At 62.5% G+C, this 45,511-nt stretch carries 57 protein-coding genes (1 of these 57 cut by a window edge); 26 read left to right on the top strand and 31 right to left on the bottom strand.

Features of this window, described 5'->3' with window-relative positions; genetic code table 11:
* Positions 1-54: 54 nt before the first annotated feature.
* The 4 genes from CH305_RS05095 to CH305_RS05080 form a co-directional block, all read right to left on the bottom strand.
* Positions 55-1,038, bottom strand: coding sequence for an ornithine cyclodeaminase family protein (locus CH305_RS05095; RefSeq protein WP_094702978.1), 984 nt, complete (start codon positions 1,036-1,038; stop codon positions 55-57).
* Between the two features lie 2 nt (positions 1,039-1,040).
* Positions 1,041-1,961 (bottom strand): ABC transporter substrate-binding protein, encoded by a 921-nt coding sequence (locus CH305_RS05090; protein ID WP_094702977.1) that lies wholly within the window; start codon positions 1,959-1,961, stop codon positions 1,041-1,043.
* 36 nt (positions 1,962-1,997) lie between these two features.
* A complete protein-coding gene (locus tag CH305_RS05085; RefSeq protein WP_218828570.1) occupies positions 1,998-3,455 on the bottom strand; it encodes an MFS transporter in 1,458 nt (485 codons plus the stop codon).
* Between the two features lie 177 nt (positions 3,456-3,632).
* On the bottom strand, positions 3,633-4,238 hold the full coding sequence (locus CH305_RS05080; RefSeq protein WP_179278187.1) for a GntR family transcriptional regulator: 606 nt from the start codon (positions 4,236-4,238) through the stop codon (positions 3,633-3,635).
* Positions 4,239-4,359: 121 nt separating this feature from the next.
* On the opposite strand from CH305_RS05080, the gene CH305_RS05075 reads away from it, so the two are divergent.
* Positions 4,360-4,761 carry a hypothetical protein gene (locus tag CH305_RS05075; RefSeq protein WP_179278186.1) on the top strand — a complete coding sequence of 134 codons (402 nt, stop codon included), beginning with the start codon at positions 4,360-4,362 and terminating at the stop codon, positions 4,759-4,761.
* Here CH305_RS05075 and CH305_RS05070 read toward each other — a convergent pair.
* The 4 genes from CH305_RS05070 to CH305_RS05050 all read right to left on the bottom strand — a co-directional run bounded on the left by CH305_RS05070 (position 4,758) and on the right by CH305_RS05050 (position 7,267).
* On the bottom strand, positions 4,758-5,009 hold the full coding sequence (locus CH305_RS05070) for a hypothetical protein (RefSeq protein WP_037147046.1): 252 nt from the start codon (positions 5,007-5,009) through the stop codon (positions 4,758-4,760). The two genes, CH305_RS05075 and CH305_RS05070, sit on opposite strands and share 4 nt — an antisense overlap.
* 496 nt (positions 5,010-5,505) lie before the next feature.
* Positions 5,506-5,991 (bottom strand): hypothetical protein, encoded by a 486-nt coding sequence (locus CH305_RS05060; protein WP_094702973.1) that lies wholly within the window; start codon positions 5,989-5,991, stop codon positions 5,506-5,508.
* A gap of 36 nt (positions 5,992-6,027) precedes the next feature.
* Positions 6,028-6,891: a hypothetical protein gene (locus CH305_RS05055; RefSeq protein WP_094702972.1), complete on the bottom strand. Its 864-nt coding sequence runs from the start codon at positions 6,889-6,891 to the stop codon at positions 6,028-6,030.
* Positions 6,892-6,925: 34 nt separating this feature from the next.
* Positions 6,926-7,267, bottom strand: a complete 342-nt coding sequence (locus CH305_RS05050) for a hypothetical protein (protein WP_094702971.1) — start codon at positions 7,265-7,267, stop codon at positions 6,926-6,928.
* 40 nt (positions 7,268-7,307) lie between these two features.
* Between CH305_RS05050 and lepB the strand changes: the two genes are divergently transcribed.
* On the top strand, positions 7,308-8,045 hold the full coding sequence (gene lepB, locus CH305_RS05045) for a signal peptidase I (protein ID WP_094702970.1): 738 nt from the start codon (positions 7,308-7,310) through the stop codon (positions 8,043-8,045).
* Here the strand turns inward: lepB and CH305_RS05040 are convergent, their stop codons facing one another.
* Positions 8,046-8,423 carry a PLDc N-terminal domain-containing protein gene (locus CH305_RS05040; protein WP_094611005.1) on the bottom strand — a complete coding sequence of 126 codons (378 nt, stop codon included), beginning with the start codon at positions 8,421-8,423 and terminating at the stop codon, positions 8,046-8,048.
* A gap of 271 nt (positions 8,424-8,694) precedes the next feature.
* Between CH305_RS05040 and CH305_RS05035 the strand changes: the two genes are divergently transcribed.
* Positions 8,695-9,426 carry an alpha/beta hydrolase gene (locus CH305_RS05035; RefSeq protein ID WP_094702969.1) on the top strand — a complete coding sequence of 244 codons (732 nt, stop codon included), beginning with the start codon at positions 8,695-8,697 and terminating at the stop codon, positions 9,424-9,426.
* Between the two features lie 19 nt (positions 9,427-9,445).
* On the opposite strand, the gene CH305_RS05030 is transcribed toward CH305_RS05035, so the two are convergent.
* The 4 genes from CH305_RS05030 to CH305_RS05010 form a co-directional block, all read right to left on the bottom strand.
* Positions 9,446-9,817 (bottom strand): hypothetical protein, encoded by a 372-nt coding sequence (locus tag CH305_RS05030; RefSeq protein WP_094702968.1) that lies wholly within the window; start codon positions 9,815-9,817, stop codon positions 9,446-9,448.
* Positions 9,818-9,902: 85 nt separating this feature from the next.
* Positions 9,903-10,640, bottom strand: a complete 738-nt coding sequence (locus CH305_RS05025) for a hypothetical protein (RefSeq protein ID WP_094702967.1) — start codon at positions 10,638-10,640, stop codon at positions 9,903-9,905.
* 296 nt (positions 10,641-10,936) lie between these two features.
* On the bottom strand, positions 10,937-12,283 hold the full coding sequence (locus CH305_RS05015) for a glycosyltransferase 87 family protein (RefSeq protein ID WP_256983543.1): 1,347 nt from the start codon (positions 12,281-12,283) through the stop codon (positions 10,937-10,939).
* A gap of 125 nt (positions 12,284-12,408) precedes the next feature.
* Positions 12,409-13,413 carry an EamA family transporter gene (locus CH305_RS05010; RefSeq protein ID WP_094702965.1) on the bottom strand — a complete coding sequence of 335 codons (1,005 nt, stop codon included), beginning with the start codon at positions 13,411-13,413 and terminating at the stop codon, positions 12,409-12,411.
* Between the two features lie 93 nt (positions 13,414-13,506).
* On the opposite strand from CH305_RS05010, the gene CH305_RS05005 reads away from it, so the two are divergent.
* The 4 genes from CH305_RS05005 to CH305_RS04990 all read left to right on the top strand — a co-directional run bounded on the left by CH305_RS05005 (position 13,507) and on the right by CH305_RS04990 (position 15,956).
* The gene (locus CH305_RS05005) at positions 13,507-14,037 is read left to right on the top strand and encodes a MarR family winged helix-turn-helix transcriptional regulator (protein WP_230592692.1); all 531 of its coding nucleotides are present in this window, start codon (positions 13,507-13,509) and stop codon (positions 14,035-14,037) included.
* A 149-nt stretch (positions 14,038-14,186) separates the two neighbouring features.
* Positions 14,187-14,660 carry a DIP1984 family protein gene (locus CH305_RS05000; protein ID WP_094702993.1) on the top strand — a complete coding sequence of 158 codons (474 nt, stop codon included), beginning with the start codon at positions 14,187-14,189 and terminating at the stop codon, positions 14,658-14,660.
* 256 nt (positions 14,661-14,916) lie between these two features.
* Positions 14,917-15,480: a cysteine hydrolase family protein gene (locus CH305_RS04995; RefSeq protein ID WP_094702964.1), complete on the top strand. Its 564-nt coding sequence runs from the start codon at positions 14,917-14,919 to the stop codon at positions 15,478-15,480.
* Positions 15,481-15,491: 11 nt separating this feature from the next.
* Positions 15,492-15,956 carry a hypothetical protein gene (locus CH305_RS04990; RefSeq protein WP_143545241.1) on the top strand — a complete coding sequence of 155 codons (465 nt, stop codon included), beginning with the start codon at positions 15,492-15,494 and terminating at the stop codon, positions 15,954-15,956.
* 339 nt (positions 15,957-16,295) lie between these two features.
* Here the strand turns inward: CH305_RS04990 and CH305_RS04980 are convergent, their stop codons facing one another.
* From CH305_RS04980 to CH305_RS04960, 5 genes are all read right to left on the bottom strand, one after another.
* Complete coding sequence (locus CH305_RS04980) at positions 16,296-16,763, bottom strand: hypothetical protein (protein WP_094702961.1); 468 nt, start codon at positions 16,761-16,763, stop codon at positions 16,296-16,298.
* Positions 16,756-17,250, bottom strand: a complete 495-nt coding sequence (locus tag CH305_RS04975) for a DUF5956 family protein (protein WP_094702960.1) — start codon at positions 17,248-17,250, stop codon at positions 16,756-16,758. Before CH305_RS04975 ends, CH305_RS04980 begins: the two co-directional genes overlap by 8 nt.
* 54 nt (positions 17,251-17,304) lie before the next feature.
* Positions 17,305-17,673: a fluoride efflux transporter CrcB gene (crcB, locus tag CH305_RS04970; protein ID WP_094702959.1), complete on the bottom strand. Its 369-nt coding sequence runs from the start codon at positions 17,671-17,673 to the stop codon at positions 17,305-17,307.
* Positions 17,670-18,173: a fluoride efflux transporter CrcB gene (crcB, locus tag CH305_RS04965; RefSeq protein WP_052077942.1), complete on the bottom strand. Its 504-nt coding sequence runs from the start codon at positions 18,171-18,173 to the stop codon at positions 17,670-17,672. Before crcB (CH305_RS04965) ends, crcB (CH305_RS04970) begins: the two co-directional genes overlap by 4 nt.
* Before the next feature lie 158 nt (positions 18,174-18,331).
* Positions 18,332-19,477: a citrate/2-methylcitrate synthase gene (locus tag CH305_RS04960; RefSeq protein WP_094702958.1), complete on the bottom strand. Its 1,146-nt coding sequence runs from the start codon at positions 19,475-19,477 to the stop codon at positions 18,332-18,334.
* Positions 19,478-19,566: 89 nt separating this feature from the next.
* Here CH305_RS04960 and CH305_RS04955 point away from each other — a divergent pair, with 89 nt between their 5' ends.
* Entirely contained in the window at positions 19,567-20,775 is a 1,209-nt protein-coding gene (locus CH305_RS04955) for a citrate/2-methylcitrate synthase (RefSeq protein WP_256983542.1), read from the top strand.
* On the opposite strand, the gene CH305_RS04950 is transcribed toward CH305_RS04955, so the two are convergent.
* Complete coding sequence (locus tag CH305_RS04950; RefSeq protein ID WP_094702992.1) at positions 20,769-21,407, bottom strand: TetR/AcrR family transcriptional regulator; 639 nt, start codon at positions 21,405-21,407, stop codon at positions 20,769-20,771. The genes CH305_RS04955 and CH305_RS04950 overlap by 7 nt on opposite strands.
* Positions 21,408-21,649: 242 nt before the next feature.
* On the opposite strand from CH305_RS04950, the gene CH305_RS04945 reads away from it, so the two are divergent.
* The 3 genes from CH305_RS04945 to CH305_RS04935 are packed head-to-tail and all read left to right on the top strand — an operon-like array spanning position 21,650 to position 25,094.
* Entirely contained in the window at positions 21,650-22,774 is a 1,125-nt protein-coding gene (locus CH305_RS04945; protein ID WP_037147013.1) for a DUF5938 domain-containing protein, read from the top strand.
* Positions 22,775-22,785: 11 nt separating this feature from the next.
* The gene (locus CH305_RS04940; RefSeq protein ID WP_094702956.1) at positions 22,786-24,342 is read left to right on the top strand and encodes a long-chain fatty acid--CoA ligase; all 1,557 of its coding nucleotides are present in this window, start codon (positions 22,786-22,788) and stop codon (positions 24,340-24,342) included.
* Positions 24,339-25,094 carry an SDR family NAD(P)-dependent oxidoreductase gene (locus CH305_RS04935; RefSeq protein ID WP_032405470.1) on the top strand — a complete coding sequence of 252 codons (756 nt, stop codon included), beginning with the start codon at positions 24,339-24,341 and terminating at the stop codon, positions 25,092-25,094. Before CH305_RS04940 ends, CH305_RS04935 begins: the two co-directional genes overlap by 4 nt.
* 18 nt (positions 25,095-25,112) lie before the next feature.
* Here CH305_RS04935 and CH305_RS04930 read toward each other — a convergent pair whose 3' ends face one another.
* Positions 25,113-26,045, bottom strand: a complete 933-nt coding sequence (locus CH305_RS04930; protein WP_094702955.1) for a TIGR01777 family oxidoreductase — start codon at positions 26,043-26,045, stop codon at positions 25,113-25,115.
* Positions 26,042-26,713 (bottom strand): TetR/AcrR family transcriptional regulator, encoded by a 672-nt coding sequence (locus CH305_RS04925; protein ID WP_094702954.1) that lies wholly within the window; start codon positions 26,711-26,713, stop codon positions 26,042-26,044. Before CH305_RS04925 ends, CH305_RS04930 begins: the two co-directional genes overlap by 4 nt.
* A 158-nt stretch (positions 26,714-26,871) precedes the next feature.
* Here CH305_RS04925 and CH305_RS04920 point away from each other — a divergent pair, with 158 nt between their 5' ends.
* The gene (locus tag CH305_RS04920; RefSeq protein WP_032405472.1) at positions 26,872-27,288 is read left to right on the top strand and encodes a polyketide cyclase; all 417 of its coding nucleotides are present in this window, start codon (positions 26,872-26,874) and stop codon (positions 27,286-27,288) included.
* Positions 27,289-27,298: 10 nt separating this feature from the next.
* Here the strand turns inward: CH305_RS04920 and CH305_RS04915 are convergent, their stop codons facing one another.
* Entirely contained in the window at positions 27,299-27,679 is a 381-nt protein-coding gene (locus CH305_RS04915) for a MerR family transcriptional regulator (protein ID WP_037147000.1), read from the bottom strand.
* Positions 27,680-27,736: 57 nt separating this feature from the next.
* Here CH305_RS04915 and CH305_RS04910 point away from each other — a divergent pair, with 57 nt between their 5' ends.
* Both CH305_RS04910 and CH305_RS04905 read left to right on the top strand, forming a co-directional pair.
* The gene (locus CH305_RS04910) at positions 27,737-28,297 is read left to right on the top strand and encodes an alpha/beta fold hydrolase (protein ID WP_256983541.1); all 561 of its coding nucleotides are present in this window, start codon (positions 27,737-27,739) and stop codon (positions 28,295-28,297) included.
* 458 nt (positions 28,298-28,755) lie between these two features.
* A complete protein-coding gene (locus tag CH305_RS04905) occupies positions 28,756-29,313 on the top strand; it encodes a class I SAM-dependent methyltransferase (RefSeq protein WP_256983540.1) in 558 nt (185 codons plus the stop codon).
* On the opposite strand, the gene CH305_RS04900 is transcribed toward CH305_RS04905, so the two are convergent.
* Together CH305_RS04900 and CH305_RS04895 are read right to left on the bottom strand one after the other, a co-directional pair.
* Positions 29,314-29,673, bottom strand: a complete 360-nt coding sequence (locus CH305_RS04900; RefSeq protein WP_143545240.1) for a hypothetical protein — start codon at positions 29,671-29,673, stop codon at positions 29,314-29,316.
* Between the two features lie 262 nt (positions 29,674-29,935).
* On the bottom strand, positions 29,936-30,409 hold the full coding sequence (locus CH305_RS04895) for a hypothetical protein (protein ID WP_094702951.1): 474 nt from the start codon (positions 30,407-30,409) through the stop codon (positions 29,936-29,938).
* A gap of 115 nt (positions 30,410-30,524) precedes the next feature.
* Here CH305_RS04895 and CH305_RS04890 point away from each other — a divergent pair, with 115 nt between their 5' ends.
* Complete coding sequence (locus tag CH305_RS04890) at positions 30,525-30,938, top strand: protein-tyrosine phosphatase family protein (RefSeq protein ID WP_256983539.1); 414 nt, start codon at positions 30,525-30,527, stop codon at positions 30,936-30,938.
* 45 nt (positions 30,939-30,983) lie between these two features.
* The gene (locus CH305_RS04885; protein ID WP_032376144.1) at positions 30,984-31,286 is read left to right on the top strand and encodes a helix-turn-helix transcriptional regulator; all 303 of its coding nucleotides are present in this window, start codon (positions 30,984-30,986) and stop codon (positions 31,284-31,286) included.
* Here CH305_RS04885 and CH305_RS04880 read toward each other — a convergent pair.
* On the bottom strand, positions 31,244-31,870 hold the full coding sequence (locus CH305_RS04880) for a ClpP family protease (protein ID WP_032405477.1): 627 nt from the start codon (positions 31,868-31,870) through the stop codon (positions 31,244-31,246). The genes CH305_RS04885 and CH305_RS04880 overlap by 43 nt on opposite strands.
* The gene (locus tag CH305_RS04875; protein WP_094702949.1) at positions 31,867-32,475 is read right to left on the bottom strand and encodes a ClpP family protease; all 609 of its coding nucleotides are present in this window, start codon (positions 32,473-32,475) and stop codon (positions 31,867-31,869) included. The genes CH305_RS04880 and CH305_RS04875 overlap by 4 nt, the downstream gene beginning before the upstream one ends.
* A gap of 99 nt (positions 32,476-32,574) precedes the next feature.
* Here CH305_RS04875 and CH305_RS04870 point away from each other — a divergent pair, with 99 nt between their 5' ends.
* The 6 genes from CH305_RS04870 to CH305_RS04845 all read left to right on the top strand — a co-directional run bounded on the left by CH305_RS04870 (position 32,575) and on the right by CH305_RS04845 (position 36,880).
* A complete protein-coding gene (locus tag CH305_RS04870; protein ID WP_032405479.1) occupies positions 32,575-33,042 on the top strand; it encodes an SRPBCC family protein in 468 nt (155 codons plus the stop codon).
* Between the two features lie 112 nt (positions 33,043-33,154).
* A complete protein-coding gene (locus CH305_RS04865) occupies positions 33,155-33,604 on the top strand; it encodes a YdeI/OmpD-associated family protein (RefSeq protein ID WP_032405480.1) in 450 nt (149 codons plus the stop codon).
* Positions 33,605-33,707: 103 nt separating this feature from the next.
* Entirely contained in the window at positions 33,708-34,196 is a 489-nt protein-coding gene (locus CH305_RS04860; RefSeq protein ID WP_032376149.1) for a hypothetical protein, read from the top strand.
* A gap of 77 nt (positions 34,197-34,273) precedes the next feature.
* Positions 34,274-35,125 (top strand): DUF4097 family beta strand repeat-containing protein, encoded by an 852-nt coding sequence (locus tag CH305_RS04855; protein ID WP_094702991.1) that lies wholly within the window; start codon positions 34,274-34,276, stop codon positions 35,123-35,125.
* Positions 35,126-35,141: 16 nt separating this feature from the next.
* Entirely contained in the window at positions 35,142-36,083 is a 942-nt protein-coding gene (locus CH305_RS04850; protein WP_094702948.1) for an ATP-binding cassette domain-containing protein, read from the top strand.
* Positions 36,080-36,880, top strand: coding sequence for an ABC transporter permease (locus tag CH305_RS04845; protein ID WP_094702947.1), 801 nt, complete (start codon positions 36,080-36,082; stop codon positions 36,878-36,880). Before CH305_RS04850 ends, CH305_RS04845 begins: the two co-directional genes overlap by 4 nt.
* A 38-nt stretch (positions 36,881-36,918) precedes the next feature.
* Here CH305_RS04845 and CH305_RS29280 read toward each other — a convergent pair whose 3' ends face one another.
* The 3 genes from CH305_RS29280 to CH305_RS28940 all read right to left on the bottom strand — a co-directional run bounded on the left by CH305_RS29280 (position 36,919) and on the right by CH305_RS28940 (position 39,262).
* Positions 36,919-37,554 carry an N-acetyltransferase gene (locus CH305_RS29280; protein ID WP_218828569.1) on the bottom strand — a complete coding sequence of 212 codons (636 nt, stop codon included), beginning with the start codon at positions 37,552-37,554 and terminating at the stop codon, positions 36,919-36,921.
* Positions 37,554-39,017: a PLP-dependent aminotransferase family protein gene (locus CH305_RS04835; RefSeq protein ID WP_094702946.1), complete on the bottom strand. Its 1,464-nt coding sequence runs from the start codon at positions 39,015-39,017 to the stop codon at positions 37,554-37,556. Before CH305_RS04835 ends, CH305_RS29280 begins: the two co-directional genes overlap by 1 nt.
* 95 nt (positions 39,018-39,112) lie before the next feature.
* Positions 39,113-39,262, bottom strand: coding sequence for a hypothetical protein (locus tag CH305_RS28940; protein WP_179278185.1), 150 nt, complete (start codon positions 39,260-39,262; stop codon positions 39,113-39,115).
* On the opposite strand from CH305_RS28940, the gene CH305_RS04830 reads away from it, so the two are divergent.
* The 4 genes from CH305_RS04830 (at position 39,261) to CH305_RS04815 (ending at position 44,106) form a co-directional block, all read left to right on the top strand.
* The gene (locus tag CH305_RS04830; protein ID WP_094702945.1) at positions 39,261-40,205 is read left to right on the top strand and encodes a helix-turn-helix domain-containing protein; all 945 of its coding nucleotides are present in this window, start codon (positions 39,261-39,263) and stop codon (positions 40,203-40,205) included. The two genes, CH305_RS28940 and CH305_RS04830, sit on opposite strands and share 2 nt — an antisense overlap.
* A 132-nt stretch (positions 40,206-40,337) precedes the next feature.
* Entirely contained in the window at positions 40,338-42,125 is a 1,788-nt protein-coding gene (locus tag CH305_RS04825; protein ID WP_094702944.1) for an FAD-dependent monooxygenase, read from the top strand.
* Positions 42,122-43,198 carry a maleylacetate reductase gene (locus CH305_RS04820; RefSeq protein ID WP_094702943.1) on the top strand — a complete coding sequence of 359 codons (1,077 nt, stop codon included), beginning with the start codon at positions 42,122-42,124 and terminating at the stop codon, positions 43,196-43,198. Before CH305_RS04825 ends, CH305_RS04820 begins: the two co-directional genes overlap by 4 nt.
* An 8-nt stretch (positions 43,199-43,206) precedes the next feature.
* Positions 43,207-44,106: a dioxygenase gene (locus CH305_RS04815; protein ID WP_094702942.1), complete on the top strand. Its 900-nt coding sequence runs from the start codon at positions 43,207-43,209 to the stop codon at positions 44,104-44,106.
* 4 nt (positions 44,107-44,110) lie between these two features.
* Here CH305_RS04815 and CH305_RS04810 read toward each other — a convergent pair whose 3' ends face one another.
* On the bottom strand, positions 44,111-44,743 hold the full coding sequence (locus CH305_RS04810; RefSeq protein ID WP_094702989.1) for a TetR/AcrR family transcriptional regulator: 633 nt from the start codon (positions 44,741-44,743) through the stop codon (positions 44,111-44,113).
* Positions 44,744-44,753: 10 nt separating this feature from the next.
* A protein-coding gene (locus tag CH305_RS04805; protein ID WP_094702941.1) for an NAD(P)/FAD-dependent oxidoreductase crosses the window boundary here: on the bottom strand, positions 44,754-45,511 show its 3' portion. It continues 457 nt past the right edge of the window; only the last 758 of its 1,215 coding nucleotides appear in the window; its start codon lies off the right edge, out of view; it ends in the stop codon at positions 44,754-44,756.

The following is a 45,511-nucleotide window of genomic DNA, read 5'->3' as shown; positions in this document are numbered from 1 at the left end:
GTGCGGGGTGGTGGGTGGGTTCTTTCGCAAATGCGCGCGCGTTTGCGGAGGCGATCACGACGTCAGATCGATCTCGGTCCCCACTCCGTCGGCACGGGCGCGTCCGATCACCAATTCTGCGACCGCAAGATCCTCGAGTCCGATCCCGGTGGAGTCGAAGAGCGTGATCTCCGCGTCGGTCGATCGTCCGGTCTTCCGGCCGGTGATGACGTCGCCGAGTTCGGTATCGAAGTGGCTCTCGTCGACGGCCCCCTCGGCGATCGCCAGCAGCGCGTCGCCGGACTTCGTCAGGGCTGTGGCGGTGCTGTCCACCACCACCCTCGACCGCGCCATGGCGTCGCCGTCGACCTCGCGTTCGTTCGGACGCGGCGCGGCTCCAACGACGTTGAGGTGAGTGCCGGCATTCAACCAAGCGCCGAGCAGGATCGGAGTGATCGATGGGGTGAGCGTGCAGACGATATGGGATCGCCGCACAACATCTTCGACCGACACGGCATGTTCGATCTTCAGATCCAGGCCCGCAATGCTGTCACGAAACCGTTCCACGGTATCCGCGGATCGAGACCAGACGACGACGCTCTCGAGCTCGCGTACGCCGTGTAGCGCACGTACGTGTTCGACGGCCAAGTTACCGGCGCCGACGACGCCCACGACGGAGCTGTCGGCACGTGCGAGGTGCGCGGTGGCCACGGCACTGGCGGCAGCCGTACGAATCGCCGTGATCGCCCGGCCGTCGAGTACCGCGACGCACTCGCCGGTGCGAGTCGAGGTCACCAACATGGTCGAGCGCTGCCGGGGAAGGCCGCGTGCGCGGTTCCCCGGCAGGTCCGACAACACCTTCACCACTGCGAGCTCAGCGGTGCCTGACTGCGCCACCATAGGGATGATCCGACCGTCATCGGTGCCGTTCATCGACGGCGGGGCCGGATTCTGAGCGCTACCCGCGGACAGGTCGGTCAAGGCGCGCTCGACCGCGGTGAACACCTCACTGCGGTCGAGGAGCGCCGATATCTCCGAATGGCGCAGTACCAGTGTCATGGTCAGCCGACAGACGTGAGCTCGGCTGCGTCGACGACGCGAGAAGTGACCAGGTCTGCGAACGCCGGTGCCGAGCGAACCATGCCTTCTTCCTGCAGTATTCGCATCCAGCGGTCACTGGCATCGCCTTCGATACGGACGGTGTCCCAGGTTTGCGACTGCTGAATTCTGGTGCATGCCGCAGAGAGCGTCGGCATTGCGATGTTCGGCCAGTGCTCGGCCAGCAGCGGTTCCAGCTCAGTCACCGGGGTGGCCTTGACTGTCGCCATAGCGGCGTCGAGACCCGTCGCAAACTTCACCAGACGCTCTTCGAGTTCTTCGAAACGGTCTGTGCGGCAGTAGTACACGCTGTTCGGTCCGAGTCCGCCGACCTCAGCGTATTCGACGACGATGTGCCCGGTGCCGCGATCGGACATGATCTGGGCGGTCGTGATGTCGAGAATGATCGCATCGCCCAGGCCGTCCTCGAACAGTTCGACGAACATCGGCGTCGACAAATCTCGCAAGAAGGTGGTGCGAGACGAGTCGACTCCACTCTCGCGCATCATGCCTGCGGTGATCGCGTACGGTGCACTTCCGCCGATTCCCGGAGCCAGCACGGTCTTTCCGGTCAGCATCGACCAGTCGAATCCATCCGGTGTCGGTTCCCGCATGACGAGGGCTTTGGGGAACTGGTGATTGAGCTGCGCAAAGACGGTGAGCTGTCGTGAAGTGCCCCAGTACATTCCGGGGACCCACAGACCGCCGAGAGCGATGTCGGCTTCGCCGCTGGCGAGGTCGTCGAGCACGCCGGTCCACGGATCGCAGGCCTTCGCGTGGACGGACAGACCGTTGTCTGCGAAAAGTCCTGCGTGATCGGCGTAGTACTCGGGAAGGTAGTTCAGTCCGTGCGCGGTAGCGGAGATGGACAGGAAGTCGGTCATGGTGTTCTCTTCTTTCTTTCGTGATAGGGCTCTGAGTTACGCTGCTACGAGTTCCTTTTCGTTCACCGCCTCCAGCGACCGGCCGAAGGTCTCCGGGCCGAACTTCGCGGCGACGACGAGGAGGACGTACATGCCGGCGATCATCATGAATACCCCAGCAACACCGGCGATATCGAAGAAGAACAGTGCGGCGAACGGCATGACGGCTCCGGCGACATTGCCGATTCCGTTGACCACCGAGGTGCCCATGCCGCGGATGGACGTGGGGAACAGTTCGGGTGTCCATACCGAGAGCATCGTGTTGAGCATCATCGTGAAGAACTGGAAGATTGCGCCGAGGATCAAGATGGTGGCGACGCTGTTCGCCAGGGTTGCGAAGGCGATGGCGGAGATGCAACCGAGAGCCGCAGCGGTCATGACGGTGGGGCGTCGACGGACGCGTCCGGCCAAATAGCATGCTGCGCAGGCACCGAACAGGCTGCCGATATTCATGATCATCGTGAACAACAGTGAGTCGGTGAGGGAATAACCGCGGGAGACCAACAGGATGGGCATCAGGAACAGCAGCGTGACCTGAGCCCCGAAGGACATCCACGACGCGGCTCCGACGGCGGCAGTGCGGCGCAAGTTCTGTCCCTTGAAGACCTCGGCGTACGAGGTCTTCTCGGTGCTGGGGAGAATGTCCTCGGCGGTGACGAATTGCTTTGTCGGTCCGGGGTTTCGGAGACCGGAGATGGAGCCGCTGGCCAGCCGGGTCAGGCTGCGGTTGGCCTCGTCGACCTTGCCCTTGGACATCAGGAACCGAGGAGACTCGGGCAGATAGCGACGGAAGAAGACCACCAATACGGCCGGCAACGCGAGGATGACGTAGGTCCAGCGCCACGAGGTGTCGTCGCCGCCGAGCACTCCACCGAGCGGGCCGAGTACCAGCATGAAGAAGCCGAACGAGGCGATATTGCCGATGCCGCCGGACGAGATGTTGAGCGTCGCCAGCAATGAGCCGCGGTGTCGGGTTGCAACGAGTTCGGCGAGAATGGCCAAGCCGACAGTGAATTCACCGCCGAGGCCTATGCCGACGATGAAGCGGCTGGCGAGCAACATCTCGTAGCTCACGGCCGCCGCGCTGATCAGGCCACCGAGCGTGTAGACGAGAAGGTTGAGGCTCAACGCAGTTCGGCGACCCCAGCGGTCTGCGATGTATCCGCCGACGAGGCGTCCCACGAGACCGCCGATCACGGTGGCTGTGTTGATGAGTGTCAATTGGGCGTTACCGATTCCGAGAGATTCCTTGATGAGCGGTCCCATCGCGCCGGTCGAGTTCTGCTCCAGGCTGTCGAAGAACAGACCGGCCATCAGCAGCAGGATCACTGCGCCTTGCACTCGGGTGAAGCCGATGCGATCGAGCGCATTGGTCAGTCCTGATGCGGGTGGCGGTGTGGGTTCGTTCGGGGAGATGGGGGTAGGTGGGACGGATTCCGAGGTAGAGGCAGACATGGTGTGCTCCAGCGGGCTGGCAGGCACCGGCAACGGATGTTTCCGGTGAGTCGCCTCTCGTAACTCTCCGAAACGACTGCCTAATTTGTATACAAAATGTGTGTCATTTCAGTTATCTCCCGCTACGAACATGTTAAGGACTGGATATATCCATTGAATCGTATACGACTTTGGGGTTCAAGCCTCGCCTGGGGCGTCGGTTTCGTCGCGTCGGAGATGTTCGTCCATCAGGAAACCGGCCTGTACGGGCGAACCGTTGAGGATTGCCGCGGCCAGGGCCGCGTGATCGTGGACGGACGCGCCCGGATCGTGGCCGAGACCCCAGGCCACCCGGCGATTGACCCCGGCCAGCATCTCGCGCAGTTGATCGTTGCCTGCCGCGATCGCGACCAGGTCGTGAAACGGTCGGGCCGTCTCCGCGGTGGGGGACTGTGCCCGGGCCTGCTCGACTACTGCCGTGAGTTCGTCCGCCACCGAGCCGCCCCTGTTCTTGGCGGCGAGCTGAGCGGCCAACACCTCCAGCCCGTGCCGAACTTCGAGGAGTTCCTTGTTCTCCTTGTGCAGCGTTGTCGAGACCGTCGCACCTCGATAGCGAACGATGGTGACGAAACCTTCGGCCTGGAGCTGAGCGAGCGCTTCTCGCACCGGTACCCGAGAGACGCCGAAAGCCTTGGCAATCGACTCCTCGACCAACCGCTCGCCGCCGACGCGACGACCGGACAGAATCTCCTCACGCAACGTCTGAGCAATGATGCCGCCTGGAGATTCACCATCTGGATACACGAGGTGGAGTCTAGATCGGTCGATGGCTATGGCGCTTCGGCCACCTGGGACGAACGAGCAGCCAGACCGTGCGGCATAAGTTTGAGTTACTCGTGTGGGATGGATCGCGAAGGAGCTGTGTGTGGCCGCGGTAAGCGGCGCGTGTACAGCCGCAGTGATGATGCTGCCGGTCGTCGTCGACGGCCGTTGGTGGAATCTGACATCTTTCGTCATCATCGGCGGGCTCTGCGGGGTGCTGGTCGGACTCGTCGCGGTTGCCGGCGGGCGCTACGCGATGCGGACCGCGGTGTTCTGGCCACCTCGTACTCGCAACCGATGGCGTCATCGATTCGGTTTGTGCTCTGCGGCTTCGGTGGTGTTGCTGGTCGGCACCCTCTTCGCCTGGGGAGTAGCCGCATCGGCCGGGGACTCGGGCTTCCCGGAGTCGTTGATCGCGCTGGCAGTTTTGGGGGCCGTCAGCTACTTGTTCGCTTACCTACTCGCGCCGGTTGACTACGCCAATGCAGACGTCGAGTCGACCTAGGTCCGCCGGCAGTCGACCCGATATGCGAGATAGAGGTACAGAACTCCGGTGATCGCGCCGCCAAGGCATCCGACCGCGATGTCGAGGGGAATCGATCCGAAACTCGCTACCAGTCGAGCCAGGAGAAATCCGACCGCCACCGCGGGAACCAATGCGAGAGCGTTGATGTAGTCGCTGCGAGTAGCCCCGCCCTTCTTGCTCATCGGGCCGGTCATCACATACTCGCGAAACGTTCGCTGGTTCGACACGTCGATCCTTCTGTGGTGCAGTCGGTACCGTAACAATATACCGAGCGGTCGACTTTGTCCGATTCGAGCGAGAGACGGGGACGCTATGCGCGCGGTGATCTTCCTGTTGGTACTGGGTGTTGTGTACACGTGGCCGCTGTTCGGAGACAGTCCTGGTGAATGGTCGGCGCTGTCGCAAGGCACCGCCTTCGGAGCGATCGTGAGTACGATCGCAACACCCGCGGGCTGGAGGGCCATCCGCCGCATCAGAAGTCGACTCGATGGGTCGTACAGATCGGAAGTATGACGGTTCCGATCCGGGTTCCGGTTGCGGGTCGGGTCGTTCGCAAACGCGCGCGCACTTGTCATCCGCGTTCGGAATAGTGATCGGATTCAGGGGATTTCACGCGAATGCGCTCGCGTTTGCGGGGTGGGTACGCGGCCGCATCGCCCAATTCGAGGTGCATGCCCCAAAAAGAGGTGGTGATGCGAGGAAACGAGGCTGGATGCTGTCAGCTCACGCGCACGCATCGGGCCCGTCGAAAGCGTCCACGAATCCGCAAGCGAAGGTGCGGGAGACCTTCCATTCGTCTTCCCAACGGACGAAGGGAATCGGACCGACCGGATAGGGCTCGATATTTCCCAGATGCCCTTGCCCATTCGCTTGGACCGCGTCCGGTCCGACAGGCTCGACCGTCGTGAATTCGATGTGTTGTGGATCGGGTTGGGCACCCCACGCGCGTGCGAGTGACACGTTGCGTTCGACGGGTCCGTCGAACAGACGAGCCCGATCGTCCTCCCGCATACCGTAATTCAGGCTTGCAGCGAGGAGCTCGGTGAGTTGCTCTGCGGTGGGAACGGTGTCGGTGACCGGCGGAGGGGGAGGGGAGAACTGAGTCGAACGAACCGAAGCGGTGGGAATTCGAGGTTCATCGACTTCGGCAGGCGTGCAGGCGCAGACAAGCATCACGAGAGCGATGACGGCCATTCCAGCACTTCTCATCGGCTCAGCATGTACCGGTTGTCGAGCCACCACTGCCTACTCCCAACGCAATTGGCCGTCGACAACGGAGTGAGTATGTCCATCGAAGACTGTGCCGTTCTCGAGGCTATCGGCCAAGTCCGTCAACATCGCGCTCAACGATGGCCACTTGGGGCCTGCACTGTCGGCGTCGACCTTCTGGAACTCTGTGACGCAACCATGGAGAGGGCCCCACCGAGCGTCGACGAACAGCAGGTAGCCGTCTGCTCCCGCGAACGGAATGAATTCAGGCAAGTAGGTTCCGACGTACTCTCCAGCTGCCGTTCCGACCTGAGGTTCGGCACCCATCTCGGCGTCGATCTCACCCCAGATGTCGAGCTCGAGCTGACGTTCGCTGACGGTGCGGTCGACATCGAACAGCTCGTGCATTGGAAAGATCGAAACCCAGCTTTCGCGGGGGAAGCCATTGACCAGACGGAAGAACGACGTCAATTCCTCGGGCCACAGGCCGCCGGTTGAGCGCATTGCGTCCTGAATCTGTTCGTCTGTGGCACCGGCGATCGAGACGGACGAGATGTTGTCCGCGAGCCACTGTGCAATTCGGTCCCATTGTTCGGCAACCGATTTCGGTGGAGTCGGAGCTGCGTTGGCGACTCCGGCGTCGTACTCAGTCTGCTGCTGTATGCGTCGACGTAGATCATCGTCGCTCGCGGTACGGCTGCCGTCGGCGGTCGATACCACCTCACCGTCGCCGATTCGATAGTTCCGCGCGGGGCCGAGCTGAGTGCCGTCGTCCGCGTGCGTCAATTCGCGACCGGTCTGTATCGCCTGGGTGGCAGCAGTGTCCCAATCTACTGATTCGCCAGTACGAATAGTGCTGCTGATGGTCTCGGCACTCCGGGCCGACACGAACCACTTCATCGAGGTTGTTCTCCTTTCGGTGCGACCGAGGTGCTCACGAGGTGGGGCGACGCGAATCCGGTAGACGACTGTTGTGTCCGGAGGTGATGACGATGACTGGAACTGCCACTGGAGCAACAAGAGCGATCAATCCGACTACCACCGCAGGCGTGGCGTTTGTGACGTCCCAGAGCGCCGTCGCAACGGTCCACGCACCGATCACGGAGACGGCCTGGGCCGCAACCCGCAGCGCTGTGACCTTCAAAGGGGAAGCGACTGCGAATTTTCCGATGATCACCGGCAAATAGTGGCCTTCGTTCACGTGCGCCAGTTGCCTGGTCGCGATCGTCATCATCGCCGCACCGAGCGCAGCGACCAGAAGACCGACAAACAGCATGCTCGGTACGATACGCGACGGAGGGCTTTAGACTTCCAGGATGACGAAAGCGCTCGACAGTCAGCGACGTAAAGCCCCGTCCTGGTTGCGTGAGACAGCAGTCCTCGTTGTCGTCGCGCTGGTGCTGAGTGTTCTGCTTCAGACGTTCGTCGGTCGGGTGTACTTGATCCCGTCCCAGTCCATGGAGCCCACGCTTCATGGGTGTCCGGGGTGTACAGGTGATCGAATCGTGGTGGACAAGATCGCTTTTCGCTTTGGTGATCCGCAGCCCGGTGATGTGGTGGTGTTCAAGGCACCGACCTCGTCGTGGAACGTCGGCTACACCTCGACGCGATCGACCAACCCGATCGCCAAGGCACTGCAAGACGTGGGTTCGTGGGCCGGACTGGTCGCGCCCGACGAGAACGATCTGGTGAAACGAGTCATCGCAACCGGCGGGCAAACCGTCCAGTGTTGCGACTCCCAGGGTCGCGTCGAAGTAGACGGGAAGCCACTCGACGAGCCGTACGTCGTCATGGATTTCCCGTTCGTCTCGAACACGCTCACGTGCGAGACCACGCCGCAATCCGGTCGCTGCTTCGGCCCGGTGACCGTACCGTCTGGCAATCTCTGGATGATGGGCGACAATCGAAGCGGCTCAGCAGATTCCAGATCTCATGCCAGGGATGAATTGGGTGGCACCGTTCCGGTCGACGATGTCATCGGAAAGGCGCGTCTGATCGTGTTGCCACCCTCGCGCTGGGGAACCATCGATTCGCCGTCGATGCAGCAACGCTGATCAGAACCCGAGATCGCGGTTGCGACGCTCACGCTCGATGCGACGCTGTTCTTCGGCCCGTTCTCGGCAGCGACGCAGAAACTCGGCGTCGGCTTCAGGATTCTGTGCTGCTTGTCGGCCGGGCCGCGTCTCGTATTCCGGGAACTCGGAGTTGGTTGCCCTCCGGTAGCCGGAGCCGCCGCCTGGACCTCCCCAGATTCCACCCCCAATCGGGCGTCCCGCGAACAGCCAGGCCAGCGATCCTGCAAACGGTAGAAACACCACGAGCAGCAGCCAGACGATCTTGGGGAGATACCGGACCCCGCCGTCATCGGCAGTGATCACGTCGATCAGGCAGAACACCCACAGCAGCATCACCAGCAAACCGACGTACGGCATTCGATCCTCCACGCTCGAGACCATCCGGTCTGTTGTATCGAGGATCGTAGCGGGAGAATCGTGAATTCGACAGTGGAAGAGCACGGGCCCGGGCCGAAAAGTAATCGCTGGCCGAGTGCGTCGTCCCCTGCTACCTTCTGTGCGACGTACGAGACCGAGGAGGTGGTAGCCGTGAGTGCAGTACCGACATGGGTGCTCCTTCGATGTGACACGGTCTGACAGCAGGTCGGTCCGGGAGCGCCGTTGATCAGCTCTCCCGAAAGGCACGACCATGCATTTCACGCCCGAACAACGTATCGATGATCATGTCCTCGAACGCAAGTTCACACTCGGCGACATTCCCGGAATCCTGTGGACCTCGGTATTCCGCACCGCTCCAACACCTTTGATTCTCATCGGCCATCCCGGTGGTCTCGATATGATGTATTCGCGCCTTGCCGCTCGGGCGCGCCACGCGGTGGCCGCAGGTTACGCCGCAGCAACCCTCGAACTACCGGGTAGTGGGACGCGTCCGCGATCTGTCGTCGCCGAGCAGGCTCGAGCAGACCTACGCCGAGCAGTCGGAGCCGGCGAGCCGGTCACCGACGACATCATCGACCGGCTCGTCCTTCCGCTGGTCGAGAAGGCGGTACCGGAGTTGCAGGCTGCCCTGGATTTGTTGCTCACTCTTCCGGAAGTTATTGGACCTGTGGGCTATTCGGGAGGTGTGACGGCCATCGGTGTTCGACTCGCAGCCGTCGAGCCACGAGTCGCGGCTGCGCTGCTGTTCGCCGGTAGCTATGTCCCCCGCGCCACGTTCGACGAGGCAAAGCAGGTGGGCATTCCGCTGCAGGTTCTTCTGCAATGGGACGACGAAGGAAACGACAGGAACATGGCGTTGAATTTGTTCGACGCTTTCGGCTCGACCCAAAAAACGTTGCACGCCAACATGGGTGGGCACACCGGCGTCCCGCACTTCGAGGGCGACGATGGAAACAGATTCTTCGACCGGCATCTGAAGTAGTTGCGCGAGGTCGGGTCGATCAGTGACCAGCGCAGTAGATGAACAGGGACGATCCCCGCGCGCCCCTGGTGAACACAACGGAGACAGGGTCTCCCGATCCCTGAGCGGGGCGCGACGTGGACAGCATCTCGGCTTCACAACTGAAACCCAGTGAGGTCCAACTGGTCGTCGTTACGGTGCCGCACGTAGCCGGTTGCAGCGGGGGATGCGCCGGGTTGGCCGCAGTGACAGCCGGCCCGTCCAGTTCCTTCGATGCGTCGAATCGAGCTGCCCATGCGGGTTGGCCCACGAACTCCGCATACATGACGCCCTGAGTGAACTGGAAGCCATCCGGGATTGTGAAGGCGATCTTCTCCACCTCACGCAAGGCATCGTCGTCGTCCATGGACATGGGTTTTCCGGGCTCGAAGGAACCACACGAGGTGGTGAGAAGGACCAGCAAGGCAAGCGCTGCCTTCCGCGAACTAATCATGTCATCACCGATCTCGGGTGAGGATGCCGTATGCGGAAATCGGTAGCTCTCGGAGGAACCCCAATCCTGCGACGCGTCGACACTCGTCCAATTCGACTGTGATGCGGGCAGTTCCGGAACCATCGGGCCGACGCAGGTCGGCCCAGGCGAACCGTGTAGCCGGAGTCGAGCACGGCTGCGCGACGGGTGCGTGGGCGATGTGGCCGAGCAATTCGATGCTGTCCGGCCGGTCAACGGTGAAGGACGTTCCCATCACGGTCTCGTATTCGGCAGGCAAGGCATCCGCGTCTTCGGATCCGGCGTACGTGCAGACCTGCAAGAATCCGACGTCGTCTGTGGGTGCCACCAAAGCCGGAGGAAGCATCGAATCGCCTGTGCGTCGACGCTCGACTGCACTGGCAACGTCGGCGTCGGAGGTCTCGTAGAATTCCCCGCTCATAGCTGGGCCCGAACACACAGTCGCGTAGTCGTAGTCGTAGCCCGTGGAGTAGACGGTCCGAGAAACTTCGTCCAGTTCGTTCAACAACTGAAGCGGCTCGTCTCGTAGTCCGCACGGTTCGGCAGGCCAGGCGGGACGAAATGCTCGACCCGATGCGTCGACGAACCACAGTCCGACGGGTGCTTCGACCGAGTAGGCACAGCTCGCCATGATGCCGCTGGCAAAACGTGTCGAGGGGACTGCGAACTCGCCCATCGTGGCCTCGACGTCCCCGCGGAGACGGACCGAATCCAACGTCAGCACGTTGTCGTCACTGAGTGCCCGTTCGCAAGTGAGCACTTCGACCGGCTCGAATATCGCGGGGGATAGCCCGGCGTAGGGGCGTCGACAGTGACGTTCGGATCCCACACAGAGCCGCCCAGTGCGGAGACGATGTCGTCGGCCATGCAGTTCGGAGTCCGCGTGGTGCTGGCGGTGAGTGGTCGGTACGACTCGGTCTCGATTCCGACGAACGGCAGTATGTGGCCGCAGGATGTCAGCAGTCCGCACAGTGTGATCACTGGAATCGCCCAAGTGGATCTACGCATACTGCAGGCAACTCAGCATCGCTTTGCGTACTGGGCACCTGTTCTTCGTCCGGCACGGTGGAACGATGAGAGCAGGGTGACGGCGATCATGGCCAGAAAGACTGCTGGGTAGGTGAATTGAACGGCAGCCTCGAAAGCGGGCGATCCCTCGAACATGAAGATTCCGATTGCTTTGATTCCGCGGTAATCGGTGAAGTACCAGGCGATCATCGGTGCGGTGACCGCTACCGGTGCCAGCCAGCTCCACCAGGTGCGACGGCGAATGGCGTAGTCGATGGCGACGATGGCCAGCGGTATGCACCACACCCAGTGGTGACCCCATGCGAAAGGAGACACCATCGGCGTCGCGAGGCCGCAGATCACCAATGCCAGCAACGTCTTACCTGCTTTGTGCGCGCGTGCAGCTGTCAAGAGAGCGAGGACGGCAACGGCGGCAGCAATGACAAACCAGACCATGAACGGCGGTGTGTTGCCCGGCCACAGGCGAGCCAGAGCTCCGTGAATCGACTGATTCGCCGGTGACGCGAGTGCCCCGATCCGTTCGGAGTCGACCATCGTTGCGGTCCAGAACTTCCACGAATCGGAAGGGATGATCAGGAATCCTGCTGCAACCGTGACCACGAAGGCGGCACCCGCGGTGAGCGCCGCGCGCCATTGTCTGACGGCCAGCAGATGGAGGACGAAGAACGCGGGAGTCAGCTTGAGCCCTGCAGCAATTCCCACACCGACACCGCGGAGACGACTGCCCTCAACTCGGTTGAGATCGAACAGAACCAACACGAGCAGTAGCAGGTTGATCTGTCCGAGCCAGATGGTCATGCGCACGGGCTCGAGCCAGGTGAACGCGATCGCCATCGGCGCGCTGACGAGATACATTCCGCCGCTGCGATATCCGAGCGACCGCCAGCTCAGGACTACCGTCGCGTAGACCAGCAGCACATTGATCGCCTGCAGCAGTGTCACGGCAGTCGTCACGGTGAGCAGCGCGAGCGGGGTGAAGGCCAATGCCGCGAACGGCGGGTAGGTAAAGGGCAATCCGATATCGAACAGTGCGAACTCGTACAGCGGCTGACCATTCAGGACCACCTCGCCGCCGTGTCGGTAGACGATGGTGTCTATTCCGTTGCCGAAGAGGCCGAACGGCACTTTCCATCCCAGGAAGTACGCATGTGCTGCGATGGCGATGCACGCTGCAAGGGTCGATCCCGCCAGCCATCGAGGACCGAAGCGATCCGGCGTCGTGTGTCCAGGTTGAATCGGAACGGACTGCGCGCGTGTGCCTTCGACGAACGACTCTTGCCCAGCATGCGTACGCGATCCAGTTTCGGTTCGTAACGGCATGTAGCTGGACGACGTCATGAAAGACACGATAGAACGTTGTGGCTGTGACCAGGGACGCGACACGGACTGACCGGTCGTTTTATGGAGCAGTCGTCACAACGCACCGGGTCCAGTCCCTGAATCGACGCCGCGATCCAGATGCACTACTTGTTTCTGGACGGGAACAAGGAATTCAGTTGGTATCGAGGATGGTTCGACGAGCCGTGTTTCTTGCCAGCCGAATCGGCTTCGGGTCCGCGTCGCACGAACTGCCCGGCTATCGAACCGATGAGTGCGATACCGAACCCCAGACATTGAAGTCCGGTCATGTTCTGTCCCAGTGCGATCCATCCGACGACTGCCGCAGTCAGAGGGCTCAGTACGCCGAGGAGTGTGATGTTGGCGGGAGGAAGAGCGCGGGCACCGCGAAACCACAGTGAATAGGCCAAGGCACCGCCTATCACTGCGAGCCAGGCATAGCCGACTACAGCCTCGGTATCGATTGCCCATGGACCGTCGTCGACGATCGGAATCAACGGAGAAATGACAATGCCGCCGACGAGTAATTGCCACGCAGTGGAATTGAGCGGGTTGGTGATGGGTGGCACGCCCCAGCGTCTCGTGAAAGTGACACCGGTGGCCATGCTGACCGTTCCGACTACTGCAGCGGCGAGACCGATTGCGTCGAGTCGGATTGTGCCCGATGTGGCCGTCAGTGCGACCCCGGCGACGGCGACGATGGCCCATCCGATCTGCACTGGGCGTGTGCGTCCCCAGTCGAACCCCGTGGATATCGCGATGATGATGAGTGGTTGCGCAGACCCGACGACTGCGGCGACCCCTCCGGGTAGTCGGTAGGCCGCCACGAACAGCATCGGAAAGAACACGCCGATGTTCAATACGCCGAGGGTTGCGGTCTTCAGTCGCCAACCCTTGCTGGGTATGCCTGGCGCGACGAGCAGCAGAAGTAGTCCGGCGGGCACCGCACGCAGGACGCTGGCCGTCATCGGCCGATCCGGAGGAAGAAGTTCGGTGGTCACCAGATATGTCGTGCCCCAGGGGATGGGAGCAAGGGCAGCAGCGGCCGTCAATCCGAGAGTCGAGGAGGCGATGTCACGCGGGAGGCGTCGACCATCGGTTGGTTGTGTCTGCGTGCGAGGTGTCCGCATTGTTGGCTCATCTCCGGGACCGGGTCCTTGAACATCTTAACGCTCAACTATCTAGTGTTGAACGGTAGGACTGCCGTGTCAGAATGTCAACAATTGAGCGCTGAAGTTTTGAAGGGTGGTTGGTCGATGGCGAACGAGGCACTCGACGCAGTGGACCGGATAGTCGAGCAATGGCAGGCCGAGCGGCCCGATGTGGATGTCAGCCCTATGGCCGTTATCGGCCGCATCAGCCGAGCAGCATCCGTTCTGGACAAGCGCACGCAGGCTGTGTTGGTCGAATTCGGTTTGCAGTCAGGTGAATTCGACCTGATTGCGACGCTCCGACGCGCCGGGGCTCCGCATCGTCTTACCGTCGGACAGTTGTTGGACAGCGCGATGGTGACGTCGGGCGCTGTTACGCACCGTCTGAACCGGCTGACCGGCAAGGGGCTGATCGAGCGAGAAATCGATCCCACCAACCGTCGGGTGGTCATCGTGCAATTGACGCCGGCCGGAATTGCCGCAGTGGATGCCGCGCTACCCGCGCACGTGGCCAACGAGGAAGCTCTGCTCAGGTCACTGAATCCGGATGAGCGAAGCCAACTTGCAGGCTTGTTGAAAAGACTTCTCCTGGACCTTCGGTGAAGGTGTGGCGATCGGTCACTCGCACAAGGCCTTCCGTATCGCGACGAACTGTGGTACTTGTTGTTCTATGAACACATTCGACGCGTCGAAAGGCGCATGAGCGCCCGTAGTCACCCCACCTCCGGTTCCAGTGCACCGAGGTGCAGATCATGAAGCTTGCCGAGGCCCTCGCTGAACGAGGGGAACTGATCAAGCGCTCCGAACGTCTGAAGGTTCGGATTCTGGCGAATGCCCGCCACCAGGACGGTGAATCACCGGCCGAAGATGCTTCGATTCTGTTGTTGGAGTACGGATCTGCACTCGATCGGCTCGAAGAACTCATACGCAGGATCAACCGGACCAACAGCACCGCGAGGATGCGGGACGGAACCATCACCGATGCGCTCGCGTCCCGCGACGTGCTGCGTATGCGGCACAGGGCGATCTCCGCCGCGGCGGACGCGGCGTCGGGACGTGATCAGGAGCGCAGGTACGGCCCGCGTCAACTGCGATCGGAGTTGGTCTACGTTGCAGCTCTTCCGGTTGCCGAATTGCGCTCTGCTGCGGACGATATCGCCCAACGGATTCGGTTGGTGGACCTGGAGATCCAACGCGTCAACTGGGAGTTCGACCTGATCGAGTAGCGCACCACATGCCGGGTAGTAGGTAGTCTTCGTTCGAGGCGAGCACGTGCCGTGGCCGGCGGTTCTCCGGTCCTTCTCCTGCGCGATGAGCGGCGTCACGGGCATTGCCCGATCACAGTGCAGCTCAGTACGATTCACGGACTACGGCGCACATAACACAACGCACTACCGTGTGCTGATCGAACGAAGACGAGGGTGGGTAAGGGGCCACCCGGCACCATGGTCTCCGAGGCTGTTGGCGGCTAGTCTGAACGGTATGAAGGCTCCATCGATATCACTGGAACGGCCCGCTCTGATCGTCGTCGACGTGCAGGCTGGGTTCGATGATTCCGACTTCTGGGGTCCACGTGACAATCCGCTGTGCGAGAGCAATATCGCTGCACTCGTTGGCTTGTGGAGATCGAAGGCGTGGCCGATCGTGTTCGTTCGACACGACTCCGACAACGCGCAGTCACCGCTGTCGCCGTCGGGTGCGGGGCACGCCTTCAAGGACATCCTCGAGGGGACACCTGATCTGTTGATCAGCAAGCGAGTCAACTCGAGCTTCTACGGCACGCCGGATCTACACGCCTGGCTTCGCAATGAAGGCATCGATCAGGTGGTGATCTGCGGAATCACCACCAATCACTGCTGCGAGACAACCGCACGGATGGCGGGAAACCTCGGCTATGACACCTATTTCGTCATCGACGCGACCCATACGTTCGATCGCATCGCACTCGATGGAACCACGGTGCCTGCCGCGACATTGTCGGCAATCACGGCAACAAACCTGCATGGTGAATTCGCAACAGTGGTTACGACGGCCGATTTACTCTAGGGTTGACTCGATTGAATTTGATACCGTTCGGTATGGGTAATCGGGCGACGGCAGGGCTGGCGGGGCCGATTGTGCTGCTGTACTTGGGCTTTTTCGCTTCGATCGCAGTGATCACGTCTCTTGTTCACGGGTTGTTCGAGTCTCGGATGAACTGGGCCGAAATCGGGTTGGGCGGAGCATTTGTGTTCTCGTTCATGGTTATTGCCGGTCTTGCTGCATGCGTGTCGGCGGTGTCGATGCTCGCCGCCTCCCCGAGGTTTCCCGGAATAGTGGCAACCCCAGGTTCCTCCGTCGGGCGGAAGGTCGAGTCGTTCGGCGCGACTGCGATCGCATTCTTGGTTCTCGCACTTGCCTTCGCCGGTACCCTCCCATGGCTCGGGATATTGGCCCCGATTGTCGCGGGGTGGGCGTGCGTGAACACACTTCGGATCTACCGGTCATTCACGTTGTCCGGACGAGCACCGGCAGCAGGGTAATTGTGAATACGCCCTAGCGCTCGAGCTGATCGCGGGCGTCATTGCGTTCAGCTACGCCTCGTCAGGCGGGTTGCGAGGAAAGGCGCGGCATCCCGACTTCTACGGCCGCGACGTACCGCACCGAGTGAAGACCCCCCCGCACCTGGGTGCACTGGCGAACAGGTTGTTCGTTCTGGTTCCGCTGGTTTGGCTATTCTCAGATTTGAATCGCAGATCAACGTCGGAGTTGGCCGGGCTGGCAGCCTACGTCTTCGTCGTCGTAATATTCGGCGGCTACCCGTTCGAGAAGGTCAAGTCCCTGTGACCGACCAGCCGATGGTAGGGGCTGTCTGCAGATGATCAGAAACTCGATCGTCTTGCTATCAAACCGCGAGCGGCGGAAATCGCAGCGACCAACGCGACAATAGCTACGGCGATGATGACTGATGCTGTATCAGCGTTCGAGCCGTTCAACGGTAACCAACACCAAGTGAGAAGGCCGGACACGAGTCCGGCCACGGTGCCGTGAAGCGAAGCGACCGAATGCGTGTTTTCCTTCGAGAGCGTTTCCCTCATCAATCGATCGGCAACTCTTGTTGCGGCAACCGCGAAGAAGCTCACGATCGCTCCCGGGATGAGGGACAGAACAACGAAGACCGTGCCGACGAGAACCACGGCTGGATTCGACACGATCGCTCGAAGATCGACACCGATGAAGGTAACGGTGAGTGCAAAAGCCAGCGAGATCGGAAACCACACTGCCGACTCACGCCGAAAGCTCGCCGGTTGTCGCTGCGCACGGTTGTGCTTGTCGCCGTCGCTACTCATGGTCGTAGTGTGACAGAGTCGGTGGTATCCCCTTCTGCATCATTTCGTACAGCACCTTGATGGCCGCGTGCACCTCCACGGGATCGACGTATTTGTTCTTCTCACGCAGTGCGCTTTCCAGCGCCTCACCGTCCTCGATGTGTTCGGGAACCAATACGTGCCAACGGTATCCATGGGGTTGCAAGCGGACACCGGCCTCGGCCAGGTAGGAATTGATGTCGTCGTTCTCGTCCTTCAAGTCGGCTTCTGTGTAGGGCTCGAACCACACTTCCGTCGGCGTTCTGCCGGGATGACCGCGAGTCACCCTGATAGGAGGGTGCGCGGCCGCGGGGTAGGGAGTTCGGTAGCACCGTCTGGGTCCGGCGACCCACGCAGTCAGCGCACCATGTCCACTCGGGATGACCGCAACGTATCGCCCGTCGGGCAGACCGTCGGGAATCTCGCCGTCGGGGTCCGCTGTCTGGAAGGTACTCCAGTACTGAGCCATGTCATCGCTCCTTGTGCGTTGCGTGAGCGAACGCGGAGATCGAACGACCCGTCATTACATGTACGCCGTGGCGATCATGGCCACGCCGACGACCGCGGTGGTACTCAGTGCCGTACCGATAGCGTTGTATGCCGCGAGGCCGTAACGTCGCCGTTCGAGCAGGCGCACGGTCTCCACACTTGCCGTGCTGAAAGTGGTGTAGCCACCGCAGAATCCGACGCCGACTATGGCCTGCACCTGTTCCGGAGCCGATCTGAACGCGACCAATCCCGCTACGATGCCCAGTGCGGCCGAACCGGTGACGTTGATCAGCACTGTGGCGTACGGAAACTGGGTCTTCAGTCGTGATCGGATGACGCCGTCGAGCACGAATCTGCTGACCGCCCCTGCACTTCCGGCGAGAACGACCCACAGCGCGATCATCGCTTCTCCTCCGCCCGGGTGCCGAACCGTTGCGCGAGAACGATGCCCGCTCCGGCCGCGAACGTTCCGATGACCACGCTGACGGTCATGTACACCGCGGCAGCGACCACACGATGATCTCGTAGCAGCTCCACGGTCTCGAGGGCGAACGAGCTGTACGTGGTGTACGAGCCGAGCACCCCGGTGCCGATGCACAGCCGGATTCGGCGTCGCCATCCCTGGTCGGGGCCGGCCAGTGCGAGGCGCTCCAGCAGCATTCCGAGGATGAACGCACCGGTGAGGTTGATGACGAGTGTGGTGAAGGGGAACGAGCCGGCGACGGCCGGGTACGCGGACTCCGCGCCGTAGCGAATACCCGTACCCACCACGCCGCCGAGAGCTACCGCCGCGATCGCTTGTGGTTGGAGGTGCAGTGGGCGTGACGAACCCGGGCTGTCGGGGTCCACCGGCATGGATCGGTCGGCGGAGGTACCGCTCTGCGTCTCGTCGAATTCGTTCATCGAACTTCTCCCTATCTGCGGACATGCGACTGCCGAGACAGGGACTGTTGTCGGTCCGAAGACCGAGGTTCGGTTACGGCGAGCCCCACCGCCGCTGCGCACCGGGGCGCGTTTTTCATCATGGCACACCTCGGTGCGGCTTCGCCGCAGTGGCGCGGTCAAGTGCCCTGGGCGGCACCTATCCGCACCACTGCCGAAGGCACTGGACCGTCGTAGCGGGCGATCGGGCGAATGATCTTGCTGTCGTGTGACTGTTCGACGATGTTGGCGCACCACCCGACCATGCGGCTGCACGCGAACGTGGGGGTGAACATCGATCGCGGAATCCCGCACAGTTCCATCACGACGCCGGCGTAGTACTCCACGTTGGCGTACAGCTTTCGATCCGGCTTCAGATCTGCGAGCGCAGCGGCGATGACCTTCTCGACCTGCACAGCCTTGTCGATGAGCTCTCCGCCCATCTCCTGCGCAGTCTCGCGCAGCATCACCGATCGGGGGTCGTCGGTTCGATACACCGGGTGCCCGAATCCCATGATTCGTTCGCCTGCCGTGATTTTCGAGCGTGCCCACACATCCGCGGATTCTATGTCGACAATCTCGTCGAGCCCGTCGAGGGCGCGATCCGGCGCGCCTCCGTGCAATGGACCGGCGAACGCCCCGATCGCTGCGCACACCGCGGACGCGATGTCCGACCCCGTCGACGCGACAACCCGTGCGGTGAACGTCGAGGCGTTGAATCCGTGATCGATCGTGGCAGTGAGGTAGCGGTCGACGGCTCGGGCGCGGTCGGCGTCGGGCACTTCACCGGTGATCATGAACAGCCAGTTCTGTGCCATTGTCAGGTCTTCGCGCGGCTCGACGGGTTGCTTGCCGGACCGAATCCTGTGCACGGCAGCCAAAATGGTCGGCGTCATCGCGCACAGGCGTAGAGCCGTGGTCCGCTTGTCCGCCTCCGACGACTCGTACAGCGGTACCGCGCCCGCGAGGCCGGACAGTACCGTCCGCAACGCCAAGAGGGGCTGCGCGGGTCCTGATTGCGCGACCGTTGTCACGGCGGCGGCGACGTCGTCCGGCAGCACTCGCAGAGGTGCCACCGCGTGCAGGAACTCGGCGCGTTCGGTCTCGCTTGGCAACCGGCCTTCGACCATCAGGAACCAGGCATCCTCGAACGTGCCCGTCAGAGCCAGGTCGATGGCCGAGTACTGGCGGTAGTGATAGAACCCCTCGTCACCTCGCACGTCTCCGATCGAGGTGGTGGTGACGACGACGTTGTGCAGCCCGCGTGGGGCTTCGAGAACGGTCATGACTGATCTCCTTTGTCCTGGTCAACCCCTACGATCCGCGTTACTGTTGATTTTTGTCAATGTTGATCCAGTCAATACGAAGGACGAGCATGACGTCGAACGACGGCCGAAATCTGCTCACCACGGCCCAGGCCGCAGCGCGACTGGGCGTCAAGCCTGAGACGGTGTACGCGTATGTCAGCCGCGGGCTACTGACCAGCACTCGACTGCCCGGGGTGCGGGGGAGTGTGTTCGACGTCGACGAGGTGGAAGCGCTCGCCGGCCGTGACACAGCCCGTCGCACCGATATCGGTGCAGTGGAACGTATTCGGACCCAGACCACACTGATCGACGACGGGCATCTGTACTACCGGGGGCGTGATGCCGTTCAACTCAGTTCTCTCTCGTTCGAGTCGGTTGCACACTTCGTCTGGACCGGTGAGCTGCTGGAAGACGTGCGATTTCATGCCGATTCCGCAGTGGTGCAACGATGTCGGCAAGCACTGGCGGCTATGGCACCGGACTGCCGCTCGATCGATCGGATACGCATAGCCGTCGATGTAGCGGCCACCTACCGCCCGCTGCGATTCGATATCGGCTCCTCCTCGGTGGTGCGCGAAGCGGGGCAGCTGCTGGCCACGGTGGGCGCGGCCCTCGGTGGGCAACCCTCGGAAGTATCGGTGACGGAATCTGTTTGGGCGGCAGTGAAGTCCGATGTATCGGATCCACGTGGACGAGTCCCGCTGCAGGCAGCGCTGGTGTTGATGGCCGATCACGGTCTGGCGGCCTCGACCCTCGGAGTTCGAGTGGCGGCGAGCACCCGTGCCAATCTGTATTCGGTTCTCGCGGCGGGACTCGGGTGCATCGACGGCCCCCTGCACGGTTCGGCTGCCGACCCCGTGTACAGGTTCTTGGCGACGGCGATCGATGATCCGGTAGCAGCTCTCGCAACACAATTGAGGTCCGGAACGCGTATCTCAGGGTTCGGTCACGTCGTCTACACCGACCGAGATCCACGTGCGGAGGAACTGCTTCGGTTGCTCCGAGATCCTGCACACGGTGCCGATTCCTCGGTGATCGCTGCCGCGGATGTCGTCATCGACGAGGTGAGCGATCGGTTCGATACTTTTCCGAATTCGGACTTTGCTCTTGCCACGTTCGCCCTTGCCTACGGACTCAAAGCGGACACACCGGAGATGGTGTTCGCACTCGCCCGAATCGTGGGTTGGACGGCACACGCGCTCGAAGAATACGAGGAGGCACCTCTGCGTTTTCGAGTGCCGGGCATCTACACGGGGACCCGGCCGGGGACCTACTGAGGCGTCGAGCAATCCACCATCGTGAAAGCGGAGCGCAATTGTGCTCGCGCGGCGTCGATCTCGGCCGGCTTTCCTGCGAGGTGGTGTAGAAGGGCCCGTTGAAATATGCCGTCGAGAAGCACGTACGCCGACGCCCGATCGAGAGAAGGTGTGGTTCCGCGAAGCTCGCAGTAACGAGCGACGACGCGCCAGATCATGTCCACCCGACGCTCTTCGATCTCCAGCACCTCGGTACGGAACGAATCGTCGAACAGGGCTTGATTCCGCAGGTCGTACCAGAGTCGATGGATGCCGGCGTCCGCAGCGAGAGTGGCGAAGTACTTGGCCTCGAAGTCCGCGTAGAGGCCCGTGGCGTCGACCGCGTTGGCCACCACCTCGTCGTAGCGGGTGACACAGATGGCCTCGTACTGGCGAACTGCGTGCGTGATGAGGTCGAGTTTGTCGGTGAAGTAGTAGTGCAGGACGCCATGCGAGAACTCGGAATTCTGTGCGATCTCGCGGAGTGAGGTGCGCGCATAACCCAGTTCGGCCAGCGTGTGCAGCGTCGCCTGCGCCAGTTCGGTTCGTTTGGACTCGAACTTGTTGCGAGCGCGCTCTTCGATACGCGCGCGCGGATCGACCGTCTGTGTCATGGTCCGGGTCCTTTCCGCGCGTAGGTCTCCCAGTGTATGCCCGACGGCGAGTTCGCGAACCACTGCATTTCGTCCGTCCTGGACAGTTGTCAAGAAAAAGCTTGACGGCTGTTCAAATTCTAGTTTACTGTGACCCACAGCACATGCCGGAACGGTGGATGCAGATGCGTCCCCTCCGGTGCTCGAACTCGACACCCAACTCGGTCCGCCGTGCGGACGGGCCATCCATGAGAGGACTTTCCATGCCAACGGACAAGCGCGTCGTCGTCTACGGTGCATCGGGATATACCGGCCGACTCATCTGTGAGTACCTGCGCGAGTACAACATTCCGTTCCTCGCAGCCGGACGCGACGAAGGCCGCGTCAAAGGCATTCTCGACGCGGTGCCCGGCATCGAGACCGTCGAACACGACGTCGTCGAGGTCGAACACACGGCCGCGGCCCTGGCCGAGGCGTTTCGTGGGGCCGAGATCGTCCTCAACACGGTCGGGCCGTTCTCTCGATTCGGTCACGAGGTGGCCCAGGCCTGCATCGAGATCGGGGCGCACTACACCGACACCACCGGTGAGCAGGACTGGATGATCGACGCCGAAACCAAATACGGTGCCGAGTTCGCCTCCCGAAACCTGGTGCTCACTCCAGGTTTGGCGCAGATGTACAGCATCGGCGAGATCGCCGCGAACATCTGCCTCGAGACACCGGGCCTGGACACCCTCGACATCGAGGTCTTCTGGAAGGGACATCCGACGGTCGCGTCGACCAATACGATTCTGACGAACGCCGCGTTCTCCAAGGCCTACTACCTCGAACAGAACGAATACGTGGAGTGGCCGGACGACGGAGTCATGCAGGTAGTGGTGCCCGGCCAGCACGACCTGGGCCTGGCGCTTCCGTGGGGCGGGACATCCCATCCGGTGTGGTTCAAGAACGACCCTCGAGTAGCGAACGCTCGCGCCCTCGGCGGCGTGATCAACAAGCCCCTCATGCTGGCGGTACCCCAAATCATCTCCGCCGCAATGGCTCAGATGGAGGGCAAGTCGGATGCAGAGAAGTACCAGATCATCGACACGGTCTCTGCCTCGGTACGAAGCGAGACACCTCCCCGGGAGAATCCGCGCATCAACACCTCACTCGACTCGGTCTACGCGTCGGGACCCCTCGGACGCGTGCACACGGTGATTCACGGCAACTGCAACTACAAGCAGACCGCACTACTCAACGCGTTCGCCGCGGCGCATCTGCTGCAGGGACCGCCGAAGAAGGTGGGCTTTGCGTCCAGCTGCCAGGCATTTGGGCATCGGGAACTGCTCGGCGTGCTCCGCGCCTTCGGGCTGGTGCTCGAACCCATCGTCACCGCGCACAGCTGAGGACTGGGCCGATGCGGTTGTCGGACTACCTCGACAAAGGGGTGTCGCTGGGCAGAGATGCCCCCTGTCTCACCATCGGTGACACCACTCGAAACTACGGCCAGGTGTACGACGACACGGTGACCATCGCCGCTGCGTTGCAGCACAACGGAATCGAGGTCGGCGATCGGGTCGCGGTGCTCTCCGCCAACGACCCGCTGGCACTGACCTGCGTGTTTGCGATTTCGCGAGCAGGGGCAGTGTGGTGCCCGATCAACCCACGCAACGAAGCCGACGAGAATCGGCAACTGTTCGATCTGTTCGGTTGTCGATTCCTGTTCTTCCAGAAAGCCTTTGCAGACCTGGTCGGTCGCATTCGCGACCAGCTCCCTCGGTTGGAATGGCTCGTCTGTCTGGACGGCGACGTGCCGGGAGCATTCTCCTACGAGCGATGGCTCGTCGAACACGGCTCCGATTCTGTGATCGACAGACGACCGGCGGACGGCCTGTGCATGATCGCCGGCACAGGTGGCACGACCGGAAAACCCAAGGGAGTGAGACTGACCGAGGAGAACATGATGACCTCCACGGCAATCGCACTCATGAGCTACCCCTTCGGTGACCGGCCTCGGTACCTGGCTCTCGCGCCACTGACGCACTCTGCCGGAGTACTGACGTTTCCCATCCTCAGTCTGGGTGGACACGTCGTTGTCATGGGCGCTCCGGACGTCGGAAAGTTCCTCTCCCTCATCGAGCAACACGGAATCACCCACGCGTTTCTTCCGCCGACCGTGATCTACGGTGTGCTCGATCATCCGGATCTCGACATCACCGACCTGTCCTCGCTGCGGTGCCTCTGGTACGGGGCCGCGCCCATGTCGCCGACTCGACTGGAAGAGGCGCTGACCCGTATCGGCCCGGTTCTCGGACAGCTCTTCGGGCAGACCGAGGCACCGAACATGATCGCCACTCTTGCTCCGGCCGAACACTTCCGTAGCGACGGTTCCATCGCTATCGAACGACTCAGCTCGGCCGGTAAGCCGACGCCCCTGACGACAGTGGCGATCATGAACGACGACGGTGGGTTGGTCGATGGTGGCGAGCGCGGCGAGATCGTGGTTCGCGGGCCTTTGGTGATGCAGGGCTATCACGAGAATCCCGACGCCACAGCCGAAGTCGGTGCACATGGCTGGCACCACACCGGTGACATCGGGTATCTCGACGGCGACGGCTATCTGTACGTCGTCGATCGTGCCAAGGACATGATCATCACCGGCGGGTTCAACGTCTACTCGGCCGAAGTGGAACAGGCTCTGCTGTCGCATCCGGCGGTGAAGGAATGCGCCGTCGTCGGGCTGCCCGACGACAAGTGGGGCGAACGCGTCACCGCCGCAGTACTTCTACGTCCTGGTCGGGATGCATCCGACACGGACCTGATCGCCCATGTGAAGGCAAAGATCGGAAGCATCAAGACACCCAAACAGATTCAGATATGGACCGACCTTCCCCGCTCGAAAGTGGGAAAGATCCTCAAGACCGAAGTGCGCAGCACCATGTCTCACTCACTATCGAAGGGAAGCACACCATGACCGAGTTCGAGGGCAAGCGAGTGTTCGTCACCGGGTCCGGAGCCGGTATCGGAAAAGCCATCTCCACGATGTTCATCGAGCGCGGTGCACGCGTTGTCGTCAGCGACATCGACGAAGGCGCAGCAGCGAAGACGGCCGAGGAGATCGGAGCTGCAGGTATCGCCAACTGCGACGTATCCGACGAGAGTCAGGTGCAGAGTGCGGTGGCACAGGCTGTCGAGATTCTGGGTGGACTCGACATCGTCATCAACAACGCCGGCATCGAAGTATCGTCACCGCTGCTGCAGCAGTCGACGGAAAGCTTCGACAAGATCTACGCCGTCAACGTCAAGGGCACATTCTTGGTGATGAAGGCCGCGATCGGCGCGCTGATCGAATCGAAGGGGAACATCGTCAACATCGCGTCGCTGGCCGGCGTCGGCGGAACGGCGTTGCTCGGTTCCTATTGCGCCACAAAGGCTGCGGTCATCCAGCTCACCCGGGTCGCGGCCATCGAGATGCGAGCATCGGGAGTGCGCGTGAACGCCGTGTGTCCCGGATTCGCCGATACCGCAATGGTCGACCGCTTGGTCCCGGACTTCGAGGCTGCGACCCAGATTCCATTCGGTGACCTGGTCGCCGCAAAACAAGGACGGCTCGGAACACCGGAGGACATCGCGGAAGTGACATTGTTCCTCGCATCCGACCGGGCGTCGTGGATCACCGGTAGCCACTACATCCTGGACGGCGGGTTGTCTGCGTCGCTGGTGTAGAGATCGAGGAGCTCTCCGTCATCCCAGGGCGACGGGGAGCAACCCTCGGGGCGTCTCGGATGCAATGTTCGCCAGCGCGTCGTCCAGCCTCGGATATCGAAACTCGAAACCGCTGTCTGTCAACACTTGTGGATCCACCCAGCGACTCTTCAAGACCAGTTCGGCCTCGGTGCGAATCACCCGTGCACCGAACCGAAGCAGCCACGCCGGTGTCGGTAGACCGTGACTGCGGCCCAGTGCATTCCGGACCTGATGCATCAGCTCTGTGTTTGTCACCGGAAACGGAGTGGCGACGTTGACGGGGCCGGAAATTCCTCGGTTGTCGTAGAGATGATCGAGAACCTGTGCAACGTCTGCGACGTGCACCCAGCTGAACATCTGACCGCCGTCGCCCATCGTGCCGCCGAGTCCGACTCGTGCCAGGTCGATGATCGGATTGATGGCTCCGCCACCTGCGCCCAGCACGATCGACATACGAAGCGCTACTTTCCGAATGGCTACATCAGCGTCGAACAATTCACGTTCCCACGCGCGAGCTACCTCGACCGAGAAGCCCGACCCCAGCTCGCCGGATCGTTCGTCCATCGGCCGATCACGGGAATCGCGATAGATCGTTCCGGTGCTCGCGTTGACCCACAACTCGGGTGCGGTGTTGACGTCGGCCAGGGCACGGCCGAGTTGGGCCGTCGTCTGGATACGCGACGACATGATCTCGTCTGCGTTCTTCTTGTTGTAGCGACAGCTCACCGAGCGGCCTGCGAGATTGACGACCAGATCGGCACCGTCGAGAACATCGACAATGCTGCGATGGTCGGACCACGTTGCATCGCTGGATGTTCCGCGCCCGATGGTCTTGACTTGGATATCGCGTTCTTCGTAGTGGCGACGCAGATACCGGCCGATGTAGCCGGAGGCACCGCAGATGACGACAGTCGCTGGTGAATCGTTCACTGGTCCAACCCTTCCGAAGAGGTCATTCGTTTCAGGAGACCGGCCACGTCGGTGACCAACCCCCGCGCCACGGGGAGACGAGCAAGGCGCACGGCCTTGGATACGACGGGCACGAGCCCGTCGACCAGTGCGCGAGTGCGTCGCTGGTTGTTCGAGGAGTCGGTTACCCAGTGCAGAGTGACTCCCATATAGATCATCCAGAGCAGTGTCGGGAGAGCGTCTTTCAGTGACGCCGGAACCTTCTGTTTCGACGCGCTCAGGGTGATTCGCATGAGATCGATAGCCATGGATCTGGCGTCGGACGATTCTTCCGAGAACGGACTGGAACTTGTGCTCGTCGGCAGCGCCAAATGCAGGAAGGATCCACCGAACGCGTGATAGGGCTCCATCACGTCCAGGCCGGAATGCACTACGGCGGCCAGATTTTCGGAGAGCGATCCGCCGTCGACGAGAACGCTGAGCGCGCGCTCGCGATGATCGCGCTGAATCACCATGTACAGCTCGTTGACGAGCTCATCCTTGCCGGCGAAGTAGTAGTAGGCATTGCCGAGTGACACACCCGCTTCGTCGGCAATGCGACGCATCGTGGTTGCTTGAAACCCCTCCTCGCGAAAGAGGCGTAGAGCTACCTCGACCACCTTGTCGCGAGTCTCGGACGTGCGAGCCATGGGTTCGCCTCATTTCTGAACGTGTTCAAATTTGACCATAGACCGGTGTTTGAACATGTTCAAGTCCCACGTGTGTGGCTAGGTTCGTGCACTCACAACTTCGGCACAGGTCCGATTTCCGGCAGAACGTCGCGGCCCGTCGTCGTAGTGTCGCTGCTATGAATCCAGAACTCGTTGTGGCAAGTCGACACGTCAGTCGAGTCATAGGGCGCACACCCGAGGAGGTGTACGAGTTCGCAGTCAATCCCGCGAACTTACCCAGATGGGCAGCAGGATTGGCGAACAGTCCCGTGACCATCGACGGCGATCGACTCATTGCTGAATCGCCGATGGGGCAGGTGACAGTCCGATTCGTGCCACACAACGACCTCGGTGTCCTCGATCATGACGTGACGTTGCCGTCAGGGACGGTGGTGAACAATCCCGTTCGAGTACTGAGCCATCCGAACGGCGCGGAGATTCTGTTCACGGTCCGCCAGATCGAACTCAGCGATGAAGAATTCGAACGCGATCTCGACATGGTCGCCGAAGACCTGAAGAGACTCGCGGAGGTGTTGGAAGCTCAGTCCTCCTGAGTGGGTCTCATCATGGCGGTGGGGTCGACGCGATCGAATACTCGCTGCACTGCGCGCATCGGGTGAGCAGATCATGTGTGCACGAGACGACGTGCGTCAGAAAGCGCTCGGCATGGTCGAGTTGAGCTTGTTGCCGTCGTATCCGAGCCAGTTGTTCCTCGATGACTGCGGTTCGTCCGAGCTCGTCTCGATGAAGTATCAGGCGAATATCGGCCAAGCTGATCCCGACGCCCTGGCATGCTTGCAACACCCGTAGTCGTCGCACATGTTCCGCGCTGTAATCGCGGTGGCCCGACGGTAGGCGTTCGGGCACAACAACACCCACGTCGTCCCAGTGTCTCAGGACATGGGTAGGAACGTCGAGCTCCAGGGCGACCTCTCCGATCTTCACCGTGCCGATGATTGCACATTGACTTCAGGTCGACCTGAGGTTCTAGGGTCCAATCGTATGGACGCAAGCAGACTCGATCTACCGGAGCCCATCTACGTGTCTGTTGGCGGCACGACCGTCGCGACCTACGAGCTGAAACCCGACCCAGCGAAACCATCCGCCGATGTGGTGTTCTGCCATGGAACACCCTGGTCGGCCCAGGTGTGGGCGAAGGCCGCTTGCCACCTCAGCGCTGGGCATTGCGTCTACCTGTGGGACATGCCCGGATACGGAAGGTCCGCACAGGGATCCGATGTGCGGACCGACCTACCCACCCAGATGCTGCGTTTCGCGATGTTGCTCGACCACTGGCGGTTGGAGCGGCCCTTCGTCGTCGCACACGACATCGGCGGTGCCGTCGCCCTGGGTGCCCATCTGATACACGGACGCGACTACGGCCGTTTGTACTTGTGGGACGTGGTGACCCTGGACCCGTGGGGTCCGAATTCTTCCGGCTCGTCGCGGACAACAGTGACGTTTTCGCTGCCTTGCCGGCCTCCCTACACAAGGCGTTGGTCTCCGAATACGTTGCAGGAGCATCACATCAGCGGCTGGACCCAGACATCGTGGCGATGTTGACCGAACCCTGGATATCCGACGAGGGTCAGCCTGCGTTCTACCGACAGATTGCCGAACTGCGGCCCGAGGACACGCGACCGATCGTCGACGCACTTCCCCGAGTCCGCTGCGATAGCTCCATCGGATGGGGTCAACAGGACCCCTGGATTCCCGTCGACCAGGCATTTAGACTGAAACAGTTGTTGCCGGGACAATCGAATGTGATCACTCTTCCGGGTGTGGGGCACCTGGCACCGCTGGAAGCTCCATCACTCGTGCAACAAGCCTTGGACACATGGTTGGGTTGACATCGTTCTCCGAGGTGGGGTGGCCGCGCCTCGTGGATACTGGGTTCCGTGGTGCTGAGACGAATGGGGACGTCCCTTATCGGAGGCAGAGGGGCCCAGTGGGTTCGCGAGCTGAACGAGCGACACCCATGGAGTCACAACGACTACTTCCACAGTTGGATTCTGGCGAACTTGCCCCAGACGCGCGGTACTGCGGTCGACTTCGGTTGCGGACGAGGTGGCCTGGTGCGTGCCCTGGCTCCCCATTTCGATCAGGTCACCGGGGCAGACCGGGACTCGGAGATGCGCCGAATCGCCGAGATCACCTCTGCCGACGTGAGCAATGTGTCGATCACAGATCGCCAACTCGATTCCTGGGCAGACGATTCGATCGATCTTGTGACCATGGTCGCCGTCCTGCATCACCTCGACATGGACGACGCATTGCGTCATGTCAAACGAATTCTTGCGCCGGGCGGACGCGTGCTCATCGTCGGGCTCGCGCCACCGCGAAGCGCACGAGATCTGCTGTGGGACTCCGTCTCCATCGTCACTAATCCGCTCATCGGATTTCTGCACCGCCCGTGGCCTAGCCCGGTTACGGCACCGCCGGCACCGTTCCCGGTGAAGGACCCGGTGCTGAGCTTCGACGAGATCGGTCACATCGTGAAGAAGCGGCTCCCGAGCGCGATCATGCGACACCGCATAGGGTTTCGGCACACAATCGAGTGGACCAAGCCGGGTGGGTAGTCACACCCACGGTGCTCGACGTTCCCACCACGGCATCGTTCTGGACCGGTCGAGCTCTACGGTCACGTCGCGGTACCGCTGATCCAATCGAGCTACCGCGACGCGTAATCGGTGGGCACGACGCCCGTCGCGTCGCATGAGTCGTTCCAGTGCGTCGCGCGGCCCGTCGCCGAAGAAGTGGCCGTCGCATCCGGGACAACCCGTGAATCCGGCCAAGATCGACACCCGATTGTCGAACAACGCTCTGGGCTTCTGGTCGACGCGCGCTTCGAGATACTCGACTCGCCGACGCCACTGCGCCAGATATTGGAGTGCCCAACCCTCGGTCCGCGTCGTACGCGGCCTGTGTGGGTTCACCAAGAGGAAAGGGTCGTGGCCCTTTCGTTTGAAAGTTTCACTGTATGCGCCATATCGGAGGCGGGCCGAGGAGTTGTGCGTGGATGGATATTCGGCAACGGTACCCCAACTGTCCACGCCACGAGAGTCCTCCTGTATGCGGATACGTGTCTGGATCGACTGACCTCAGCGCCCACAATTCGCATCCAGCGACGGCAATTCGCTTCCGGAGCCGAATAGTGGACGCTGAGGTCAGTGGCCTCCGGGTAGGCCGATACCCGGACAGCTAGTGCGGTTCTGCGAGTGTGCCGATCGGTGTCGAACTTCCAGTTCGGTCGATCCACACCGCGACACCATCGAGGAGGCTAGGACTCATGAAGCCGCCCTCGTCACCCCACGGCCAGGCGGTGTGCTCTTCGGCCACTTGCAGTTGAACCAAATCTGCCATGGACACCAGCGCCTCGTCGACGTTGGCGTCGACCTGCGCACCGTAACCATTGCCGCCGAGGCCACCTGGATCGCTCCCCTCCACGGTGACGGCACTCTCGAGCCACACCGCACCCCCATCGGGGTCGTACATGGCTGCCCATTCGATGTGCTCGATGCGCAAACCGTGTTGACGCACCTGCAGGTCATGGCCGAGTCGTTCCAACGCACTCAGCCACGGTTCGGGCAAGGTCGACGATGTGACTCGGGCTCCGTCCAGTGGGGTCCAGCTACCGGTCAACACACGCTCACGGTGCTCGAGGAATGGGTGCATCGTCCGAGTATGCCCCTGCGCTATTCCTTCCCCTTCGAGGCCGAGCAATGCAGTATGTGAGGAACTTGGATGCTGCGAGAGGACGAGCTGAGTGTGGGATGCGCGTAGTCCGGGCGTGCTCCAGTTGCCGTCGGGCAATCTCGTTCGTGGACGCGCCTTGCGCGATCCGATGCCCGGCGGCCCACGGCCGGATCTCGGGGTCTACCTGCAGGGCAGGGATCCCGGCGGATTCGACTGGGACAGCCGATGGGTTCGTTGGCCCGACTTCTGGCTCCCGTCCGACTCGACGGAGCTCGGTGTTGTACTGCGAGAAGCATTGCGACGCTGCGCAACCGAGAGGGTCGAGATCGCCTGCACCGGTGGGACGGGGAGAACTGGCACAGCACTGGCGTGTCTTGTTGCACTCGACGGTGTGCCCGGCAGTGCAGCCGTCGACTACGTCCGGCGACACTACTCGCAACGGGCCATGGAAACGCCCTGGCAGAAGCGCTTTGCGAAGACGTTCGTGAAACCGGGTTCTCTGCTCTGAGCAGAATCCCCGACACCTCATGGAAACGAGGCCTAGGCTCCGATCATGGGCGAGGTCATACGAATCGATGAGCGCCGAGCAGCGCGCGCAGTGGAACCGTTGTGGCGTGAAGTGGTCGGCCGGAGGTTACGCGAGCGCAGGCACGCCCGCGGCGACACTCTGGCCGAGACCGCTGCCCGCGCAGGCATTGCGCCGCAGTACTTGTCGGAGGTCGAACGTGGCCGCAAGGACCCGTCGAGCGAAATCCTTGCGGCCGTCGTCGGTGCGTTGGGCACATCGATGGCGGACATCTCACGCCTAGCGCATCACGACCTGTCGCGAGGAGATGCGACGTTGATGGCTGCTTGACGCCCCTCGAGAACCTGGTCGACGACGCCGTACTCGCGGGCGGCCGAGGCCGTCAACACCAGATCGCGGTCGGTGTCATGGCGAAGCCTCTCGACGTCGCGTCCCGTGTGTTTCGCGAGGATCGATTCCATCTCGGCCCGGACTCGGACCACCTCGTCTGCCGCCAGAATCAGGTCGGGAATGGTGCCGCGTCCCTGCGCCGCAGGTTGGTGCAACACGACCCGACTGTGGGTCAGCGCAGAGCGTCGCCCCGGTGCCCCGGCAGCGAGTAGCACTGCACCAGCTGCAACGGCTTGGCCCACACACGTTGTGGCAACCGGTGATCCGATGAACTGCATGGTGTCGTAGACGGCCAGCATGGCGGCCGTGTCACCGCCCTCGCAGTTGATGTACATCGAAATCTCCTGATCGGGGGAGTCGGCCTCCAAGTGCAGAAGTTGCGCGATCATCGCGTTCGCAACACCTGCATCGATTCCGGTTCCGAGGTAGACGATGCGCTCACTGAGCAAATGCGAATAGACGTCGACGACGCGTTCTCCGCGCGAATCTCGCGTGATCACATTGGGAATCGTGTACGTGCTCATCGTGCCAGCTCCATTCCGAAGGACACCCGTCGCGCAGGCATGACCTGATCGAACGAGTCGACGATCGCATCGACGAACCCGTAATCACGGGCAGCCTCAGCAGTGAACCAGCGATCGTGCAGAGAGTCGTCGAAGATCTGCTCACGTGTTTGTCCCGTGTCGTCGGCGATCAGGCCGAGCACCGTATCTCGGGTATGACGCAGATCGTTGGCCTGCACCTCCACTTCGACGGCCGACCCTCCGATGCCCGCCGAGCCCTGATGCATCAGAATCCGTGAATGCGGCAGGGCGTACCGCTTTCCTCGCGTGCCCGACGACAGCAGGAATTGACCAGCGCTGCAGGCCAATCCGAGCGCGAGGGTCGAGACGTCGCACGGGACGAGGCGCATCACATCGCGGATGGCAAGCATTGCGGGAACCGATCCGCCTGGAGAATGAATCCACAGGGCGATGTCGGCCGAGGAATTCTCGGCGGCCAACGTCAGCAGATGAGTGGTGAGGACGGTGCCGTTGTCGTCGTCGAGGGGGCCGTCGAGCACCAGGACTCGGTGCCGTAGGAGTTGGTTGCGGAGTTCGGGCGGGAACATTCGAGGCGATTCGCTCATGAGTCGAGTGTGAATCCGAATTCGCTTGCACACCAGTTGTTCTGCTGTGGGCAGCGACTCTGCTCTCAGCTGCGTCGGCCGCCGAGGGACAATGGTGAGATGACTGCACTCGAGTTCTCCGAATCCATCGCCGTCGCTGCGTCGGTCGACGACGTGTACGCCGTTGTCTCCGACGTCACCCGTACGGGTGAATGGAGTCCGATCTGCCAGGAGTGCTGGTGGAACGAATCCGATGGCGGTGGCGTCGGATCTACGTTCACCGGCCGCAACGTGGTGCCGGGTCGCACATGGGAAACGGTCTCGACAGTGGCTGCAGCCGAACCCGGCCGCGAATTCGCCTGGGTGGTGGGCGACAACTTCGTCCGTTGGGGTTACACCCTCGAGTCGGTGGACGGTGGCACACGCCTGACGGAGAACTGGAACTTCCTGCCTGGCGGCATCGCCCACTTTCACCGCAAGTTCGGCGACGACGCGCAGCAGGAAATCGACACTCGAAGCCGAGCGGCACTGGACGGCATCCCGCGCACCCTGGCGGCAATCAAGCGAATCGTGGAAGCCGAGGCCTGATTGCTGCCGGTCGGGTGCGCTGACTGTCCACTATTCGAGGCCTATGACGGAATCCCGCCTTTCGACGCGAATTGTGGACACTGAGAGCACCACCGACGGATAGCCTGTCCGCATGGCAGCAACGGTTCTGCGGGTGTCCACGGTCCTCGAATCACGGGGCCCTGCAGCAGCAATAGTGCTCAGTGACGAACAAGTCGCGTCGCTCGGTTCCACCAAGACTCCGCCGGTTCGGTTCACGATCGGTGGTCGGACGGTGCGCGGTCGCATCGGACGCATGGGCGGCGAGAATCTGCTCGGACTCAACAAGAGCGTTCGCGCCACACTCGGCGTGGAAGCCGGCGACACCGTCGACGTGACGATCGAATTGGACGACCAGCCGCAGGTGATCGAGGTACCGCCGGCGCTGGCGACAGCTCTGGACGCGGATCCCGCCGTCCGAGCAGCGTTCGATGCGCTCGCACCGTCGACGCGAAAAGAACACGCCCGCTCCGTCGCCGACGCGAAACGCGACGACACCCGCGAGCGGCGTATCACGGCAATCGTCCAATCCCTTCGGCCCTGAAGCGACCTGCTGCCTGCCGGGAGAGCGCCACAGGCAGCGGTGCGAACTCAGCGTGACACCACTAGGGCTTGACGTGACACCATTGTGGTGTCACTCTTGATGCATGGAACTTGGGCAGTACGTCAACGACCTCCAACGTCGGTTGGTCGAGTCGGCAGCAACCGGGGACGAGAACACTCGTGCTGCTGCTGAACGACTCGTCGACGGCATGGATGCGGCGACGCGTCTGGTGATGCTCGACGTGCTGTCGGCCGCGGTAGGAGACATCAACCGCGACCTTGCCCCTGGTTCCGTGGACATCAGGCTCCGTGGACGTGAGATCGAATTCGTCGTGGCGGCGCCTGTCTCGGAACCGGAAGACGACGAACAAACCCCTCCCAGCATCGAACTCGACGACACGAGCACATCCCGCACCACTCTTCGACTGCCGGACGCGCTCAAATCGCGAGTGGACGAGGCCGCGGCGTCGGACGGTATGTCGGTGAACACCTGGTTGGTGCGAGCCGTCGCCACCGCTCTTCAACCCAAACAGCGCCGTGCCGCGCAACGAACGGTTCGTACCGGGGACAACTTTGCCGGCTGGGCGCGCTGATCGTCCGCTCCAACAAAGCTTTTCAGTAACTCTGCGCCGAGCAGAGTGTCACAACCATGCCCATAGGAGGCATCGCCATGCCCGAATTCGCTACTCCGACGCCGATCGACCTGGCCATCGATCTGCAGGTCGGGAGCATCGACGTCGTTGCGACAGAACGTGCCGACACCGTCGTGACCGTCACTCCCACCAACCCGTCCAAAGCCGTCGATCGTAAGGGGGCCGAGAACACCAAGGTCGACTTCGACGGCGAGCGCCTCACCGTCATCGGTCCCAAGGCCCGCATCAGCTTCTTCGGTCCGACTGAGTCCGTCGAGGTGAAAGTCGAGCTACCGCAGGGATCTCGACTCACTGCGGAGGTTGCAGTCGGCAGCCTACGCACCGTGGGCGATCTCGGTGCCGTGCGCATCAAGAGTTCGATGGGCTCGGTGGAAGTGGATTCGGCAGAGGACCTGTGGGTGCGCGCTGGGCACGGTAACGCGACAGTGGGTACGGCACAGGGCGATATCGACATCACTGCCGACCACGGCCAGATTCGACTCGGAACGGTCGTCGGTGATGCAGTGCTCAAGGCGTCGCACGGCTCGATCATGGTGCGGGAATCTGGCACCGAACTCGATGCCAAGCTCTCCTACGGCGATCTCGATGTCGAGAAGTCGCTCGGCGGAGTGAGCGCGAAGACCGCGTACGGCAGTATCACTCTCCACGAAGTAACCGGTGGCGCAATCCAAGTCGAGAGCGGATACGGCCAGGTCACCGTCGGTGTGCGGCGCGGTGTGCCCGCGTGGCTCGATCTGTCGTCGAAAGACGGACACGTTCGCAACGAACTCACGCCCGAAAGCGCACCCGACGAGACAGAAGGGAGCGTGTCGATTCGCGCTCGAACGCGATACGGCGACATTGCCGTCCGGCATGCACAGCACAGTTGACAGGCAAGGATCGGACATGGAAACACCCGCAATTCACGCCCGTGGTCTGCGAAAGTCCTACGGCGACAAACGTGTACTCGACGGTGTCGACCTCACCGTCGACGCCGGCACCGTCACCGCTCTGCTCGGGTCCAACGGGGCAGGCAAGACCACAACCGTCCATATCCTGTCCACCCTCGTTGGGCCGGATGGTGGTACGGCAACAGTCGCGGGCTGCGACGTCGTCGGCAATCCTGACGGCGTTCGTGCAGCGATCGGTCTCACCGGTCAGTTCTCGGCGGTCGACAACCTCTTGACCGGCGAGGAAAACCTGATGCTGATGGCGAGACTCCGGCATCTGGGACCGAAGCGATCCAAGCCGCGCGTCGCAGACCTGCTCGAGCAGTTCGATCTGGTCGAGGCCGCTCGAAAGCCGTTGTCCACGTACTCGGGTGGCATGCGGCGACGGCTCGATCTTGCCATGACCCTCGTCGCCCCACCGCGCGTCATCTTCCTCGACGAGCCGACCACCGGCCTCGACCCCCGCAGCCGACGCACCATGTGGGATATCGTGCGATCCCTCGTCGCCGACGGCACCACCGTGCTGCTCACCACCCAATATCTCGACGAGGCAGACGAACTCGCAGATCGTGTCGCAGTTCTCGACGGCGGCCGGATCGTCGCCGACGGTACCCCGGACGAACTGAAACGTCGCATACCTGGCGGCCACATTCGATTGCGCTTCGCCGACATCATGACGCTCGACGACGCAACCCGCGCATTCGGCGATGCGGTCGTCGACGCCGACGGTCTGGCGCTGTCGGTACCGACCGACGGAAGCGTCCGCACCCTGCAGGCCGTGTTGAGTCGGCTGGATGCGGCGGGCGTTGCGGCCGACGACCTCAGTATCCACACTCCGGACCTCGATGACGTGTTCATGGCATTGACCGGCCGGACCGACAGCAAGGTCGAATCATGACAGCTGCAACGACATTCGCGATGAGTGACTCGATCACCATGCTCCGCCGCAGTCTTCTGCACATTCGGCGATATCCGGGCTTGACGATGTTCGTCATCGGCGCGCCAGTGGTGTTCCTGATGTTGTTCGTCTTCGTATTCGGAGGAACCCTGGGCGCAGGTTTGCCCGGTGTGGACCCAGACGCCGGACGGTCTGCATATCTGCCGTACGTGATGCCGGGCATCCTCGCCATGACGATTGCCGGTACCGCCGGTGGAACGGCGACCACCGTTGCCATGGACATGACGGAAGGCATCACCGCGCGCTTCCGAACGATGGCGATCTCGCGTGCAGCGGTTCTCGCGGGCCACGTTCTCGGCAACACGGTGCAAGCCGTTCTCGGAGTGGTGGTTGTGCTGGCAGTGGGAATTGCCGTCGGCTTTCGACCGAATGCCAATCCTCTGCAATGGTTCTCGATTCTGGGAATGGTGCTGCTCATCGCCTTCGCGATTAGTTGGCTCGCGGTGGCGATGGGTATGGCGTCGAAGTCGGTGGAGACCGCGAGCAACCTACCGATGCTGTTGCTGCTGTTGCCGTTTCTGGGAAGTGGGTTCGTTCCGACCGACACGATGCCATCGGGGCTGCGATGGTTCGCCGACTACCAACCGTTCACGTCGTTCGTCGAAACCCTGCGCGGACTGCTGTCGGGGGAGCCACTGGGCACGAATCTGCCACTGGCACTTGCCTGGTGCGCGGTGATCGCAGCTACGGGATACGTCTGGTCGATGGCAATCTACGAGAAGAAGTCGGTGTGCTGAGACCTACTGCACCCTGAGGCCAGTGGTCGTAGCCTCCGCTACCCGGGTCGATGGTAGTAGCCGGTCAATTCCGCAGCGGTTGTCCAACCTAGTCTGGTGTAGAGCGCTCGTCCGTCCGACGTAGCACCGAGAACTGCACGCGATCTGCCGGCTCGAAGTGCACCCTGCTCGAGGTGATTCATCACGATCGAGCCCAGGCCACGGCGGCGATGTGAATCTTCGGTCACAATCTGATCCGGCACAACGAACACTTGACCCAAGCCGATCTGCCCGCGCGCAGCCAACTCTCCTGCAGTGGTACGAATCTCCGTCGTCAGCAACGTATCCGACGCCTGAACGGTTCGCACGTCATAGCCGTCGGGTGCCGGCACCGTGGGGGCCTCAGCGATCCCCCGCAGCATGAACCACGCAGGATCGGTCCTGACCCATCCTGTCGAAAACCGTGATTCCAATGCTGGTCCACCCGCGTACTTGATGCAGGCATTCCACGGTTGTGATCTCTCGACAATCGATTCGACCAGCTCGGCGGTCGGTGTGTGCAAGACGTATCGACGAGACTCTCGCGTCGTACCGGTCTCGATCACCCAGCCGCCCTCGATTTCGACGGGTGCCGATGTGACTCGCGAGTGGGCCCAACCGTGGACCCAGCCCTCGACGTAATCCAGCTGCCTCATCAGACCACCGCAGCAGGCGTGCTCGACGCGATGGCCGCCGCCGGGCCGATCCCCGAGGACAGGCCAGCGATAATGCCTACAGCCGAGGTGATGTCGGGAAGTGAGCGAGTGAACGGAATGCGCTGATGATCGTCGAAGGCGTATCCGGTTCCGAATCGCAGTCCGGGTGCCAGCAGCACACCGTGAGAGTGGGCTTCGGCTACGAGTGCACTCGATCGGATGCCGTCGGGAAGGGAACACCACAACGCCAAGCCTCCGTCCGGTACTCGAAAGTGCCAGTCCGGCAGATGATCACGCATCAACGCGACGGTGTGGTCACGAGCAACTCTCGATGCCTCCGCGCGCACCCGACGAACCTCGTCGTACTTGCCCATCAACTCGACCGCAGCCAGCTGATCGATGACGGACACCGAAAGTTGGCGTCGCGCATAGGTTGCGGCGATTCTCGCCAACAGGCCTGCTTCGGCTCGAACCCAGCCGACTCGCAGCCCTCCCCACACCGTCTTGCTCGTCGACCCGATCGTCACCGTCGCAACATCCGGGGTTGCCGCCCCGAAAGGTTCGATGTCGGGTGACCCGTCGAGGGACAGGTCCGCTGCTACCTCGTCGACGATGGTCAGTATTGCGTGGCGGTGCATGGTGGCGGACAGCTGCCGGCGGGTGCGGAGGGGGAGTCGCGCACCGGATGGATTGGAGAAGTCGGGCATGACGTACGCCAGCGTGGGGGCGCTCTGTCGAGCGGCCCGATCTGCTGATGCCACGAATTCGTCGGTGTCATCCGGGTCGATGGATACCGGGATGCATCGGCCGCCGAGCGAATGAACGAGCTCGACGACACCCGGATACGTCGGATGCTCGACCAACACTCGGGCACCGGGCTCTGTGAACGTTGCCAGCACCGCATGAATGGCGTCGGTGGCACCGGAGGTGACGAGAATGTTGTCGGCGGTGGTCGCGACCCCCCGCCCTCGGTAGTACGCGGCAATGGATTCGCGGAGCTCGAACAGACCGGACGGAGCATAGCCGCCCAAGGTGAAACGATCTCGAATCTTCTCCGCCGCAACGCCGTACGCATCGGACAGCATGGGCGACGCAGAGGGGGACGCGTTGACGAACTCCAGGTTTGCAGTCTCCCGATCGCCGGCGAGCGAACCCCACGACGGCAGCGAACCGGTAGGCGAAACGTAGGTGCCCGACCCGCGTTGGGCACTGATCCACCCGCCGTCACGAAGATGCTTGTAGGCCGACGCGACCGTGACCCGACTGACATCGAGACTGATCGACAGCGCCCGCTCGGCGGGCAACCGCGTCTGAGCCGATACCTCGCCGTTCTCGATCAACCGCCGTAACTCGTCGGCGATCTCGAGGTAGAGCGGACCGCCGGATCTGTTCCGCAGCGTCGACGGGCCGATCCGTGCTGCCAACTCCGGGGCCGAGATCGCCGTTGCGTCGAAAGGATCCATACAGGCCACTCTTGCACACTGGACTGCAATATTTGGCATAAAACCAGTCCATTGTTGTCTCATGATCGCAATTGGAGCTGTTGTGGCCCTATCCATCATCGGAGCAGGGTGGACTGTGGTCGCATTGCGCGACGGTGGGAGAAGTGCCCCCACGGGGCCTCCGCGCAGTCGGGTGCAGGCAGACTGATGTAGTTGTCCACGGATCGCAGACGCAATCCGGAGTCGCGGAGGACAATCGAATCCATGCCTGCTCCCGTCGAATTCTCAACCCTCGATCTGCCGCTCGAGGAACGGATCGAACGCTGGGAGGGGCACAATGCGGACGTTCTGATCGGGCTGCGCTGCCGCATGCTGGAGGTGAAGCAGCTCGAAGCCACCGGAACGAACCTTCGGCTCGAATCGATGGACCTGGCGCGCGTCGTCGGAACTTCGCACGTGGTGGAACGAGACGCGGAGTTGATTCGGCAACACCCGTCGGACTCCGTCATGCTGTACTTCAGCCTCGTGGGAGATGCATTCTTCTACTCGGAGGACGGCATTCGTGCTGTCGGCCCGGGTCAAGGGTTGTTGCTCGACGCCGACACAGCCTTCATGCGGGGCTTCTCCAACGGCCTGGAGGAGCTGGTGGTGAAGATGCCCCGCTCGCTGTTCGCGGACGTTTCGGGTGCGGCGTCTCTCGTGGGGCCCACGATGTTCGACTTCTCCCCGAGCGGCAATGTGTACGCGGCGGCGCTCGCTCGGCAAGTGGGACGAGCAACCGGTCGCGACGCGGCTCCACCGGACGAGCACGCGATCCTCGAACTCGTCTCGGTGCTGACCACCGGTGCCCGCGCGAACCTGAACTCGGCGCATCGAGCTGCGGCGCGTTCGTTCATCGAGCAACGCCTGCCCGACGCATCGCTGTCTGCCGCACAGGTGGCACGCGCGGTAGGGATCAGTGCCCGGCACCTGTCGCGGGTGTTTGCCGACGACGGAATCAGCGTGCCCAAGTACATCCTCGAGCGGCGGCTCGCACGTGCCCACGCGCTGCTCACCGCACCCCTCGATGCGTCGGTGACCACTGCCGACATCGCTCGATCGTGCGGGTTCTCGTCCGCCACATACTTCTCGAAATCGTTCGTGGCCAGATTCGGCCACCGTGCAACCGATGTCCGACGCGACGCGGTGATCATGCGATCGGCGGGGTGACACTCACGAAATCGGCCATGTGTGTCGGTTTGCGCCGAGCTCGGCACGATTGAGGACAACACCGCAGAGTGATGCAGGACACTCGATTGCAGAGCCCGAGACGAGAGTCGGGCGCAACGAAGGGTGTGTTCCATGCCGGTGTTCGACGACGGCCAGAAGGCCACAGAGCTGCCCGATTCCTCGGTGGTCGAGACCGACGTTCTCATCGTCGGCTCGGGGCCGGCCGGTGGATCCGCAGCACTGCTGCTGTCCACTCTCGGAATCCCCAACATCATGATCACCAAGTACCGCTGGACGGCCAACACTCCACGCGCTCACATCACCAACCAGCGCACCATGGAGGTCTTCCGCGACGTCGGTATCGCAGACCAGGTGCTGGCCGACGCCACCGAGCACGGGCTCGTCGGAGACACCGTGTTCTGCACCTCGATCGCGGGCGAGGAGATCGGCCGCATCCGCACGTGGGGTACCGGGGCCGACCGCGAAGCGGACTACCAGCTCGCCTCGCCGTGCCTGACCGTCGACATTCCCCAGACGTACCTCGAGCCCATCCTGGTGAAGAACGCGACGATGCGGGGAACCCAGGCCCAGTTCTCCACCGAGTACCTCTCGCACGTCCAGGACGCCGACGGGGTCAGCGTCTCGGTGGTCGATCGACTCACCGGACACCGCTACACGATCCGTGCCAAGTACCTGATCGGCGCGGACGGGGCGCGTTCCAAGGTGGCCGCGGACATCGACCTTCCGCTCGAGGGCGCGATGGACATCGCCGGGTCGATGAACATCACCTTCAAGGCCGACATCGCCGAGTACGTCGGACACCGACCGTCGGTGCTGTACTGGGTGATTCAGCCCGGATCCAACGTCGGCGGTATCGGTGCCGGGTTGGTTCGCATGGTCCGGCCGTGGAACGAGTGGCTCGTGGTCTGGGGATTCGACATCGCGCAGCCACCGCCGGTGGTGAACGAGGCGGCCGCCATCGAGATCGTTCGGAGCCTGCTGGGCATGCCGGACCTCGACGTCGAGATCACCGGAACATCGTTGTGGGGCAACAACGAAATGTACGCCACGCATCTGCAGAAGGGGCGGGTGTTCTGCGCGGGCGACGCCATCCACCGACATCCGCCGAGCAACGGGCTCGGCTCGAACACCTCGATCCAGGACTCCTACAATCTCGCGTGGAAGATCGCCGCGGTGCTGAAGGGTCAGGCAGGCGAAGCGTTGCTCGATACCTATACCGCCGAGCGTGCCCCGGTGGCCGAGCGAATCGTCAAGCGTGCCAACCGCTCCGGTCGTGAGTTCGCAGACCTGTTCCACGCCCTCGGGGTCACCGACGCCAAGACCGAGGAGGAGATGGTCGAACGCATCGAAGAGCGCAAGGCCAACACGCCTGCGGGCGCGGCGAAGCGGGCCGCGCTGGTGAAGGCGATGGAGATCAAGAACTACGAGTTCAACGCCCACGGAGTCGAATTGGGCCAGTTCTACACGTCCTCGGCCGTTGTGCCCGACGGGATTCTGCCCGAGGCGGTACGAGACCCGGACCTGTACTACCAGGTCTCGACCGTGCCGGGATCGCACCTGCCTCACGCCTGGGTGGGCGACAACATGCACAAGTTCGCGATGATGGATCTCGCGCCCTACGACCGATTCACGCTCATCACGGGAGTGGCCGGATCGGATTGGGAGTCGGCGGCGGACAAGATCGGTCACGAACTGGGTGTGGCCGTCGAGGTCGTCGTCATCGGGCCCGGACGCGATGTCACCGACCTGTACTTCGACTGGTCTCGGCTCCGTGAGGTGACCGAGAGCGGTGCATTGTTGGTCCGGCCCGACAAGCACATCTGCTGGCGTGCACACGAACTCGCGGCAGACCCCGAGGACGCCCTGCGGCAGGCATTGACGGCGGTCCTGTCGCGATGACCTACGACTTCGCCTACGAGGCGAACCCGATGCGGGTGCGATTCGGCGCGGGCTCGCTGTCGGCTCTGGCCGACGAGCTCGATCATCTCGGCCTGCGGCGCGTCCTCGTTCTCTGCTCGCCGAGCCAGAAGGGCACAGCAGAACGTATTGCCTCGATGCTCGGAGACCGATGTGTGGGCGTGCGGGCCGACGCCGTCATGCACGTGCCGTCGGAGGTGGCGAAAAGATCCAGCGCCGAAGCCCTTTCCCTCGGGGCCGACGGCTGCATCACCGTCGGCGGCGGCTCCTCGATCGGCCTCGGCAAGGCCATCGCCCTCGTGCACGGGCTGCCGATCGTGGCCGTTCCCACCACGTACGCCGGATCGGAGATGACCCCGGTGTGGGGTCTGACGACCGACGGGCGCAAGGAAACCGGTCGCGACATCAGGGTGCTGCCACGCAGCGTCCTCTACGACCCCGAGCTGACGAGCGGCCTTCCGGTCGACATCTCCGTCACGAGTGGAATCAACGCCGTGGCGCACGCCGTCGAAGCGCTGTATGCACCCGACATCAGCCCGATCGTTGCACTGATGGCCGAGGACGGGGTGCGCGCGCTCGCGTCGGCGCTCCCGGCGATCGTGGCCGATCACCTCAATTCGCAGGCGCGCAGCGACGCGCTCTACGGTGCCTGGTTGTGCGGCGCCACTCTCGGTGCCACCACGATGTCGTTGCACCACAAGCTGTGTCATTCGCTCGGCGGCACCTTGAACCTGCCGCACGCTCCGACCCACACGGTGGTGTTGCCGCACGTGTTGGCCTTCAATCAGTCGGCTGCACCCAGTGCAGTGTCGGCGCTCTCGCGTGCTCTTCCCGGTTCCGGGGACCCGGCAACCCGGTTGTGGGACCTGTGTCGCGGACTCGGAGCGCCACGCTCTCTGGCCGAATTGGGTATGAAGGAGAAAGACATCGACCGAATCGCCGACGACGTGACGAGCAGATCGTACGGAAACCCGCGGCCCGTCACCCGTGAGGCCGCCACAGCCATTCTGCGAGCAGCGTGGGCCGGCGACCAGCCGACCGACATCGGACAGTGAGAGAGACCATGACCGAGCAGACCATGACCGGACAAGCACAGGATGCCGTCGAAGAGCGGTTGGTGGAGAACGTACTTCGCTCGTTCGACGACTGCACCGACCCCCGGTTGAAGCAAGTGATGACCTCGTTGGTGCAGCATCTGCACGGATTCATTCGCGACGTGCGACTGACCGAAGCGGAGTGGAACAACGCCATCGGATTTCTGACCGAGGTCGGACACATCACCGACGACCGCCGACAGGAATTCATCTTGCTCTCCGACGTCCTCGGCGCATCGATGCAGACGATCAACGTGAACAACCCCGCCTACGAGGACGCGACCGAAGCGACCGTGTTCGGCCCGTTCTTCGTCGACGACGCACCGCGTATCGAGAACGGTGGTGATGCATCGGGAGGTGCTGCAGGACAACCGTGCTGGGTCGAGGGAACCGTACGCGACACCGACGGCTCACCGATTCCCGGTGCACGCATCGAAATCTGGGAAGCCGACGAGGACGGGTTCTACGACGTTCAGTACGACGATGCGCGCGTCGGCGGTCGAGCGCATCTCTACAGCGACGACGACGGGCACTACCGATTCTGGGCGCTGACTCCGACTCCGTATCCGATTCCCCACGACGGGCCGGTCGGACGAATGCTGGCTGCGACCGGTCGCTCGCCGATGCGGGCGTCGCACCTGCACTTCATGGTGACGGCACCGGGGATGCGCACGTTGGTGACGCACATCTTCGTCAGCGGCGACGAACTGCTGGGCAGCGACACCGTGTTCGGAGTGAAGGAGTCCCTGATCAAGGACTTCGTCGAGCAGCCGTCGGGAACACCGACTCCCGACGGTCGCGACGTCGGCGACAAGACCTGGGCCAGAGCCGACTTCGACATCGTGCTCGCACCTGTCGGCGAGTCCTGACGCGTCAGTGTTCGACCGACCGACCGGCAGTGATCGAGTCGACGAACGGAGTCAGCAGCAGCGCGAAATCATTTGCAGCAGCCGCAATATCGTGCGGGGGCTCGGGGATGTAGCTCAATGCCAGACGCACGATCGCCCTGCTGATGACGTCTGCCTGCCGTGGGCTCGCACCGACCCATCCGCGTTGGAAGGTGTTCGCGAGTCGGTCTCCCGCGCGCTCGATCAGTACGGCACTGTCGGTGGTGATCAGGCGGAGCAGATCCTCGGGGGCGTCGCCACCGTGCAGTGATCGCACGAGAGGATCCAGTGCACTCAGCTGGAAGAACGACGAGAAACCCTGTCGCAGGGCAGCGCCGGCATCGTCGGGATGCTCGTACAGAGCGGTTTCGCACAGGTCGACGAAAATGTCCGTCAATCTGATGGCGTACCCCTGTGCGACACCGCGTCGTGAACCGAATTCGTTGTACAGGCTCTGTCTGCTCAGGCCGGCAGCCTTGGCGATGTGACTCATCGTCACGTTGCGCCAGTTGCGCTCGTGCAACAACTCGCGCAGCGCGTCGAGTGCGGTATCGCGGGCAAGGGTCGACGCGGCTTCACGGTATCGACCGGGGGTCGACGTCTGTTCGGCTGCGGGCATGAACACGACTCTATCGAACGACCGCATGCGGCTGATCCAGCCAATCCTCTCCGAGGAGATCCCGATCGACGCGGTCTCCGCTCGAGATGAGGGATCTGATCTGCCGGATGTCCTTGGGATACCCCACTCCGATAGCTCCGACGAGCGTATCGCCGCGCAGCGCACAGGCGGTGAAGCGGCGGTCCTCGATGGAGCCGCGAACCACGACGTACTCGTCGTCGGCGCTGGTCCACCCCGCGAACTGCAGGTTGACTCCGTGCTGAGTGGACCACCCCCACGGAACGTCGAGATCGCCGACGTCGAGACCGAGGATGGACCGGGCGGCCCGGGTCGCTTGATCGACGGCCCCGTTCCAGTGCTCACTCCGATAGGAGCCGCCGAGGATGGTGTTGGGCACCTCGGCGACGTCACCCGCCGCGTAGATGCCGGCCGCCGATGTTCTCATCTCCGCATCCACCAGGATTCCCGACGCGGTCTCGAGGCCCATATCCGCTCCGAGCTCGATGTTGGCGACCGAGCCGACGGACACCAGAACTGTGCCGGCAGACCATGAGCGTCCGTCCTGAGCGGTGGCACGGAGCGTGCCGTCGGGCAGCTTTTCCAGCTCGGTCACGGAGACGTCGGTGTGAATCGTTATGCCGTTGTCGCCGTGTAGGTCTCGATACATCTGCGAGATCTCGGCCGGTGCGATCCGGCTCAGCGGAGTCGAGGCTGCCTCCAACACCGTGACCTCGGCACCGAGTGACCGGGCCGCTGCCGCCGCCTCGC

Origin of the sequence: Rhodococcus sp. 15-649-2-2 (assembly GCF_002258645.1) — a bacterium.
In the GTDB taxonomy this organism is placed as follows: domain Bacteria; phylum Actinomycetota; class Actinomycetes; order Mycobacteriales; family Mycobacteriaceae; genus Rhodococcoides.
Note: the sequence above shows the minus strand (reverse complement) of the source record. Positions and strands in the feature narration are given on the sequence as shown.

What these genes read in the sequence shown, in the direction of transcription:
- CH305_RS05095 (WP_094702978.1), bottom strand. Translation starts at nt 1,038, where the DNA reads ATGACACTGGTACTGCGCCATTCGGAGATATCGGCGCTCCTCGACCGC.
- CH305_RS05090 (WP_094702977.1), bottom strand. Translation starts at nt 1,961, where the DNA reads ATGACCGACTTCCTGTCCATCTCCGCTACCGCGCACGGACTGAACTAC.
- CH305_RS05085 (WP_218828570.1), bottom strand. Translation starts at nt 3,455, where the DNA reads ATGTCTGCCTCTACCTCGGAATCCGTCCCACCTACCCCCATCTCCCCG.
- CH305_RS05060 (WP_094702973.1), bottom strand. Translation starts at nt 5,991, where the DNA reads ATGAGAAGTGCTGGAATGGCCGTCATCGCTCTCGTGATGCTTGTCTGC.
- CH305_RS05055 (WP_094702972.1), bottom strand. Translation starts at nt 6,891, where the DNA reads ATGAAGTGGTTCGTGTCGGCCCGGAGTGCCGAGACCATCAGCAGCACT.
- CH305_RS05050 (WP_094702971.1), bottom strand. Translation starts at nt 7,267, where the DNA reads ATGCTGTTTGTCGGTCTTCTGGTCGCTGCGCTCGGTGCGGCGATGATG.
- lepB (WP_094702970.1), top strand. Translation starts at nt 7,308, where the DNA reads ATGACGAAAGCGCTCGACAGTCAGCGACGTAAAGCCCCGTCCTGGTTG.
- CH305_RS05040 (WP_094611005.1), bottom strand. Translation starts at nt 8,423, where the DNA reads ATGCCGTACGTCGGTTTGCTGGTGATGCTGCTGTGGGTGTTCTGCCTG.
- CH305_RS05035 (WP_094702969.1), top strand. Translation starts at nt 8,695, where the DNA reads ATGCATTTCACGCCCGAACAACGTATCGATGATCATGTCCTCGAACGC.
- CH305_RS05030 (WP_094702968.1), bottom strand. Translation starts at nt 9,817, where the DNA reads ATGTCCATGGACGACGACGATGCCTTGCGTGAGGTGGAGAAGATCGCC.
- CH305_RS05015 (WP_256983543.1), bottom strand. Translation starts at nt 12,283, where the DNA reads ATGACGTCGTCCAGCTACATGCCGTTACGAACCGAAACTGGATCGCGT.
- CH305_RS05010 (WP_094702965.1), bottom strand. Translation starts at nt 13,413, where the DNA reads ATGCGGACACCTCGCACGCAGACACAACCAACCGATGGTCGACGCCTC.
- CH305_RS05000 (WP_094702993.1), top strand. Translation starts at nt 14,187, where the DNA reads ATGAAGCTTGCCGAGGCCCTCGCTGAACGAGGGGAACTGATCAAGCGC.
- CH305_RS04995 (WP_094702964.1), top strand. Translation starts at nt 14,917, where the DNA reads ATGAAGGCTCCATCGATATCACTGGAACGGCCCGCTCTGATCGTCGTC.
- CH305_RS04980 (WP_094702961.1), bottom strand. Translation starts at nt 16,763, where the DNA reads ATGAGTAGCGACGGCGACAAGCACAACCGTGCGCAGCGACAACCGGCG.
- CH305_RS04975 (WP_094702960.1), bottom strand. Translation starts at nt 17,250, where the DNA reads ATGGCTCAGTACTGGAGTACCTTCCAGACAGCGGACCCCGACGGCGAG.
- crcB (WP_094702959.1), bottom strand. Translation starts at nt 17,673, where the DNA reads ATGATCGCGCTGTGGGTCGTTCTCGCCGGAAGTGCAGGGGCGGTCAGC.
- crcB (WP_052077942.1), bottom strand. Translation starts at nt 18,173, where the DNA reads ATGAACGAATTCGACGAGACGCAGAGCGGTACCTCCGCCGACCGATCC.
- CH305_RS04960 (WP_094702958.1), bottom strand. Translation starts at nt 19,477, where the DNA reads ATGACCGTTCTCGAAGCCCCACGCGGGCTGCACAACGTCGTCGTCACC.
- CH305_RS04955 (WP_256983542.1), top strand. Translation starts at nt 19,567, where the DNA reads ATGACGTCGAACGACGGCCGAAATCTGCTCACCACGGCCCAGGCCGCA.
- CH305_RS04950 (WP_094702992.1), bottom strand. Translation starts at nt 21,407, where the DNA reads ATGACACAGACGGTCGATCCGCGCGCGCGTATCGAAGAGCGCGCTCGC.
- CH305_RS04945 (WP_037147013.1), top strand. Translation starts at nt 21,650, where the DNA reads ATGCCAACGGACAAGCGCGTCGTCGTCTACGGTGCATCGGGATATACC.
- CH305_RS04940 (WP_094702956.1), top strand. Translation starts at nt 22,786, where the DNA reads ATGCGGTTGTCGGACTACCTCGACAAAGGGGTGTCGCTGGGCAGAGAT.
- CH305_RS04935 (WP_032405470.1), top strand. Translation starts at nt 24,339, where the DNA reads ATGACCGAGTTCGAGGGCAAGCGAGTGTTCGTCACCGGGTCCGGAGCC.
- CH305_RS04925 (WP_094702954.1), bottom strand. Translation starts at nt 26,713, where the DNA reads ATGGCTCGCACGTCCGAGACTCGCGACAAGGTGGTCGAGGTAGCTCTA.
- CH305_RS04920 (WP_032405472.1), top strand. Translation starts at nt 26,872, where the DNA reads ATGAATCCAGAACTCGTTGTGGCAAGTCGACACGTCAGTCGAGTCATA.
- CH305_RS04910 (WP_256983541.1), top strand. Translation starts at nt 27,737, where the DNA reads ATGGACGCAAGCAGACTCGATCTACCGGAGCCCATCTACGTGTCTGTT.
- CH305_RS04895 (WP_094702951.1), bottom strand. Translation starts at nt 30,409, where the DNA reads ATGCACCCATTCCTCGAGCACCGTGAGCGTGTGTTGACCGGTAGCTGG.
- CH305_RS04885 (WP_032376144.1), top strand. Translation starts at nt 30,984, where the DNA reads ATGGGCGAGGTCATACGAATCGATGAGCGCCGAGCAGCGCGCGCAGTG.
- CH305_RS04880 (WP_032405477.1), bottom strand. Translation starts at nt 31,870, where the DNA reads ATGAGCACGTACACGATTCCCAATGTGATCACGCGAGATTCGCGCGGA.
- CH305_RS04875 (WP_094702949.1), bottom strand. Translation starts at nt 32,475, where the DNA reads ATGAGCGAATCGCCTCGAATGTTCCCGCCCGAACTCCGCAACCAACTC.
- CH305_RS04870 (WP_032405479.1), top strand. Translation starts at nt 32,575, where the DNA reads ATGACTGCACTCGAGTTCTCCGAATCCATCGCCGTCGCTGCGTCGGTC.
- CH305_RS04865 (WP_032405480.1), top strand. Translation starts at nt 33,155, where the DNA reads ATGGCAGCAACGGTTCTGCGGGTGTCCACGGTCCTCGAATCACGGGGC.
- CH305_RS04860 (WP_032376149.1), top strand. Translation starts at nt 33,708, where the DNA reads ATGGAACTTGGGCAGTACGTCAACGACCTCCAACGTCGGTTGGTCGAG.
- CH305_RS04855 (WP_094702991.1), top strand. Translation starts at nt 34,274, where the DNA reads ATGCCCGAATTCGCTACTCCGACGCCGATCGACCTGGCCATCGATCTG.
- CH305_RS04850 (WP_094702948.1), top strand. Translation starts at nt 35,142, where the DNA reads ATGGAAACACCCGCAATTCACGCCCGTGGTCTGCGAAAGTCCTACGGC.
- CH305_RS04845 (WP_094702947.1), top strand. Translation starts at nt 36,080, where the DNA reads ATGACAGCTGCAACGACATTCGCGATGAGTGACTCGATCACCATGCTC.
- CH305_RS29280 (WP_218828569.1), bottom strand. Translation starts at nt 37,554, where the DNA reads ATGAGGCAGCTGGATTACGTCGAGGGCTGGGTCCACGGTTGGGCCCAC.
- CH305_RS04835 (WP_094702946.1), bottom strand. Translation starts at nt 39,017, where the DNA reads ATGGATCCTTTCGACGCAACGGCGATCTCGGCCCCGGAGTTGGCAGCA.
- CH305_RS04830 (WP_094702945.1), top strand. Translation starts at nt 39,261, where the DNA reads ATGCCTGCTCCCGTCGAATTCTCAACCCTCGATCTGCCGCTCGAGGAA.
- CH305_RS28940 (WP_179278185.1), bottom strand. Translation starts at nt 39,262, where the DNA reads ATGGATTCGATTGTCCTCCGCGACTCCGGATTGCGTCTGCGATCCGTG.
- CH305_RS04825 (WP_094702944.1), top strand. Translation starts at nt 40,338, where the DNA reads ATGCCGGTGTTCGACGACGGCCAGAAGGCCACAGAGCTGCCCGATTCC.
- CH305_RS04820 (WP_094702943.1), top strand. Translation starts at nt 42,122, where the DNA reads ATGACCTACGACTTCGCCTACGAGGCGAACCCGATGCGGGTGCGATTC.
- CH305_RS04815 (WP_094702942.1), top strand. Translation starts at nt 43,207, where the DNA reads ATGACCGAGCAGACCATGACCGGACAAGCACAGGATGCCGTCGAAGAG.
- CH305_RS04810 (WP_094702989.1), bottom strand. Translation starts at nt 44,743, where the DNA reads ATGCCCGCAGCCGAACAGACGTCGACCCCCGGTCGATACCGTGAAGCC.